At 42.0% G+C, this 56,736-nt stretch carries 65 protein-coding genes, 5 tRNA genes, 1 pseudogene and 1 riboswitch (2 of these 72 only partly in view); of the genes and pseudogenes, 20 read left to right on the plus strand and 51 right to left on the minus strand.

The window, feature by feature from the left end; genetic code table 11:
• From thiD to AC1MBV_RS11440, 7 genes are all read right to left on the minus strand, one after another.
• Positions 1 to 570: the 5' portion of a bifunctional hydroxymethylpyrimidine kinase/phosphomethylpyrimidine kinase gene (gene thiD / locus AC1MBV_RS11410; protein ID WP_255745317.1), read on the minus strand. It extends 243 nt beyond the left edge of the window; 570 of the gene's 813 nt are visible here — the first part of the coding sequence; the start codon lies at positions 568 to 570; its stop codon lies off the left edge, out of view.
• Positions 567 to 1,379 (minus strand): hydroxyethylthiazole kinase, encoded by an 813-nt coding sequence (thiM, locus tag AC1MBV_RS11415; RefSeq protein WP_255745319.1) that lies wholly within the window; start codon positions 1,377 to 1,379, stop codon positions 567 to 569. The genes thiD and thiM overlap by 4 nt, the downstream gene beginning before the upstream one ends.
• The gene (gene tenA / locus AC1MBV_RS11420) at positions 1,354 to 2,064 is read right to left on the minus strand and encodes a thiaminase II (RefSeq protein ID WP_255745321.1); all 711 of its coding nucleotides are present in this window, start codon (positions 2,062 to 2,064) and stop codon (positions 1,354 to 1,356) included. The genes thiM and tenA overlap by 26 nt, the downstream gene beginning before the upstream one ends.
• A 79-nt stretch (positions 2,065 to 2,143) precedes the next feature.
• Positions 2,144 to 2,242, minus strand: a riboswitch (TPP riboswitch).
• Between the two features lie 76 nt (positions 2,243 to 2,318).
• Positions 2,319 to 2,546: a DUF896 domain-containing protein gene (locus tag AC1MBV_RS11425; protein WP_255745323.1), complete on the minus strand. Its 228-nt coding sequence runs from the start codon at positions 2,544 to 2,546 to the stop codon at positions 2,319 to 2,321.
• Between the two features lie 159 nt (positions 2,547 to 2,705).
• The gene (locus AC1MBV_RS11430; RefSeq protein WP_255745327.1) at positions 2,706 to 3,521 is read right to left on the minus strand and encodes a lipid II flippase Amj family protein; all 816 of its coding nucleotides are present in this window, start codon (positions 3,519 to 3,521) and stop codon (positions 2,706 to 2,708) included.
• A gap of 43 nt (positions 3,522 to 3,564) precedes the next feature.
• Positions 3,565 to 4,071 carry a hypothetical protein gene (locus AC1MBV_RS11435; protein WP_255745328.1) on the minus strand — a complete coding sequence of 169 codons (507 nt, stop codon included), beginning with the start codon at positions 4,069 to 4,071 and terminating at the stop codon, positions 3,565 to 3,567.
• A 98-nt stretch (positions 4,072 to 4,169) separates the two neighbouring features.
• Positions 4,170 to 5,081: a proline-specific peptidase family protein gene (locus AC1MBV_RS11440; RefSeq protein ID WP_480948335.1), complete on the minus strand. Its 912-nt coding sequence runs from the start codon at positions 5,079 to 5,081 to the stop codon at positions 4,170 to 4,172.
• Positions 5,082 to 5,278: 197 nt separating this feature from the next.
• Between AC1MBV_RS11440 and AC1MBV_RS11445 the strand changes: the two genes are divergently transcribed.
• Positions 5,279 to 6,115: a hypothetical protein gene (locus AC1MBV_RS11445; RefSeq protein WP_480948336.1), complete on the plus strand. Its 837-nt coding sequence runs from the start codon at positions 5,279 to 5,281 to the stop codon at positions 6,113 to 6,115.
• Between the two features lie 86 nt (positions 6,116 to 6,201).
• Positions 6,202 to 6,903, plus strand: coding sequence for a hypothetical protein (locus AC1MBV_RS11450; protein ID WP_255745333.1), 702 nt, complete (start codon positions 6,202 to 6,204; stop codon positions 6,901 to 6,903).
• A 123-nt stretch (positions 6,904 to 7,026) separates the two neighbouring features.
• Here the strand turns inward: AC1MBV_RS11450 and AC1MBV_RS11455 are convergent, their stop codons facing one another.
• Positions 7,027 to 7,329 carry a rhodanese-like domain-containing protein gene (locus AC1MBV_RS11455; protein ID WP_255745336.1) on the minus strand — a complete coding sequence of 101 codons (303 nt, stop codon included), beginning with the start codon at positions 7,327 to 7,329 and terminating at the stop codon, positions 7,027 to 7,029.
• Between the two features lie 44 nt (positions 7,330 to 7,373).
• Positions 7,374 to 8,666 (minus strand): MDR family MFS transporter, encoded by a 1,293-nt coding sequence (locus AC1MBV_RS11460; protein ID WP_255745337.1) that lies wholly within the window; start codon positions 8,664 to 8,666, stop codon positions 7,374 to 7,376.
• A 176-nt stretch (positions 8,667 to 8,842) separates the two neighbouring features.
• Here AC1MBV_RS11460 and AC1MBV_RS11465 point away from each other — a divergent pair.
• A pseudogene (locus AC1MBV_RS11465) lies at positions 8,843 to 9,719 on the plus strand (DMT family transporter).
• A 276-nt stretch (positions 9,720 to 9,995) separates the two neighbouring features.
• Complete coding sequence (locus AC1MBV_RS11470; RefSeq protein ID WP_480948337.1) at positions 9,996 to 11,120, plus strand: CDP-glycerol glycerophosphotransferase family protein; 1,125 nt, start codon at positions 9,996 to 9,998, stop codon at positions 11,118 to 11,120.
• Between the two features lie 31 nt (positions 11,121 to 11,151).
• Here AC1MBV_RS11470 and AC1MBV_RS11475 read toward each other — a convergent pair whose 3' ends face one another.
• The gene (locus AC1MBV_RS11475; RefSeq protein WP_480948338.1) at positions 11,152 to 11,718 is read right to left on the minus strand and encodes an NAD(P)H-dependent oxidoreductase; all 567 of its coding nucleotides are present in this window, start codon (positions 11,716 to 11,718) and stop codon (positions 11,152 to 11,154) included.
• 173 nt (positions 11,719 to 11,891) lie between these two features.
• A complete protein-coding gene (locus AC1MBV_RS11480; RefSeq protein WP_480948780.1) occupies positions 11,892 to 13,142 on the minus strand; it encodes a L,D-transpeptidase in 1,251 nt (416 codons plus the stop codon).
• 386 nt (positions 13,143 to 13,528) lie between these two features.
• Between AC1MBV_RS11480 and AC1MBV_RS11485 the strand changes: the two genes are divergently transcribed.
• Entirely contained in the window at positions 13,529 to 13,831 is a 303-nt protein-coding gene (locus tag AC1MBV_RS11485) for an iron-sulfur cluster assembly accessory protein (protein WP_480948339.1), read from the plus strand.
• 79 nt (positions 13,832 to 13,910) lie between these two features.
• On the opposite strand, the gene AC1MBV_RS11490 is transcribed toward AC1MBV_RS11485, so the two are convergent.
• The 3 genes from AC1MBV_RS11490 to AC1MBV_RS11500 are packed head-to-tail and all read right to left on the minus strand — an operon-like array spanning position 13,911 to position 16,745.
• Entirely contained in the window at positions 13,911 to 14,570 is a 660-nt protein-coding gene (locus AC1MBV_RS11490) for a DUF6320 domain-containing protein (protein WP_255745344.1), read from the minus strand.
• Positions 14,571 to 14,573: 3 nt separating this feature from the next.
• Positions 14,574 to 15,842, minus strand: a complete 1,269-nt coding sequence (locus AC1MBV_RS11495; protein WP_255745346.1) for a condensation domain-containing protein — start codon at positions 15,840 to 15,842, stop codon at positions 14,574 to 14,576.
• Entirely contained in the window at positions 15,843 to 16,745 is a 903-nt protein-coding gene (locus AC1MBV_RS11500) for an alpha/beta hydrolase (RefSeq protein ID WP_480948340.1), read from the minus strand.
• Between the two features lie 161 nt (positions 16,746 to 16,906).
• Here AC1MBV_RS11500 and AC1MBV_RS11505 point away from each other — a divergent pair, with 161 nt between their 5' ends.
• Positions 16,907 to 17,746 carry an aldo/keto reductase gene (locus AC1MBV_RS11505; RefSeq protein WP_255745349.1) on the plus strand — a complete coding sequence of 280 codons (840 nt, stop codon included), beginning with the start codon at positions 16,907 to 16,909 and terminating at the stop codon, positions 17,744 to 17,746.
• A gap of 126 nt (positions 17,747 to 17,872) precedes the next feature.
• Here the strand turns inward: AC1MBV_RS11505 and AC1MBV_RS11510 are convergent, their stop codons facing one another.
• Positions 17,873 to 18,181 carry a DUF6506 family protein gene (locus AC1MBV_RS11510; protein ID WP_255745351.1) on the minus strand — a complete coding sequence of 103 codons (309 nt, stop codon included), beginning with the start codon at positions 18,179 to 18,181 and terminating at the stop codon, positions 17,873 to 17,875.
• Between the two features lie 519 nt (positions 18,182 to 18,700).
• Here AC1MBV_RS11510 and comGC point away from each other — a divergent pair.
• The 6 genes from comGC to AC1MBV_RS11540 all read left to right on the plus strand — a co-directional run bounded on the left by comGC (position 18,701) and on the right by AC1MBV_RS11540 (position 20,909).
• Positions 18,701 to 19,027: a competence type IV pilus major pilin ComGC gene (gene comGC / locus AC1MBV_RS11515; RefSeq protein WP_255745352.1), complete on the plus strand. Its 327-nt coding sequence runs from the start codon at positions 18,701 to 18,703 to the stop codon at positions 19,025 to 19,027.
• Positions 19,008 to 19,466, plus strand: a complete 459-nt coding sequence (gene comGD / locus AC1MBV_RS11520) for a competence type IV pilus minor pilin ComGD (protein ID WP_480948341.1) — start codon at positions 19,008 to 19,010, stop codon at positions 19,464 to 19,466. The genes comGC and comGD overlap by 20 nt, the downstream gene beginning before the upstream one ends.
• Positions 19,450 to 19,779, plus strand: a complete 330-nt coding sequence (locus AC1MBV_RS11525) for a hypothetical protein (RefSeq protein ID WP_480948342.1) — start codon at positions 19,450 to 19,452, stop codon at positions 19,777 to 19,779. The genes comGD and AC1MBV_RS11525 overlap by 17 nt, the downstream gene beginning before the upstream one ends.
• Positions 19,776 to 20,216, plus strand: a complete 441-nt coding sequence (comGF, locus tag AC1MBV_RS11530) for a competence type IV pilus minor pilin ComGF (RefSeq protein WP_480948343.1) — start codon at positions 19,776 to 19,778, stop codon at positions 20,214 to 20,216. Before AC1MBV_RS11525 ends, comGF begins: the two co-directional genes overlap by 4 nt.
• A complete protein-coding gene (comGG, locus tag AC1MBV_RS11535; RefSeq protein ID WP_480948344.1) occupies positions 20,191 to 20,601 on the plus strand; it encodes a competence type IV pilus minor pilin ComGG in 411 nt (136 codons plus the stop codon). The genes comGF and comGG overlap by 26 nt, the downstream gene beginning before the upstream one ends.
• Before the next feature lie 104 nt (positions 20,602 to 20,705).
• A complete protein-coding gene (locus tag AC1MBV_RS11540) occupies positions 20,706 to 20,909 on the plus strand; it encodes a YqzE family protein (RefSeq protein ID WP_480948345.1) in 204 nt (67 codons plus the stop codon).
• Between the two features lie 43 nt (positions 20,910 to 20,952).
• Here AC1MBV_RS11540 and AC1MBV_RS11545 read toward each other — a convergent pair whose 3' ends face one another.
• From AC1MBV_RS11545 to AC1MBV_RS11555, 3 genes are all read right to left on the minus strand, one after another.
• Positions 20,953 to 21,675 (minus strand): class I SAM-dependent methyltransferase, encoded by a 723-nt coding sequence (locus tag AC1MBV_RS11545; RefSeq protein WP_255745362.1) that lies wholly within the window; start codon positions 21,673 to 21,675, stop codon positions 20,953 to 20,955.
• A gap of 136 nt (positions 21,676 to 21,811) precedes the next feature.
• Positions 21,812 to 22,444: an MBL fold metallo-hydrolase gene (locus tag AC1MBV_RS11550; protein ID WP_480948346.1), complete on the minus strand. Its 633-nt coding sequence runs from the start codon at positions 22,442 to 22,444 to the stop codon at positions 21,812 to 21,814.
• Positions 22,445 to 22,484: 40 nt separating this feature from the next.
• Positions 22,485 to 23,459 carry an ROK family glucokinase gene (locus tag AC1MBV_RS11555; protein WP_480948347.1) on the minus strand — a complete coding sequence of 325 codons (975 nt, stop codon included), beginning with the start codon at positions 23,457 to 23,459 and terminating at the stop codon, positions 22,485 to 22,487.
• 200 nt (positions 23,460 to 23,659) lie between these two features.
• Here AC1MBV_RS11555 and AC1MBV_RS11560 point away from each other — a divergent pair, with 200 nt between their 5' ends.
• Positions 23,660 to 24,508: a hypothetical protein gene (locus AC1MBV_RS11560; RefSeq protein ID WP_480948348.1), complete on the plus strand. Its 849-nt coding sequence runs from the start codon at positions 23,660 to 23,662 to the stop codon at positions 24,506 to 24,508.
• Positions 24,509 to 24,513: 5 nt separating this feature from the next.
• On the opposite strand, the gene AC1MBV_RS11565 is transcribed toward AC1MBV_RS11560, so the two are convergent.
• The 3 genes from AC1MBV_RS11565 to rpmG form a co-directional block, all read right to left on the minus strand.
• Positions 24,514 to 24,669: a hypothetical protein gene (locus tag AC1MBV_RS11565; RefSeq protein WP_255745369.1), complete on the minus strand. Its 156-nt coding sequence runs from the start codon at positions 24,667 to 24,669 to the stop codon at positions 24,514 to 24,516.
• Between the two features lie 55 nt (positions 24,670 to 24,724).
• Positions 24,725 to 25,306, minus strand: a complete 582-nt coding sequence (locus AC1MBV_RS11570) for a 5-formyltetrahydrofolate cyclo-ligase (protein WP_480948349.1) — start codon at positions 25,304 to 25,306, stop codon at positions 24,725 to 24,727.
• Between the two features lie 148 nt (positions 25,307 to 25,454).
• The gene (gene rpmG, locus AC1MBV_RS11575) at positions 25,455 to 25,604 is read right to left on the minus strand and encodes a 50S ribosomal protein L33 (protein WP_255745372.1); all 150 of its coding nucleotides are present in this window, start codon (positions 25,602 to 25,604) and stop codon (positions 25,455 to 25,457) included.
• A 292-nt stretch (positions 25,605 to 25,896) separates the two neighbouring features.
• Here rpmG and AC1MBV_RS11580 point away from each other — a divergent pair, with 292 nt between their 5' ends.
• Positions 25,897 to 26,103, plus strand: coding sequence for a hypothetical protein (locus AC1MBV_RS11580; protein WP_253065607.1), 207 nt, complete (start codon positions 25,897 to 25,899; stop codon positions 26,101 to 26,103).
• Positions 26,100 to 26,648 carry a hypothetical protein gene (locus AC1MBV_RS11585; RefSeq protein ID WP_480948350.1) on the plus strand — a complete coding sequence of 183 codons (549 nt, stop codon included), beginning with the start codon at positions 26,100 to 26,102 and terminating at the stop codon, positions 26,646 to 26,648. Before AC1MBV_RS11580 ends, AC1MBV_RS11585 begins: the two co-directional genes overlap by 4 nt.
• Positions 26,649 to 27,058: 410 nt before the next feature.
• Here the strand turns inward: AC1MBV_RS11585 and AC1MBV_RS11590 are convergent, their stop codons facing one another.
• The 7 genes from AC1MBV_RS11590 to AC1MBV_RS11620 all read right to left on the minus strand — a co-directional run bounded on the left by AC1MBV_RS11590 (position 27,059) and on the right by AC1MBV_RS11620 (position 30,894).
• Positions 27,059 to 29,128: a peptidoglycan D,D-transpeptidase FtsI family protein gene (locus tag AC1MBV_RS11590; protein WP_255745377.1), complete on the minus strand. Its 2,070-nt coding sequence runs from the start codon at positions 29,126 to 29,128 to the stop codon at positions 27,059 to 27,061.
• 533 nt (positions 29,129 to 29,661) lie between these two features.
• Positions 29,662 to 29,751 (minus strand) — tRNA-Ser (locus tag AC1MBV_RS11595).
• 8 nt (positions 29,752 to 29,759) lie between these two features.
• Positions 29,760 to 29,836: transfer RNA gene (locus tag AC1MBV_RS11600), tRNA-Ile, on the minus strand.
• Positions 29,837 to 29,839: 3 nt separating this feature from the next.
• Positions 29,840 to 29,912 (minus strand) — tRNA-His (locus AC1MBV_RS11605).
• Positions 29,913 to 29,935: 23 nt separating this feature from the next.
• A tRNA-Met gene (locus AC1MBV_RS11610) sits at positions 29,936 to 30,009 on the minus strand.
• 1 nt (position 30,010) lies between these two features.
• Positions 30,011 to 30,085, minus strand: a tRNA-Asn gene (locus AC1MBV_RS11615).
• A 170-nt stretch (positions 30,086 to 30,255) separates the two neighbouring features.
• The gene (locus tag AC1MBV_RS11620) at positions 30,256 to 30,894 is read right to left on the minus strand and encodes an NfeD family protein (RefSeq protein ID WP_255745379.1); all 639 of its coding nucleotides are present in this window, start codon (positions 30,892 to 30,894) and stop codon (positions 30,256 to 30,258) included.
• Positions 30,895 to 31,122: 228 nt separating this feature from the next.
• Between AC1MBV_RS11620 and AC1MBV_RS11625 the strand changes: the two genes are divergently transcribed.
• The gene (locus AC1MBV_RS11625; protein ID WP_255745380.1) at positions 31,123 to 31,473 is read left to right on the plus strand and encodes a LysM peptidoglycan-binding domain-containing protein; all 351 of its coding nucleotides are present in this window, start codon (positions 31,123 to 31,125) and stop codon (positions 31,471 to 31,473) included.
• A 131-nt stretch (positions 31,474 to 31,604) separates the two neighbouring features.
• Positions 31,605 to 32,714: a flavodoxin-dependent (E)-4-hydroxy-3-methylbut-2-enyl-diphosphate synthase gene (gene ispG / locus AC1MBV_RS11630; protein ID WP_370645884.1), complete on the plus strand. Its 1,110-nt coding sequence runs from the start codon at positions 31,605 to 31,607 to the stop codon at positions 32,712 to 32,714.
• A gap of 327 nt (positions 32,715 to 33,041) precedes the next feature.
• On the opposite strand, the gene AC1MBV_RS11635 is transcribed toward ispG, so the two are convergent.
• The 4 genes from AC1MBV_RS11635 to AC1MBV_RS11650 form a co-directional block, all read right to left on the minus strand.
• Positions 33,042 to 34,559, minus strand: a complete 1,518-nt coding sequence (locus AC1MBV_RS11635; protein ID WP_255745381.1) for a glycosyltransferase family 2 protein — start codon at positions 34,557 to 34,559, stop codon at positions 33,042 to 33,044.
• Positions 34,560 to 34,723: 164 nt separating this feature from the next.
• Positions 34,724 to 35,359 (minus strand): nitroreductase family protein, encoded by a 636-nt coding sequence (locus tag AC1MBV_RS11640; RefSeq protein ID WP_255745382.1) that lies wholly within the window; start codon positions 35,357 to 35,359, stop codon positions 34,724 to 34,726.
• Between the two features lie 71 nt (positions 35,360 to 35,430).
• The gene (locus tag AC1MBV_RS11645; protein WP_255745383.1) at positions 35,431 to 35,793 is read right to left on the minus strand and encodes a hypothetical protein; all 363 of its coding nucleotides are present in this window, start codon (positions 35,791 to 35,793) and stop codon (positions 35,431 to 35,433) included.
• An 82-nt stretch (positions 35,794 to 35,875) separates the two neighbouring features.
• Entirely contained in the window at positions 35,876 to 36,865 is a 990-nt protein-coding gene (locus tag AC1MBV_RS11650; protein WP_255745384.1) for an ATP-binding protein, read from the minus strand.
• A 320-nt stretch (positions 36,866 to 37,185) separates the two neighbouring features.
• Here AC1MBV_RS11650 and AC1MBV_RS11655 point away from each other — a divergent pair, with 320 nt between their 5' ends.
• Positions 37,186 to 37,449: a DUF2624 family protein gene (locus AC1MBV_RS11655; RefSeq protein WP_255745385.1), complete on the plus strand. Its 264-nt coding sequence runs from the start codon at positions 37,186 to 37,188 to the stop codon at positions 37,447 to 37,449.
• A gap of 71 nt (positions 37,450 to 37,520) precedes the next feature.
• On the opposite strand, the gene AC1MBV_RS11660 is transcribed toward AC1MBV_RS11655, so the two are convergent.
• Complete coding sequence (locus AC1MBV_RS11660; protein WP_255745386.1) at positions 37,521 to 38,417, minus strand: deoxyribonuclease IV; 897 nt, start codon at positions 38,415 to 38,417, stop codon at positions 37,521 to 37,523.
• 228 nt (positions 38,418 to 38,645) lie between these two features.
• On the opposite strand from AC1MBV_RS11660, the gene AC1MBV_RS11665 reads away from it, so the two are divergent.
• Positions 38,646 to 39,248 (plus strand): YqfQ family protein, encoded by a 603-nt coding sequence (locus tag AC1MBV_RS11665; protein ID WP_255745387.1) that lies wholly within the window; start codon positions 38,646 to 38,648, stop codon positions 39,246 to 39,248.
• A gap of 92 nt (positions 39,249 to 39,340) precedes the next feature.
• Positions 39,341 to 40,306 carry a 4-hydroxy-3-methylbut-2-enyl diphosphate reductase gene (locus tag AC1MBV_RS11670; RefSeq protein ID WP_255745388.1) on the plus strand — a complete coding sequence of 322 codons (966 nt, stop codon included), beginning with the start codon at positions 39,341 to 39,343 and terminating at the stop codon, positions 40,304 to 40,306.
• 95 nt (positions 40,307 to 40,401) lie between these two features.
• Here AC1MBV_RS11670 and AC1MBV_RS11675 read toward each other — a convergent pair whose 3' ends face one another.
• From AC1MBV_RS11675 to floA, 18 genes are all read right to left on the minus strand, one after another.
• Entirely contained in the window at positions 40,402 to 41,526 is a 1,125-nt protein-coding gene (locus tag AC1MBV_RS11675) for a Nif3-like dinuclear metal center hexameric protein (protein WP_480948781.1), read from the minus strand.
• Positions 41,527 to 41,552: 26 nt separating this feature from the next.
• A complete protein-coding gene (locus AC1MBV_RS11680) occupies positions 41,553 to 42,260 on the minus strand; it encodes a tRNA (adenine(22)-N(1))-methyltransferase (RefSeq protein ID WP_480948351.1) in 708 nt (235 codons plus the stop codon).
• 290 nt (positions 42,261 to 42,550) lie between these two features.
• Positions 42,551 to 43,657, minus strand: a complete 1,107-nt coding sequence (gene rpoD, locus AC1MBV_RS11685; protein ID WP_255745394.1) for an RNA polymerase sigma factor RpoD — start codon at positions 43,655 to 43,657, stop codon at positions 42,551 to 42,553.
• 21 nt (positions 43,658 to 43,678) lie between these two features.
• Positions 43,679 to 45,487 carry a DNA primase gene (gene dnaG, locus AC1MBV_RS11690; protein WP_255745396.1) on the minus strand — a complete coding sequence of 603 codons (1,809 nt, stop codon included), beginning with the start codon at positions 45,485 to 45,487 and terminating at the stop codon, positions 43,679 to 43,681.
• A gap of 37 nt (positions 45,488 to 45,524) precedes the next feature.
• Positions 45,525 to 45,974, minus strand: a complete 450-nt coding sequence (locus AC1MBV_RS11695) for a YaiI/YqxD family protein (RefSeq protein WP_255745398.1) — start codon at positions 45,972 to 45,974, stop codon at positions 45,525 to 45,527.
• A gap of 370 nt (positions 45,975 to 46,344) precedes the next feature.
• On the minus strand, positions 46,345 to 46,980 hold the full coding sequence (ccpN, locus tag AC1MBV_RS11700) for a transcriptional regulator CcpN (RefSeq protein WP_255745400.1): 636 nt from the start codon (positions 46,978 to 46,980) through the stop codon (positions 46,345 to 46,347).
• A 42-nt stretch (positions 46,981 to 47,022) separates the two neighbouring features.
• Positions 47,023 to 47,775 (minus strand): DNA repair protein RecO, encoded by a 753-nt coding sequence (gene recO / locus AC1MBV_RS11705; RefSeq protein ID WP_480948352.1) that lies wholly within the window; start codon positions 47,773 to 47,775, stop codon positions 47,023 to 47,025.
• A 41-nt stretch (positions 47,776 to 47,816) separates the two neighbouring features.
• Positions 47,817 to 47,972 (minus strand): YqzL family protein, encoded by a 156-nt coding sequence (locus AC1MBV_RS11710; protein ID WP_480948353.1) that lies wholly within the window; start codon positions 47,970 to 47,972, stop codon positions 47,817 to 47,819.
• 97 nt (positions 47,973 to 48,069) lie between these two features.
• Entirely contained in the window at positions 48,070 to 48,975 is a 906-nt protein-coding gene (gene era / locus AC1MBV_RS11715) for a GTPase Era (RefSeq protein ID WP_255745406.1), read from the minus strand.
• Positions 48,972 to 49,367, minus strand: a complete 396-nt coding sequence (locus tag AC1MBV_RS11720; protein ID WP_255745408.1) for a cytidine deaminase — start codon at positions 49,365 to 49,367, stop codon at positions 48,972 to 48,974. The genes era and AC1MBV_RS11720 overlap by 4 nt, the downstream gene beginning before the upstream one ends.
• A gap of 23 nt (positions 49,368 to 49,390) precedes the next feature.
• Positions 49,391 to 49,762, minus strand: a complete 372-nt coding sequence (locus AC1MBV_RS11725; RefSeq protein ID WP_255745410.1) for a diacylglycerol kinase family protein — start codon at positions 49,760 to 49,762, stop codon at positions 49,391 to 49,393.
• Position 49,763: 1 nt separating this feature from the next.
• Positions 49,764 to 50,240 carry an rRNA maturation RNase YbeY gene (gene ybeY / locus AC1MBV_RS11730; protein WP_255745411.1) on the minus strand — a complete coding sequence of 159 codons (477 nt, stop codon included), beginning with the start codon at positions 50,238 to 50,240 and terminating at the stop codon, positions 49,764 to 49,766.
• Positions 50,237 to 52,387 (minus strand): HD family phosphohydrolase, encoded by a 2,151-nt coding sequence (locus AC1MBV_RS11735; RefSeq protein ID WP_255745412.1) that lies wholly within the window; start codon positions 52,385 to 52,387, stop codon positions 50,237 to 50,239. The genes ybeY and AC1MBV_RS11735 overlap by 4 nt, the downstream gene beginning before the upstream one ends.
• A 91-nt stretch (positions 52,388 to 52,478) precedes the next feature.
• Positions 52,479 to 53,438: a PhoH family protein gene (locus AC1MBV_RS11740; protein ID WP_255745414.1), complete on the minus strand. Its 960-nt coding sequence runs from the start codon at positions 53,436 to 53,438 to the stop codon at positions 52,479 to 52,481.
• 126 nt (positions 53,439 to 53,564) lie between these two features.
• A complete protein-coding gene (yqfD, locus tag AC1MBV_RS11745; RefSeq protein ID WP_255745415.1) occupies positions 53,565 to 54,779 on the minus strand; it encodes a sporulation protein YqfD in 1,215 nt (404 codons plus the stop codon).
• Between the two features lie 15 nt (positions 54,780 to 54,794).
• The gene (gene yqfC, locus AC1MBV_RS11750) at positions 54,795 to 55,076 is read right to left on the minus strand and encodes a sporulation protein YqfC (RefSeq protein WP_255745416.1); all 282 of its coding nucleotides are present in this window, start codon (positions 55,074 to 55,076) and stop codon (positions 54,795 to 54,797) included.
• 198 nt (positions 55,077 to 55,274) lie between these two features.
• Positions 55,275 to 55,733, minus strand: a complete 459-nt coding sequence (locus AC1MBV_RS11755; RefSeq protein WP_255745417.1) for a hypothetical protein — start codon at positions 55,731 to 55,733, stop codon at positions 55,275 to 55,277.
• Between the two features lie 29 nt (positions 55,734 to 55,762).
• On the minus strand, positions 55,763 to 56,736 hold the 3' portion of the coding sequence (gene floA, locus AC1MBV_RS11760) for a flotillin-like protein FloA (protein ID WP_255745419.1). Its footprint extends 31 nt past the window's final position; only the last 974 of its 1,005 coding nucleotides appear in the window; its start codon lies off the right edge, out of view — the gene reads right to left on this strand; the stop codon is at positions 55,763 to 55,765.

The raw sequence follows: 56,736 nt of genomic DNA on the forward strand, positions 1-56,736 counted from the left end.
TACAAGACAATCACGTGCCGTATCCGGATTTGCCTCGTCATGGCCGCCTTTCAGCAGCACCGCTTTTGCTCCGCGTTTGATGATTTGTTTTGCTGCATGTTCACGGTCTAAATTCGAATGAATCGTCAGCTCGGACAAGACTTCAGCTTCCGGAGTATTCGGTGTAATTAAATCTGCAAGCGGCAGCAATTTTTGGCTGAGTGTTTCAATGGCTTCAGGAGCGACAAGATAGGCTCCGCCCTTTGCGACCATGACTGGATCAACAACAAGAGGATGCCAGCCATAACGGCAAATCCCCTCTGCAACAATCTCAATCCGTTCTGCATCGACAAGCATGCCTGTTTTAACAGCAGATATGCTAAAATCATCGGCTAATGATTCCATTTGCTGAGCAATTGCTTCAACAGGCAAGGGGTAGACCCCCTGAACACCCTTAGTATTTTGCGCCGTGACCGCCACCACCACCGACATGCCAAACACGTTCCGTTCTTCAAATGTTTTTAAGTCAGCCTGAATGCCTGCTCCTCCACCACTGTCTGTTCCGGCAATTGTTACTACCTGCGGTCTCATGAATGCATCACTTCTTCAAAAGCGGCATAGTGAAGAATTTTATCTTCGTTTAACAAATACAGTTCATCCATTAATTGCTGACGGAACGAGCCGGGGCCGACACATTTTTCACCGGCGAGTTGACCCGCAATTGCGTAGTTAATTGAGGCGGCAACCGATGCCTCTAGATAATCTGACGAAACGGCAGCATAGGCAGCTTGAATAACACCATTTAAACAGCCTGAACCGGTCATATAGGGAAACAGCGGATGACCGTTTTGTATACAATACGTCTGTTGCCCATCTGTGATTGTATCTACAGCTCCAGATACCGCTACAACGGTGGACCATTTGCTTGCAACGCGTTCTGCTATCGCCAATAGATCACCATCCCCTTCACCGGCATCGACCCCTTTTGCTCCCCACTTTTCACCGGCAAGTGCGGCGATTTCTCCAGCATTACCGCGGATAATTGCAATGTCCAGCTCAGTTAGCAGCTTTTGTACCGTTTGAAGTCTAAAATCAGTTGCACCGGCTCCAACCGGATCAAGAACGACAGGAACACCCGCCTGATTTGCGGCATGTCCGGAAAGAAGCATACTCTTAATGGAGTACGGAGTGAGGTTCCCTATATTCAGTTCGAGAGCTCCGCTGATTGATGCAATCGATTCTACTTCTTCATGGGCTTCGGCCATGATCGGCGATGCACCAACGGCAAGGGCACCGTTTGCTGAATCATTAATAGCCACACGGTTGGTAATAACATGTAATAAAGGTTTTTGTTCTCTTACTTTCTGCATCAAATCAATGAATCGCTGAATTGAGATCATTGGCACGTTCCTCCCCTTCTTGTTTCAACCAATCATTTAACGATGCACCCATTTCCCAGAATTTAAGTTCATAGTAGCTGCTTTGCATGAAAATATGAATCATATCATGACGTTCGGACTCCGTTGCATTCTTACTTACCTCATCCCATAGTTCCCGCTCAATGCCTACATTTTTTTCTATGTCCTCACTGCTATATTCAGCAATCCATTCTTGAAAAATCTTTGCCTGTGGTCGTGCATCTTTTAATTGCAGTCCGATTTCATAGTAGAGCCAAGGGCAAGGCATCAATGCGGCAAGCGTATACCCTAACTTTCCTTTGCTTACCACATGATAGAGATGGCTGATATAGGCGTAAGCATCTGGAGCAGGCTGAAACGCCCTCCATTCCTGGTCACTGATTCCAAGTTTCTGAAATACACTTTGATGAAGCTGCAGTTCTCCTTCAGCCAAACCCAGTCCGATTTTAAGCAGCTTTGCAACACTTTGTGCATCATCCGTCTGTGCTGCTGCCCTACCGTGAAGCTTGGCAAACTCGCGCACATAGTACGCATCTTGTTTGATGTAAAAGCGAAATTGATCAGAAGCTAACGTTCCATTCTTAATCCCCTGCACAAACGGATGATTGAAACTCCTATTCCATAAATCATCGCTAAACTTTCTTGCAGCATTTGAGATACCCTCCATACCATCACACTCCTTAATAAAGACAAAATTAAAACCGCTTTCGTAATGAAAGCGGTTGATCACCCTGAGTGAAAAGCTGGATTTCGATCAGCCACTTCCCTACGCCGGCATCACCCGGATCAGGTTCAAAGGGTCTTGACGAAGTCAATCTCAGCTTAACGCTCCCCTAGTGGATCACTTATTTAATTGATTTTATCATAGCATAAGCGCTTACATCATTCAAAGAATAACGTCCGAAAATTAAACACGGGTGCTTACTCTTGATCAAATGATTCACGCAACGCTCTCGCTTTTTTCGGTGTGATGTCCTTTCCTTTTGGATCAACCACCTTAATTTGAGAAAGTTGCTTTTTAAACCGTTGACGAAAATTTTTCAAATACTGTTGCCGAAGCTCCGTCTGTCGTTTTTTTTCTTGTATGGTTAACGGCCTCTCTCTTGAGAGACGCGCCAGTTGATTAATTTCGTCGATCAATGCACTCATTTTTCCGTGAGCCACTCCTTTTTAAATCTCTTGTAGCATTATCGCATACCTGTCGACACGATTTCAAACCATTTATTATTAAATCTTAGACACTACTTTTTAATGATTTTGATCATCTGCACTTTTCTATCTATTTTTACCTGTTTGTTTCGAATTCAGTTACATTAACCTCGCAAACCAGGCGACATAGTATGCGGCCGGAATAAAGATTGCCTGAGCTGCCAAGGTTCCAATCAATTTTGAACTGATCATCGTCAATGAATAGCTTTTTAAATAGATGTATCTGCTCTCTTTCTTAGCAACGCGATCAGCCAGTACAGAAGCTTTAGGATCAATAAACAAGGTGAGCAAAATGGTTGCAATGCCGTTAATTATTCCTGAAGACAGAACTGCTGCCTGCCCGTAATCTTTAGGAACGAGTAATGACGCATATAAAGAGGCAAGAATACCTACCGAATAGACAGCTGTGATCACAACATTAATGACAAAAAGTCGTTTCGGGATTGTTTGATAAGTGATCCCTTTTAAATCTTTAAAATGAGGCAGACGTACATAACTAATGAGTCTCTTCATGCCTTTGACATTGCTCCACTTCGCAAACAATGAGACGATCGATCCTCTTTCATTTGCCAACTGAATAATTGCTCGGGAAAAGACACCGATAAATGTCGGAAACAGAACAATCCCTAATATGACACCAATAGAGACAACAATGAGGAGAATACGATATTGTTCCTCGATAAACATCAGCTTTGTTGCAGCCGGCGCATCAGCAATTAGCTTTGCCGTGAGCGGTTGTTGAAACATAGTTGAAAACCGGGAAATCAGAACGATCGTGCTGAAGAGTGAAATGGCAGTCGCCATCAGTTTAACTCGTACGCCAGAAATTCGTATCGAGTAAGCAAGCGTTTCGATCATTGTAACCACAAGTAAAAGCAGTGCGATAATCATCAGTCTGCCGGTGATAAGAGACATACAGGTCGCTCCTTAAGAAACACAAAATTATGCATTAATCATGTCACTGGTTCAACCATTTGACAACTTGTTTATTGATTTTTTTTTGTAATGCTTGGGCGGCCGCCTGTCGGTTGTTGACATTCAGCACTTGATCCGCGTACTCTTTTGGAAACATTTCCTTAATTGAGTCTGTATATTTGCTGCCGTCTTCAGCCTCTTTATAACCAACAGCTTTATAACCGCCCTCTACTTTTTTTAATTTGAGTCGTACAGGAACTGAGCCGCCGCTTACACTTTCAGTCTTTGTATCTCGATTGAATCCCTCATAAAGATAGTAGAGGTAAACGTCGATGATTCCGCTATCTTTTTTTCTCGCTCCGTATAGTTTATGTGCTTCAAATTGCTGCTCGGTTTTTTCAAAAAGCGTTTTGTTATGAGCTAGGATGTAATCTGATATAACTTGATCCATCGGTTTTGTTACCTTCACAGGTTTGCCTTGATCGGAACAGCCGGTAATTAATAAACTGCTGACGAGAAAAAAAATGAACCAATTGATTTTCTTTTTCACGTTTTCTCCTCCTTTTGGAAAATAATAACATAAAAACATTGCATATGTTGCAAAAAAATTGATCCGCCCTTTTACTGGCGGATCAAAATGTTTATCTCTCAATCATGAAAATGATCGTTCTCAACATCTTTAATAAAGGTGGCGAGATGATCGAAATAAACCGGGGCGTTATCAATCATATGATGGTGTCCGCCTTCTGGTGTAGTCGCAAGTCGTGCATGCGGAATCGTTTTCGCCATGCGCCTTGCAGCTGCCAGCGGCATTGTTTCATGTTCGCCAAACGTAATTAGCGTTGGCACGGTAATGTTCTTCAATTGATCACGTACATCCCATTCCTTTAGCTTCCCGGTAACAACAAATTCATTGTCTCCCTGAAACGCGTTATAGACAGGAACCGCCATCGTTGGGGACAGATGCGAAATGGCCTTCGGCTGCTTGCGATCAACGTAGCCGTCGTTTAAAATATCCACATAACCTTGGTAACGATCATTATCATAGTCATTAGTTGCTTCACACTGTTTCATAAAAGCAACCGCGTCGGCAGGCAGCGTGTCCTCGCGGATTTTGTTGATATTGGCAACATATTCATCGATATTATCCGTCATGGAGGAAATGATGGCTCCTTTTAAGTGCTTACCGTATTTCAACGCGTACATTTGGACAAGCGCGCCACCCCAGCTCTGACCAATCAAATAGAAATGATCCAATCCCAATTTTTGCCGTACCTCTTCGACTTCATCAAGAAAATAGTCATAGGTTAAATACTTCTCAGCAATCTTAGGATTCGAGTAATCCGGTTGATCCGAATACAAGGAGCCAAGCTGATCGTACATATGAACCTGAATGCTCAACCCTTGCTCTGCAAGCTTCTCTGCAAAATTTTCATAGTACTCATGATTGCCGCCTGGTCCTCCATGCAAACAGAGTAAATGAATATCGCCGCTTCCTTGGGTATTGGTCCATAAATGGTAACCATTGTCGAGCGTTATAATTGTTGTTCCTTTTTTCATCAAATCACCTGATTTTTCCATTAATGATTTTATAATAGCATAATAGCACGAATAGACTTGATAAGCTAAAATTCCTTATTTTTCATTTCGACACGTTCTCTGGCAAACAATAATCAATTTTATTATTTTCAAGATTTGAATCCATTGTTTTTAACTTATCCATTTAGGGAATTAATTAAAGGAAAGAAGGGATAAACATGAAAAAGCTGACGTTTATTGCTGCATTCCTGCTCACAGTTTCATTGATAGCCGGTTGTACGCAAGACACTGGAGACGGAAGTGCATCAGTGCATCAATCTTCATCAAGTCAGGCAGACAGTTCTTCGTCAAAAGCAAGCAGCAGCTCTAGTGTGCAAGATAACGCGAACAGCAGCACCGCGACGAAAAATAAACCAGAAAAAAAGCAAGTATCCGAGAAAACAGGCACACTGCAAAAGACGATAATGGACGTTAAATCTCTATTAAAAGGTCAGGCCCAACCGCTCCTTCCGCAAAAATTGCCAATTGAAAATGGAAGCTATATTTCAGCTGTCGTGAAAAATCAAGCAAGTGGGTATACGGTCACATTTAAACAAACCAGCACCCCTTTAAAGGTCAATGATAAGAGACTGTCAACAGCAAAAACAATCGCAGTGATTACTAGGCACACCTATTCAAATGAGGCTCAAGCTGCCAAACAGATGACGTATCATAAATATGGAAGTTCTGATGGTCAAGCTGTTCCTCTCGGACATCAGATTACAGGGTATGCCGATGCGGGGGCAGGCACTGCAGGAATCTCTTGGAATGAAGGACGATGGACACTTGCATCTTTATCGCCGACTTCTGAATCCGCAAAAGGAGAACAATTAGCGCGGTCTATCGTTGACTATTTAGAAGTTCATTCTCTGCCTGTTCCTCATCAATACGGCAGAGTTCAGACATATACAGATAATCGCCAGAGTATGATCCGATGGCAAGATCGAAGCTCAATTTATGAACTAACCGGCAACGATCCATTGGCGCTTCTAGCAATTGCCGTATCAATGAAATAATCATGAATTTCTAAAAGATGACCTACTGCTTCCTTGCAGCTATAATTGGTTTATCTTGCCTAATATGATCTTGGAGGCTGCCACTCATGGCTGTTGACGATTTATATGAAGAAAAGTTGAGAAACCTAAGATGTGATTTTGAACAGAACAAACCGCAATCTATTCTGGATCGAATCCGCATGCTGCCCAGCAGCAGAACCCTTATTGAAAACAACGGGTTCGCATTGCTGATGGCTGTCATCGCCGATCAATCGGTAAAGTCAGAAATCGCTTGGAATCTTCCTAATAATTTAAGTAAGCGAATTGGTGCTGATCACTTCAATCCGCAATGGATGATTGAAAATAACTCAGCCGTCCAAAGCGCTATTGCTCAAAAACCGGCTTTGCATCGCTTTCCGAAGAAAATTTCTGATTATATCTTATCTTTATCGTTTGTCATTAATGACCACTATCATTCAGCAGACCAGCTGCTGCATCATTCATCAGATTATCGCACATTTGTTGCGGCGATTAAAGAGGTATCCGGAATTAGTGATAAAAAGGCAAATTTCTTATTTTTGATTCTTTCTCTCGATTTTGATTATCCGTTTATTAACAAGGAGCAGAGTGAAGCTTTGTTCGACTCGCATTTGGAAAAATGGCTCACCGCTTATTTTAATCGAAAAATCAGCAAAACGGAGGCAAACCGAATCTGCAGAGAGGTTTCTCCGGATAATCCCGCATTGCTCTGCCCCTATCTATGGAAGTTACATCGAAACGAACAAAGACGGCTCACAAATTCAAAGTGAATTTGAGCCGTCTTTATATTATGGCTTGTACTCATTTATAAAATGAAAAGTTACAACTAGTGATTTAACCGGATAACGATTTTTTTAGCTAGTCAATCGGTTGGCTGAATTTTTCTGGATCAATTAATAGGTAACTTGGCCATCCCAAGCGACCATTCCGCCGATCATATTTTTCACGTTATAGCCGTTTGCGGATAGCAGCTCAGCAGCAAACGCACTTCTCACACCTGCATGACAAACGAGAACATGTTCTTTCGTTTTATCAATTTGATTCATCCGCGACTGAATAATGTTAACCGATATATTAACTGCGCCGGGAATGTGCCCCTCATTAAATTCATCAGGTTCGCGTACATCAATGATGCTGGCGATTTTACCTTGTAAGCGCAATTGTTCCACTTTCTCAGCAGTGATTTCATTATACATTATATAGTCCTCCCAATCGTTCATTTATTCATTAGCACTTAATTTTACATTTCAGCATTTTTTGGTTCAACCCGCCGCGAAATAGTCCGTTTATCGACATGCGGCAAAATGGCCATGTAAAGTACGGTTCCGGTAAGTCCAATAACAGTGATGATCAGTGCTGTTGCAAGGGTTGATAAATAGGTGCCGATCATGATTGTTGCAGACGCGATCAGCATAGCAAGATTATATTTCAAACCGTTAATAGCCATATATATGCTCCGTGCATTTTCCGGCGGAATGGCCGCGGCATAGGATTGTTCTACCGGCACTCGAAAGACTTCGCCTACTGTTAGGATAAGCATGAATGTGACCAAAAGCCAAATATTATCCGTGTAGGCAAGCACGCCATAACCAATCGAAAAAAGTGCACAGCTGCCAATTAATGCTGTTTTATCATTCAGACGTTTACTCACACCCGACACAAATAACATGAGCAGTGCAACAAGTATCGTATTTTCACTGCGTAAAAAGCCAAGCATCGTTAATCCGTTGACCCTCCAGAAAAGAAATGACTGTGTCGGCATCTCCTCACTTAGACGAATTCCGATATAATTGGTCAGCTGCAGCTCCATTGAAAAAACGAGAACTCCGGCAATGACAAAAACGATGAAAAGCCGGTCCTGAAATACCCTGTGATAGCTGGAAAAAATATGTAATAGATGCTTATTTAACGACATTTGACTAGATTGATGATGAACATGGCTCTCTTGAATAAAGAACGCAACGAGAAAAACAACCCCTAGTTCCACAATACACAGAGCAACAAAGAGTTCGAATAAATAGTGCTGGAACAGTAAAGCGCCTAGAATTCCGCCAATGGCAATGGACAAATTGTTCGCCCAATACGTAATTGAATACATCAATTTACGCTGCTCCGGTGTGCTGACGTCGATCAGCATCGCATCATTAGCCGGTCCGGCAAGTCCCCAAGAAATGCTATTAACAATCATCATCATGAAGGTAAGTCCTGCCGATTCAAAAAAAGGTGAATTACTGACCATCATAACGGCAAATGCTGCAAAACGAGCGCATTCTGCATAAAACATTACTTTTTTTCGACCGAATTGATCCGATAAATAACCACCAATGAACGAATTTGTGATACCAATAAAAATGTTAATGAGCAACAATAAACCCGTCGTTTTTGCACCAAAATGCTGTGCTAAATATATGGTCATAAAAGGAAAAATCATCCCGCCTACAAACCGGCTGGTAAATGTTTCAATGATTCTTATTTTAATATTTTTGTGGAAGTCACGGAATCGCAAATTATGCCTCTTTTCTCTTAGATGCATGGTTTGTATTGATCATACTGTTCATTTTTAGAAAATGTGCATCAGGTCAACCAGTATACCATTACTTGATATTTTTTGTAACAAAAACTCAATGGTTTGCTAAATTTTTATGATAGAATCAATTTATGCATCTTTTGTCCAAACATCAAGAACGGAAGTGATTTTTTTTGGAAACAATGAACCGCAAGTACCTATATATTATTCTTTTCTTTGCCGCTTTCTCGCTTTCTACATCAGCTATTTTCGTAAAATTATCTGACGCCCCGTCGACGATTATTGCCGGTTATCGCATGCTTATCTCAACAGTCGTACTTTTGCCCTTTCTCCTATTCAATAAATCAAATCGCTCAGCATTACGAAAACTGTCCAAAAAGCAATGGTCTCTCGGCATGCTTTCCGGATTCTTTCTTGCTGCTCACTATGCCCTGTGGTTTGAATCGCTCAGATTCACTTCTGTCGCAAGCTCAACTGTGCTTGTCACCCTGCAGCCTTTGTTCGCTTTTATCGGAGGCTATTTTCTTTTCGGGAAAAAACTAACTCGCCAATCACTATTTGGTGGGCTTCTAGCGATCACAGGCAGTGTAATCATTGGTTGGCAAGACTTTCAGATAAGCGGTGTCGCTCTTTTCGGTGACTTACTCGCATTTATTGCCGCCGGATTGATTACCGGATACTTTTTTCTCGGCCAAGAACTTCGCAAAAAAACTGTCCCTGCTTCCCTATGCGATTATTGGCTATGGCAGCAGTGCACTCTTTCTCTTCACTTATTCCGTGATCAGTGGATTCTCGTTTACTGACTATTCTGCAAACAATTGGTTATGGTTTGTATGTCTCGCTCTCATTTCAACTATTCTCGGACAGACAATTTTCAATTGGCTGCTGAGATGGCTCAGCACATCTACAATATCTATGAGTATCGTTGGCGAACCGGTTGGAACCTGTATCCTTGCTTACTTCTTCTTAAGGCAAAGCGTCACCTTGCAGCAAGCCATTGGCATCACCACCATACTTGCAGGTATCGCGATCTTTCTAATGAAAAAGAAGCAGACATAAATTTAATAAATGCTATATTTATCTAACTACTGTCACTTTATAAACTGCCCGTATTGCTGAAAATTCCTCGTTTAATCCCTTTTCCGATTAACTTTTTCAAAGCTTAAAAATCAATCATCATGAGCAATCTGATTGACCTGAGTTCCTCGTAATGCCCATACTGAATTAAAACGAATATCTATTATCTGCAATCCTAAAAGGACGGAATCCAAAACGATGCTTGCCAAAAAATCATTTTTATCACGTAGAAAAGGGTTCTTACGCTACTTGCCGGCTATGCTCTTGGCGGTACTGCTGAAGCCATTATTCTTCATTTACTTTAAAAAGAAAAAAATCGTGTTGATTGGCGGACATTGTGGTGAAAAATACGCGGATAACGCAGCCGCATTACATCGCTTTCTAATCAAAAATCACCCGGAGTACACGGTTTACTTTGGTTTGACTGATCGTAATGATACGCTTATGCGTACCATCGGAGGACCGACTTATCAGTTGGGTTCTGTATGGAATTATCTTCTTTATGGCTATGCCGTCATCTGCTATTATTCGCATTCACTTGAGTCTGATGTAGCTCCGGAGATTGATTTCACTCCTTTCGCCCGTACAAAATTGATTAAAGTGTATTTAGGGCATGGAATCGATGGTCTAAAACGTAACCTGTTTATTTTCGATACCCGACACAGTAATTATTTTGTCTGCTCCTCAAAGCAGGAAAAACTGATCAAGAAAAATGAATGGGGAATTCCGGAAAATAAGTTAATCGTCACAGGACTGCCGAGATACGATGAACTGTATCTCAAACATGATCAACCATCGACACTGACTATTCTTTACATGCCGACGTGGAGAGAATGGTTGAATGCCGATCAAAGCTTTTTCTTCAGCGATTTCTATAAACATGTGTCTGCATTGCTAAATAACCAACTGTTAGAACAAACGCTGCTGCACTACGGCTATCACTTAAAAGTTATGCTGCATCCTTTCCTCCATTCTGTATTTAAAAAGTTTATGGAGCAAAATCATCGTCTTCATTCCGTGTATTTTTGCAATCCTGATGAAGAGATTCAGAAATTGATACTCAGAAGTGATGTGCTGATCACTGATTATTCCAGTGTCTCATGGGACTTCTACTACTTGGACAAGCCTGTGCTCTTCTATCAATTCGATCAGTCCGAGTATTTGGAAAAACGGGGATCCTACTTGGAGTTTTCAAAGGATCTGTTTGGCAGTGTCACGTATAACGCTGACGATACAGTAAAAATGCTGGGTGAAATTCTCTCACTCAGCAAACACTCAGATTATTATCAAAACAAGATCAATCAGAAAAACCATTTTGATTTTTATGATACAAACAATTGCCAACGTGTCGTTCAGCAAACCTTGCCAAATCTTAGAACATAAGAAAGGAACAGCGATTTTTCACCGATCGAGTTTACCCTTTGAAAATTTGGATCAAGTGCTTTTTAAGCTGGTTCGCATAGACTGATGCGTTGGGATTCTTTATAACATCATGAAAAGATATACTCGGCAGTTTCGTTAAACCGACAAAATTTTGAGTATCGTGAAACGCAGAGAGCGCATCATCGACAGATCGGCCGTTAAAAAAAGAGTCGGCATTGCCGAACACTTCCTTCGGAGCATTCCAGGTGGTTGACACAATATAGCATTTCCCGTTGAACAAACCACCTCTGCCATATTCAGGTGCGCTTGAATAAAACATACCATAGCTATAGACATCTTCAATGTACCTTTTAAGTACAGCAGGAGCAGCAAACCAATAAATCGGAAATTGAAAAAGAATAAAGTCGGCCTTCTTCCATTTATTCTCTTCTTCGTTTACATCATATCCGTCCGCAACAGTAGTTGCCAGTATAGTGAATCCCTTATCCTTCAAATAACCGGCAGCAGTGTCTGAAAGAAACGTGTTTAAGTCACCTTTTGCAACATCATTGTAACGAGTGTCCATACCATTAATAATGAGCACAGTCTGATTTGACAAGATATGTTCCCCCTAACCGTGTCGTTGTAACCATTTTATTATCTCTCTATTGACTAATTCAGTAAAGCGCTATCATCTCTTAAAAAGGATGTTATGCAGAACATAAGCAAAATGAAACAGAGACCGCCTCATCAAAAAGATAGATTGATGAGACAGTCTCTTCAGATTCAAGATTAATAGATAATTACCGGCTCGTTTTGTTCGAGATTATCATAGACGGTTTTCATTACGGACGGAGGTGTATTGACACAGCCGCCTGATCCCTGTGTTAAGTATGCATCCTTTTTCCAGTTTCTTCTCCAGCTGGCATCATGAAAGCCACAACCGCTGAGTGTAAACGGTGCCCAATAGTCAACTTTTACCGAATAATGTGCGTTGCCGGCTTCGCTTCCTTCCAAAGTAGAAGGAGATTCTTTGTACATGACGTACCAAAGACCCTTTGGTGTATCTTCATTTGTATCATGTCGACCGGTCACTACATCTGTAGTAATGACGAGTTTGCCATTTTTATAGATCCATATTTTTTGTTCGGCAATAGATACTTCTGCATAGCTTGTTCCAATTCCGTTATTCGTCGTGTTATGGTAACCGATGCCGTAGGTGCTGTACCCAACACCATAGACATTGTAGGCTTTCAGTGACGTTGTTCCATTTTCAAACGCCTTCTGAATCCGGTCGGTTTCTTTACTTACGTTCAGCGCCCATCCATAGGATTGGCCCTGAACAGAGATAATTTTGCCTGTATGCGTCTTAAATTGAAATTTCTTATTTAAGGTCGATTGATTATTATTGATTTCTTCGATCTTATTTTTCAGCTCACTTGGATCAATCGTCACTTTCATCTTTGATGTTGCTTTTGCATTTTTGATCAACTCACTTGCATTTAAAGCGTAGACTTTATTTTGAACCGAATAATTTACACTCTGATTCATGAGCGACTTAAGTACTTTAGTTTCATCTTTAACTATTTTGCTATCTTCCTTAATTGGGTGCAGACGCGATAACGTTAGATGGATTTCACTGTTATACTCCTGTTTGTCATAATCGCTCATGATTTTTTCTATATCATATTGCTCGCCGGCTTCACTTTTAGATACCTTTAGATCACCATCTTCTATGTAAGCATAGGCGTCTTTAGGTGCTTTCAATTTTTTATTTAATTGTTTTAGCCGGTCTTCCACTTGTTTCTTCAGTGTGCTTGATCGATAATCGTCTTTTTCTGCTGGATTTAGTGCATAATTATTTGTCTTGAATGATGGTACCCATGTCTGTTGCTTTTTAAAAACTCGATTTACGGCTGATAAATCTTGTTTCGTAAATTTAGCTACTGTGTTCTTACCGTTGATGATCTTCTCATCTCCAATAAAGACATCATTTTTTAGGGTTTGCGAAGCCAATTTACTCACTACCTGTTCGGGCTTCAGATGTCCGACTTTGACACCATTTATCGTTACATTCGCATTAAAATGTGTCGCCTGATAGTAACCCATAATTCCAAAAACTAATGCCGCGATAATCACGACACTGCTACTTATAATAATGACATTACGCTTCAGAATGATCGCTCACCTCAAAAAGTATCAATTTAACAATTAACGTTCCATGTTATGTTTTGGTTTCACAAGATATTCGTTATCTATAAGATATATGAGTGGAAGCAATTTAACAAGAATTTATTAATAGAGAAGTTTCAGATAAACAAATGATATTTCAGCATCCATTGGAAAATATGGCCTTTTTGCACGACTTTTTCTTTCCAATTATGGCATAATAAGACAGTGATCTAGAAAATAAAAGAGGCGAATCGATAATGAAATGCAAAGTCAATCGAAATGCAGCAAAAGTAATGAAAACAATGCTTGAGAATGAGGATGCGCAAGGACAAATGCTGCGTGTGATCGTGACAGAGAATCATGGAGATCATGCCCATTATGCATTGACTTATGGGGTACCGACTGAACACGATGAAATTGTTTCTACAGACAAAGGAATCGACGTCCTATTAGATAAACGTGAGGCGCTCCTTGATGGCGTTTGGATTCAATTTTTTTATGTCCCTGAACCAGGATTTGAAATCATTAATCCATCAAAAGGAGATCACAACCATTTCTAATGAGACCGCAAGCACATGATACATGCGATTGTAACCAATGCGGGAACTGATAAGAACTTTTTCCTCATTGAATCAATCCTTATACATGAAAATTTTTCGCAATCTCCTGTAGTACGTTCTTACCTTCAAACAAAATGAGTGCCGATAGAGACAGTACACTTAGCGAAATACAAATAACGGATGGAATGATAAATCCGACTTGCCCCGTGAAGTAGAGGATAAGCGGTACAATTCCAAATACAATGTCGATGATAAAATAGACGATGTAATCCTCAGCCGGCATTTTCGTGACCTTAGCAATAATTGCAAGTGAAATCATTGCAACGCTGCAGGCAATAGGTATCACATAATTCAGCGACCATCCTCGCCAACTGGTAAACCAGTCCCATCCGAGGCTTAAGGCTGATAGAATAAAGACCTGAGCAGTGATGTTATTTGGGATATTGTCTTTTTTTTGCAGTGCATAAATCAAGCTGATCCAGAAACATCCGATTCCCACGGCGACAAACAGCGACCAAAAACCGCTATCAGGAAGAATAAGGTTGACAGCAACACATAGGACGCCAATCATAATAGTCACGAAAATCAGCAGTTTAAAAAACAGTTCGTACTGTCTGTAAATGGTGGGAACGAAAGGATAAAGCTCTTCTTCATCAGTTCCTGACAGCCTGCTTTGACACAAAGGACAATTTGCGTCTTTTCCACGAATGCTTACTTTGCATTTTCCGCAATATTTCATGTCTTAGCTTTCCCCTTCCTTCATATTACCCGTGGGACTCGTTGTGATTTCAACTTCAGCGCCCATACTCGTTAAGGTTCGAAAAAATCGTCTCTGAATCTCCGAACTGACAAAAGGTGATGAAAAACTGATACTCAAGCGATCTTGAAAAGAGCACATGCAGACTTGAAGTTGATTGCTCCCGTAACAAATGTCAAAGGATCGGATAAAGGCCTCCAACTCCTTTGGCATAGAAACAATGCCAAGATTTGAAAAACCGGCCGTCTTCCTGCGTGCCGCGTAGTGATAAGCCACTTTTAATGCAGGATCCTTCACGATAAGTGGTGTGATACGAGCAAAAATATTATGTTCCACCGCCGAATACGTTTCAATCACCTGAGAAAGCTTCTCTTTGGATAACCCAACACGCAAGTCATCACTGATCTTCTTCACAACATCCTCAAATGTCCCGTCATGGTGCCAGTAATCGTATCCGATTAACAGGACACTGAAAAAATTCCGTGCTGAAGCGGAAGGGAAATGGCTGCGCAGATTAACAGGAATATCAAGAACAATCGGCCTTTTCTTTGCCCGTTCGGGAACCGTTTCACTAATGGCATTCATCAGGCAAGCAGCTAGAAAAACAGTAAGTGTCGTGTGATGACGATGTGCCGCATCAAGCAATGGCTGAATTTTGATCAAGCCAGTCATGATTTTCAACCGATCCTCAGGGTATTTGTGACCGCGCAGACGACAAGCAAATACTCGTCTTGTCTGTTTCTTTCTTGAAGAACCCCGATAGTATTTGCGAAAACTATCGTCACTCATCTGCGTTGCTGAGGCATCGAAGTCTAGGCTCGGTTCATCTATTTGATGGTATTGAGACAAATACTTGGTAATCAGCGTCCGAAGAAAGTGCATCGCTCCCGTTCCATCCGAGAGCACATGGTAAACCTCCAAATTGATTCGATTTTTAAAGTAGCTCACATCAAAAAGCAGATTTTTGCTGTTTTTTCTGTACAGTGCCGCACATGGTTGCGTATTTTCCTCATGAACAACCGGCTTTCTATTCGTATTTTCAAGATAATACCAAAAGAAGCCGCGTTTCAATACCGACTGATAAACACGAAAAATTTGTATGGTTTCATCGAGCGCACTCTGCAAGCTCACCGGATCAATTTGTTCGTATAATTCGCAGGAGATTCGGAAAACCTGCGTGTCCGCTTTTTGTGCGGCGGCAGGAAAAATAAGTGCCGCATTATCCAGACTGCTCCAATTATGGTCCGTATTCATTCACTCCTTAAGAAATACATTGATCAGTTGATAACACTGTTCCACTTGAGCGGTTTGCAGTGAAAAAGAAAAAAAACCATGCAGAGCGTCTTTTATTCGATAAACAGCAACATCATTGCCAAACTCTTTTAATTTCTCTGCATAAGCTTCTCCTTCGTCCCGAAGCGGATCCAGTTCAGCAGTAATTATTAATGTCTTAGGCTGACCTTTCAGGTGATCAGATAACAGCGGTGCGAAATACGGACTGTTCCGATCCTCCTTATTTTGAACATACAGATCTTGATAATCCTGTATCTTCTTGGATGTCAACAAATAATCTGTACCGTTTTCGGTGATCGAAGGAAATGGAGAAACCTCGCTATGATCATTATAGGTAGACGGATAAAGCAATATTTGCTTCTCAACCTGAAACTCCTCTCGATCGGCCGCCATGAGACTGACCGCCGCAGCGAGCGACGCGCCGGCACTGTCACCCATCAGTACGACCTTTTCACCAGATGCTTCGAGCGGCTTGTCGTATAAAAAAAGTTCTCGGGCAGCCTGGTAGCAATCCTCAACAGCGTAAGGAAAAGGGTACTCAGGCGCGCGCCGATAATCCACCGAGAGCACCCGACGACCCGTCCTATCAGCAATATGAGCACAAATTTTAGTATAGCTGTCTATCGTTCCGCTCACCCATCCGCCGCCATGAAAAAAAAGGATCATTTCTTCTGTCTGGAGTACTTTAGGTGCAAAGAGTCGAACCGGTAAATCATAGCCATCAATCGTTATTTTATGATCCCACATTTTAAATCGCGGGTTAAACGATAAATGCAGGAGATTATTAATCATCCGGTCAACCCGGTAATATTTTTTAACATTTAACTCCATACGAGAGATCACCTTCAGCATCGCTCGTATCATTGGATTGATTGCGATCCGAATCAGCACCTTTCAAATGCACAGATATAGTTATTGTATCATCCTGCTCATTCGTTTGACAGAAGGTCATTTAATATGCACTTTGTTAGACTTGGAAAAATGAGGATGTTAAACTTAATGTGATGAAGGAGGAGAACTATTCAATGACAACCATTCCACAAAGAACACTTAACGATGGATTAGTATTGCCCGCTGTTGGTTTCGGTACATACCAACTCAACGGCGCATCAGGCATTAATTCCATATTAAGCGCAATTGACACAGGTTACCGTTTACTTGATTCAGCATTTAATTATGAAAATGAAGGTGCGCTTGGTGAAGCTGTACGCCGCAGCTCCGTATCACGTGAAGAATTGATCATTACCTCCAAATTACCCGGACGTCATCATAAATATGATGAAGCAATAACGACAATCCAAGAATCTCTCTTTCGTGCAGGGCTGGACTACTACGATCTGTATCTGGTCCACTGGCCGAATCCAAGCAAGGACTTGTATGTGGAAGCATGGCAGGCATTAATTGATGCACAGAAATGGGGCTTGATCCGCTCAATCGGTGTCTGCAACTTCTTGCCTGAGCACTTGGATCGACTCATTAAAGAAACGGGTGTCACCCCAAGCGTCAACCAGGTCGAACTGCACCCTTATTTTTCACAGGAAAAGCAGAGAGCCTATGACAAGGAACACGGAATTGTAACTGAATCCTGGAGTCCATTGGGGCGGGCAAATAAGTTGCTTCAAGATCCAAGCATTAAAGCAATTGCGGATACACACGAAAAATCCGTGCCACAAATTATTCTGCGCTGGCATTTACAACTCGATGCGTTGCCGTTGCCAAAATCGTCTTCACCAAAACGCCAATTGGAAAATCTTTCTTTATTTGATTTCTCACTCAGCGATGAAGAGATGCAAACCATCGGCAGACTAAGTCATCCGGATGGACGAACCTTTGATCAAGATCCCGCTCGCTATGAAGAATTTTAATGAATTTCAAAAGAACGACTGAATGGGCTTTATGCTCGTCAGTCGTTTTTTTATAAAGAGTTAGAGGAATAGTGTAAGTGCGACGGCGACTTCGCCAGAGGTTTGGCAAAGCCAAGTTTTCTAATATTAACTGAATATCTCGTCACCGTTCTTAAATCCAAGGCCAGGATGGTGATCAAAACGCACAACGCCAACTGAAGCCCTTCCCCTTACTGCTGCAGCAACCCTGCCAACGCCTTCATTGCCAAATCCACCGCAAAGTTCGATTGCCTCTACTCCTATATCTGCTAATTCAACCGCCGCTTTTACCGCTTCATCATACGATTTTACTCCGACAACGTTCAGTTTGATCACCGGCGTGTCAATCAGTGCTTTCGCTTGTGCTGTATCAATTTTTGGTCCGATAAAAAGAAAAGCTGCTTTTACTTCTGCCATTTCTCTCATCCTCTCAAAATATTAATTTCCCTATTTAGCATAGCATTAATGTATACGTTTACAATGTGATCTAATTCATAATTTTTATCTTAATTAGGTCACTCAGTTACCATGACATTGTTCAACTATTTGCCACATAATTTCTGTTTATGGAAAAGGTAATTGTCAGATGGTGTCGAATATTTTACATAGTAAACTATCTTTTTTGAAATCAAATAAATATTATGGAGGTGTTCCCATCCTTAGCATTCATATTCCAAATTAGTGAAGGAGTTGATACAACGTTCAGATTCTCACTTTGCGAATACCATCATTTCTTTCTTCTTTGCTTCTGCTTTTCACCCAACCACTTTTGCAACGCTCTCACTTGAAAAAAATTCCACTTTTAAAGTCCAAAAATAGGTAACTGTTGCTGCTGCATCAAGCACATCTGTAAAACAATTTCAACGTTCCAATGAGCTTCCATAGAGATTTTCATATACACTCCACTTTACATCCCACTATAAAGGAGTTCTTCGCATGCTAAAAATTTTCCGTAAATTCATTTTTATGTCACAACGCGGATTCACACTAATTGAAATGATGATCGTATTGTTTATCATATCCATCTTGCTTTTAATTGCGGTTCCGAATATGACCAAATCAAATGATGTTGTGATGAATAAAAGTACTGATGCAACGGTTAAGCTTGTTCAAAGCCAAATCGCCGCCTATCAAATGGACCATGATGGAGCTCTGCCTGAAAGTCTTGATGACCTCATGCCCGACTACGTCAACAGTATCAAGTCCTCAGATGGTACACCACTGAATTATGATGCGTCGACCGGTGAAGTCAGTGTACCATAAAGCATCCTTGACACAAGATTTTGGATACACGCTGATTGAGGTATTGATTGTCCTATCAATTGCCTGCATCATTACCCCTATATCTTTTCTTGCTTTTTCCCATCTATCTGATGAAGTCACGCTCAAACATTTTATGAGTGAACTTGACGAAAAAATTCATGATACACAGATTGCCGCAATAAGTGAATCTGACGTCCCTCGGATTGTCTTTAATAACCCTGAACATTTTTATTATGTTTCGTTTAAGAACCGAATCGAACGCATACAAATGAACCCTCGAATTACGATCTACAGCGGCTATCAAGAGAATTCGATCATGATTAATCAGTTGGGGCATTTTACAAATATAAAGACATTCACTATAACATTGGGAAGCATTCGTTATCGACTCGTATTGCTTCTTGGTCAGGGAAGATATTACTATGAAAAGACAATGTAATGAACGTGGACTTTTTCTCCCCGAAGCGATGACCGCACTCGCCATTTTCACTATACTGATCCTTACTGCCGTTCCTTTATTAGTACGCGTAGATCAAGAACGGCAGCTCATCAAACAGAGCCATGAAGCGATCAGTTTGCTAAGCTATCACTTAATGTCGTGGAAATCGAATGGAGCGCTGTCTGCTGAACCGGAAACCTCACTAGATTTCCACATTGAGTGGATCGAACAAAACGAACACTCAGCATATTTGAGCATCAGTTGGGATTACGAAGGACGCAAGCATAAGATCACTGGGGAAGCCAAACGATGAAGAATCAAGCGGGATATACTTTGCTGTCTATGATGCTGGCCCTCTCTATTTTCCTAATTATTATTAGCCTTGCAATTGGTGTGACTCAATTTATGAATCAGCGATTTCAACTACGACTGGATACACAAAAGGAAACACGCATATTTTTCATGCAAACGGCAACAGAATTACATTTCTCTCAACACGTATCTTGTTCAACTGATCATCAGACGCTGACTATGAAAAAAGGTACAGACCGTGTAAGTTACACATCTTTGTCAAACGGACGTATCATCCGTCAGGTGAACGGCGCGGGTTATGAAATTGTTCTTCAGCAGGTCAAACATGCAGCGTTTCATTCTGACGGTGAATTTGTTTCAATTCGCGTAACAGATAAAGCAAACCGAAATTATTATTGGGATGATCGACTCTATGTCAAGGATGATGCCGGTGATTAAAGGACGTCAAAGTGATCAGAACGGATTTGTTTTACCATTAACGATGGTCTTGTCGCTCATACTGCTCGCTTTTGTATTCCATGCACTGCTGGTGCTGACAAGCGATCGGAAATTTTATCAGCATTCATATGCTCAATTTCAGCTTCAACAAATACGTGAATGCGCGCTTATTGATTTTGAACACGAACTAGAGCAGCGATCGTTATCCGGACAAGGAACACTCATTTATCGCAACGGCACTGTCGCGTTTAATGTTACAGAAAATGAAGAAACAGTGATCATTAAATTTAAAGTTATTACTGACGATCGTAAAGAGATCGATCAAATCACTTATTCCAAAAAAAGTGGAAAACCAATCAAGTGGTCGGAACAATTAAACCAATGAACTCCTGTCTTCGAACGTCAAAAAGTAATTATGCTTGTCGATCATGAATCATCCGTTCTCTTTTTGGGCAAAATGAAACTAAAAAAGAGAAGGGGCAAGTGCTCATGAAATCCGAAGATTATGTTCGTTTTTTAACCGAGCAGTTTGTTCGCTATATGGAAACGCCTCGTGAAGAAAGAGAGAAGGCGCGCATGGAACATAAGGCGAAACGCCCGCCATTACGCAACCAGCTTTTCGGACAAATTCCCAATGCGATTGAGAGTTACACGGAGCAGATCAGCGAACACTTAAAAAAAAGAAAAAAATGACCCGGATACGTTTTGTTCGTATGCCGGGCATTTTCCGTTCTATTTAGTCACTTGGCTTGCTCATCGTGAATACGCGGTACGTAAGCACATCTTTAAATTTCTGCATCATTTGCATATGTTCAAGCCAAACTTCAATTGCTCCTTCATCAATGATGCTTGTCAAATTATAGGTTGGAAGTACGTCCCCTGAATGTGTTTTAATTTCATTGGCATGAAAGGATTTCAGGTTAATGAATCCTGCACTCTTCCAAATAGACAGCCACTCGTTTTCAGTCCGAACATCGCTCACACCGTATACAGATTCGATCAACCGTTTATCTTGCTCATTAGGCTGCTTCTCGACAGTCATTTCTATTGCAGCAAGCTGACCCTCAGGCTTCAATACTCGATAATATTCAGGCACTGAAAGCGATACATCGGTAAATGCTGTTACGGATTCTGACAATAAATAATCAAAATAGTTGGATTCAAACGGCAGTTGTTCAGCAGAGGCTAGAACAATTTTTGGAGCGGAAGTACTCACTGCCGCACGAGCCTTTGCGCGTTTCACCATACCCGGATGCAGATCAATACCTGTTACATCAGCATGCAATTTCTCGGCGATGAATACCGTGGTCGCACCGGTACCGCATCCTACATCAAGCAGGCTGCTATTCTTCCTTATTGACAGCTGCTCAATAATCGCTTCGGTCAGGCCATGACCTCCTGGATGTGCATTATCGACAGCCAATTTCGCAAGGAAATCAATATATCGATGGTTTGGCACACTACATACCTCCTTCGCTGCTTCTCATACTGCCTATCTTATGAAAAGCAATGGTTAGGTGCGCCTGCACTATGAAAGAAAAACAACGGCCCAGCCAATTATTATGGCTGAGTCGCTGTTTTTTGTATGTTTATATTTATGTCAAAAATGGATTGTTCTCCGCTTCGTCTTCGATTGTTGTCGATGGTCCGTGACCAGGACAGACTACAATTTCATCAGGAAGCGTCATGAGTTGCGTTCGGAGGCTCGTCAGTAGTTGGTCATAATCTCCGCCATATTGATCTGTGCGCCCAATACTTCCTTTAAAAAGTGCATCACCGCAAAAAACAACTTGATCTTTTTCAAAATAAAAAGATACGCCACCAGGGGAATGGCCCGGAGTATGCAGAACGGTGAATGAGAACGGACCAATGATTATTTTTTGATGATCCGTCAGCAAATGATCCGCCTTACGTGCCGTAATTGAACCAGTCACAGGAAAATAAGCGGATCCATTCTTTTTCGGATCTTGCAGCCAATCCGCTTCATTCTCATGAAGGGAGACAGAGAGGTTCCAATGATCCCGTACATCATCCAGCGCGCCAATATGATCAAAATGTGCATGCGTCAGTAGAATGGCAATAGGATGCAACTGTTCTCGTCCAATGATGGACTTAATCTTCTCAAATTCTCCTCCAGGATCTATGATCAAACATTCTCTTGTTGTCTGATCAAACACCAAATAACAATTTGCTTGAATCGGACCAACGGGACATACAATCCATTTCATAGAAACCGACCTTTCTATTCAGTAACGCAGATCATTTAATTTAGTTTATGGCATTCTGCTTGATTTTCTGAATGCAGAGCCAAGCTGCACCGATGACACCTGCATCATTGCCTAATTTGGCAAGGTTGATCGTGCATGCGTCAAACACTCGCGGCAATGAAAAGCGCTTAAAATAATTAGTCAGCGGATCAATAAGTGTATCCCCTGCATGTGACACCCCGCCACCAATAACAATTTTTTCCGGATTGATGGTCACAGCAATTGATCCAAGGGCAAATCCGAGATAATAAGCTGCTTTTTCGGCGACCGTTGAGGAGAGAGGATCCTTCTTTGCAGCACAGTTAAAAACATCTTCAGCAGTAATGTCTCCTTTACTTTCAAAAATATCGCGAAGAATACTCACTGAGTCATTATAGTCAAGAGCGTCTAAAGCCAGTCTTCGAATGCCAGTCGCTGAAGATACTGTTTCAAGACAGCCTGTTTTCCCGCAGTTGCATGATGCGCCATCAGTTGGCATAACCGTGATATGTCCGATTTCACCCGCCATGCCGCTCACACCGTGCAGAATCTCACCATCACAGATAATGCCCCCGCCAACGCCTGTACCCAGTGTCACACAAATCAGGTTTTTAGCGCCTTGTCCGGCGCCGAGCCACATTTCTCCAAGTGCTGCCATGTTTGCGTCGTTATCAATCACAACCGGCAGTCCTATTGACTGCTCCAGCTCTTCTTTAAGCGGATAATCCTTCCAGCCTATATTAACAGCTTGATAAATAAAACCAGTGTCCATATTGATAAAGCCTGGAGCACCAATTCCAACGCCTCTAACTGTTGAACGTTCTAAATTAAATTGCTGCATTTTTTTAAGAACGCTTTCACTAATGTCGGAAGCAATGTGTCTCCCATTATCAATCGTATTCGTAGCGATTGCCCATTTGTCGATCATTTTCCCATGATCATCAATCAGAGCCATTTTTATTGTTGTACCGCCTAAATCCACACCAATATTAATCATATAAACGCACCGCCTATCAGAATAAATTCATCTTTTCATTTTCTCGCAAAAATCGATGTTTGCCAATATGTAACTTGTTAAGATTTATAGAAAAATAGTACTTGCTGAATCCAATCAACGAAATCAGTCCTGTCTTGGTCATGAAACGGACAAGTTTTGAATAGAGTAGACTATAGGTCTTGTCCGGAGGTTGTCTGATTATGCGCCCTAAAAAAGTACAAATCCTTACCCTGCTTATCACGGCAGCTGCTGTATTTTCATTGCTTGTTTTTCCATTTCTGCTTCTAGATCGTCCAACCATTACTTATTTCCCTGATAATCCGCGCATCAGCTTTGTAACAGCAGCGACGCATCTGGAATTTATTCCCGAGAATCAGCTTTTACGTATGCGAACTGCATCTGAAACGAAAGAACGCAACGATCTAATGCAGGATTTTTCTTTATTGTATCGTAATAATCAATTGGTTGCCATCGTAAACCGCTGGCAAAAAAATGTGCGGCAATTGTCTTCTTCCAAAGAATTGGACATGCTGCCGGGATTTTATGTTGGACTAACTGTTCACCAAGCCGAACAGCACATTGATCAATCGATTTTCGGTAAGGAACAGCTCTCCCAAGATTATCTCATGGCCATTAAAACAAATGGATCATTCCATCTTTATCGCGAACCGAGAACGCCGGAGGAAGCGAATCGACTTAGTAAGTATACACGTGAACTTGGCGTAAGTAGAGAGCAAATGCTTCGTCGTGCGGCCGCACAGTATGGCTTTCAAGTATCCGATTATCGAGTTATCCCTTTGGACGCATTAACCGGCGATTCGCTCACACATATTTTCCCTTTTGGAAAGGAAAAAGCTGAACGAATCACCGGTCAATTATGGGAAGGCCTTTATAAAAATTATGTACGCGGCATTCAACTTACTCAAACGCAGGCTGAATCCCCGCTCGGGAGTACGATGCCGCTTTTATTAGTTGCGCAAGATCATATGCTGATTATATTTGAAACAGCAAATCAGCAAATCGTTCTACTGAAACAAAATTTTTCTTGATCTCATCATTCAGATTCGTGCTGTTTCTGAATATGCTTAAAGAAAAGAAGATGTCCGGCAGCCAACAGGGCGAACTCAAACAAAATTTGCCTTCGCTTCATAAGAAATAAGGCTGTGAATGCCCATAGAATAGTCTCGATGATCACATTTCTTTTTGCCACACTAAGCACCCCGCTCTCAACTTACTCTGCTTAGTGTGGCTTATGAGCTTGGCTTTCATTCCGTTTCTTTGCTCGTATCATAAATATTCTTCTCGGTGATCATCCAATCCACACGCTGATCATGTGGTTCAATCGGTATGTCACCAATCATTTGACTTTCAAGTAATAAGGATACCGTGACCCCCTCATAGTCAGAGAGAAGCCGATCATAATAACCTCCGCCATAGCCGATTCGATACCCTTGATGATTAAACACAATCCCAGGCACAATAAGTAAATCAAGTGAGTCCTGAGTAATTGCCTCTGTTTTTGATGTATTCGGTTCCATTAAACCGAAAAAACCGGATTCCAGCTGGCTGAAGGTTTGCAATTCATAAAACGACAAAGTGCGGTTGTTCGGATTACACTTTGGGACAGCTACACGTTTTGCTTCAGTCCAGGCCTTTGTGATAATTGCCATCGTTTCTATTTCTCGGCCAATCGATAAGGTTACCCCAATCGTCCCTGCTCCATGCCACAACGATGTTGCAAACAAACGATTTCTGATCTGCTTACATTTTTCCGTAAATACATATTCATCTATTCTATCCATCTCATGGAGTATTCGGTTGCGTACTGCTTTTTTTTGTTTGTTCATTCTGTCCTCCATAGTTGAGATCTGATGAATTTAGAGCGATTGTTCAAAGACTGCGTTTCTCAAGTACAATGGGACAATTCAAGTCGTCCATACAAAAAGCCGCAAAAAACCCATAAGAGGTCCTTCACGGCTCTTTATTCAATCCATCTTACTTTGTTTCGCGATAAGTCACATATCTTCTCAGTTTTGGGCTGTACTTTTTCAGCTCAAGACGTTCTGGGTTCTTTTGTTTGTTCTTCGACGTGATGTAATCGCGATCACCGGTTTCGGTATTTTCCAAAATAACCTTAACTCGCATATTTATCCCTCCATTGCACTAAAAATCATCGTGTACAAAAACATACACTTTATCTTAACAAAAAATATCGAATGCTTCAACCTTTTATAAACGCATGTTCCCTTTTATTTTTAAATTGTTTATAGCCGTTCTTCTCAGTTTCCCCCAATTTTTACTATTTATTTTACAATCTTCTTTCTTTTTCGCCATAATTCTTCCGTAACCATAGGAGATGTGTTATAAATAACTATGGTGATTGTCATGTGATCGTTACATCGCATGAACCTCAGACAATGGTGAGGGGGGTAATGAATTGGGGTTTGTCATCTTGATACTCATGATTGTTGGGTTGACCGCACTTGCTGTTTCTTACTATAAGCAGGACAGTATTAAACAGGTAGAAGGTCAGCTTGAAGAAAATTCCATAACAATGATGCAAGAACTGTACAAGGTAAAGAAAAAAATTCGTGTGCTCGAAGAGGAAATCATGCTCGGGGACCAAGATCATTCTAAAGGGTGAACGCATTGACAAAAAATGAAATACGCGGTTTTGCCGCCGGCATCTTGCTGACATGCGCCGTTTTTGCTTTCTTCTATTACCTGATTTTCAATCAGGGAGAGCAGAAACCGGTAAAGGACGTAGCAAAGCAAACGCCGTTGACAGAAGCAACCGTAACTCAATATCTTGCCAGCCATCACCGTAAAGCGATTGATCTTGATGCCTACAATCAATGGCTGAGTGATACCCAGAAAGCTACGGAGCAAGCAAGCAAAGAAAAACCGAAGACGGACAGTGACAGCAGCAAGAAAAGCAGCGATAACTCTTCATCAAAGGCTAAGAAAACAACGTATAAGCTTCAAATTAAAAGTGGCATGACTCCTGGAGATATTTCAAGTGAGCTCGTTCGTGCGAAGATTCTTAAGTCGAATCAAAAACAGAATTTTGACTCCTATCTCCATAAAAATAAGCTTGAAAAATATGTACAGCTTGGCTCTTTCAGCGTTTCAAGCGATATGTCCATACAAAAGCTCGCTCAAGTAATTACGAAGAACCATAGCAATTAATTGAATAGACATTGCAAGGCAGGTTGATCAATAAATGATCAACCTGCCTTTTTGCGTACATATAGGAAGTGTCACAATTTCAAAAGTTGTACCAGAACATCACAACAGTTAACCAAAACAAATAAGAAGAACCGGGCAAAAAGCGCCCGGTCCTTAAATCATGCCGGATTTTGACTACGCTCCGGTTGCTCGCATCAACTGAACGCGACCGCGGGCAGTCCGGGAGCCTCCTCAAGCAAACTAATATCTGCGGGGTCTCCCCTGGCCTGCGATCAACAGAGCCGCTCCGCAGGAGTCTCGCACCTGCGCGTTTGGCTCACAACCTTTGGCTTTGGCGAAAATCATATACTTTCTTTCCTTGTAAAAAGAAACCGCTTTGCTGTTACTGCAGCGAAGCGGTCCTTCTATTTTTATTTACTTGTGTAATGATAATACTTGTCATATTCCTTATACATCTCAAGAGCAATTTCCTGGTTTTGATGACCTGTTCGTACCTTTGGCACAACAACCGAAATTGCGACTTGCGGATCATCATACGGTGCGTACGAAACTAAGGTTTCGTTATAGAGACTTTTATCATTTTCATTAATCTGAGCCGTACCGGTTTTTGCCGCGACTTTATACTTTTGTCCTTGTGTATAAAAAACACTACCTGTCCCACCGGTTCCGTGAGTAACAAGATATAATCCATGTTGAACACGAGCTAAGTCATGTTTATTATTACCGATCGTATTTAGCACGTTTGGTGTAAAGCTGTACACTGTATTGCCAAGCTTATCAGGATCGCTGCCCGGTTCATGAACCGATTCAAGCAAATGCGGCTGCATCCGATAGCCGCCATTGGCAATGGTCGAAATATATTGAGCCATTTCAATCGGTGTGTACGTATCATACTGACCGATCGCAAACTGATGAATTAGCCCTGAGTTATCCGGCATTCCGCCATTATATCCGGTGCCTTCGGTTGGCAGATCGACTCCGGTTTTAACGCCCATTCCAAATTGACTGTATCCATTTCTCAAATCATTAATTGCTTTTACAAACTTTGAACTATACGGCGAAGGAAATCTCGCATTATAATGTCCTCCTGCCGAGGTTAAAGAAATACCTGCCATATTCGAAACAATTGCTGCCATAAATATGTTCGATGAGTGCTGCAGCGCCGTTTCCGGAGTCTGCATCCCCAGTCCGCCTTGTTCCCATGAAGAAAAGGAATGATTGCCGCTTCCTGGATAGTCAATCTGCATGTCGTAAAAATGTTCCGGAACGGCGTGATGCTGAAAGCCAATGAGTTCAGTTGCCCCTTTGACCGCAGAACCCATTTCAAACTGTGAGGTGATTGCATCACTTGAAACATCTTCAAACTTTCCGTTGACATACTTCTTTCCACCAATGGCCAAAATCGCGCCTGTTTTCGGATTCATCATGACCGCGTAGGCACTGTTGTTCTGACTATTTCCAGCCATTGATCGGGCTTCTGATATTTTCTGTTCCAATACTTGATCGAGCTTATTTTGCAGCCTTATATCAATGGTCAGCTGTAAGTCATCACCACGCTGGCCTTCCTTAACCGTAGGATTCCCGACCGGAAGCCCTTTTTCAGTCTTATAAGTCAGCGTCATCGGAACGCCACGCAAATAATTTTCATATTGGTTTTCAAGATAGCTGATACCAACATCCGTGTTACGGCTGTATCCTTGAGCCAAATAACCGGTAATCTTATCCTCAGGTATCGGCCCCATCTTGCCGACGTAGAACGGTTTGTCTTTGACATACGTTCTTGAGGAAACATCAGCGGTCTGAATCGTTCCATTAAAATCGTTCAGGTGATCCACTACATCGATATATTCCTTATCAGCAACATTCAAGCCTCTTTTAATAATGTAAGGATTCAAATTTGATGCTTGATTAAATTCATGCTGGATCGCCATAATTTGAACGTCTTTTTTAGAATAGCCCTTTAGTTCGGACTTTGGGACTTTGGATAGAAGCAGCTTGTACAATTGACCTTGCTTCTTTGCATATTTTTTCTGTTCTGCAGGCGTCAAGTATTTATTATACGCATCACTTAACTTCTTGAATTTGGTAAGGATATAATACTCGCGCTTATCCCTCGTTGAAATGCGGGAAATCGCTTTTCCATCCAAAGTTAAATAGTTGGAAAGCTTTCGAGCAAGTTTCAACCCCTTTTCCGCACTGATTCCGGCATTGCGTATATACACAACCGCCAGTTCAGCTTTATTATCCGCGAGCGTCACCCCGTTCGTATCAAAAATCTTTCCTCGTGCCGATTCAATTCGTGCCGATTGCGTATTGTTATCTTTTGCAAGTGCTTTGTAATAATCTCCTCTGACAATTTGAATGTAGCCAAGTCGGAGAATTAATCCGGCAAACGCCACAAACACGACAAGAAAGAGTATATTCAGCCTCATTGGCAAATTGTGCTTTGTTCCTTTATTTTTCACTGTTTCCTTAGCCACTTCTTCCCCTCCTTGGCGGCAAGTCCCAAGTACATCATCTCTTTTTGATGTGTCATGTACCAGCCATATGTATTCGTTACTCATTCCTATTTTTAGAACACGAAACTAAGATCATTCAGAAAAAAACACAGTGATTTCTGTTCATCAATAAAAATCCAATGTTTCAATAGTTCATGGCAAACCTATGTTTTATTTTAAAGTCGCACCGAAAGCCTGTCAAAGAAATATCGACTGTATTCTTACGTGAAATCGTATTATTTACGTATTTACCATCTTCAAGGTGAATAGAAACTGAGACCTGTCCACCAGACATGAAAACATGATCACGATACCGCATTCCCTATAACCATTTAGCTGAACGTGTTCAATGATATGACGGTTGACTTTTATCATGATAAAAAAATGCAAAATCTGCGCAAAATGATTTGATTTTCTTTGCTTTTCGTTGACAATTGGAAAATAATAAAACACCCGGAAGTGCCTTTAAATGGCTACTTCCAGGTGTTTGCAGGATAATACTTATGTATAACCAACGGAGGAAGAGGGATTCGAACCCCCGCGAGCCGTGAAGCCCCTGTCGGTTTTCAAGACCGATCCCTTCAGCCAAACTTGGGTATTCCTCCATGTTAAGTGGTGGACCCTGTAGGACTCGAACCTACAACCGGACGGTTATGAGCCGTCAGCTCTAACCAATTGAGCTAAGGGTCCACGGGCGGTTAGTGGGGATCGAACCCACGCATGCCGGAACCACAATCCGGTGTGTTAACCACTTCACCATAACCGCCATTGTGAAGTGAGGTAAAAAAATAGCGGCGGGGGGGATCGAACCCTCGACCTCACGGGTATGAACCGTACGCTCTAGCCAGCTGAGCTACACCGCCATGGCTCCACAGGTAGGATTCGAACCTACGACCGATCGGTTAACAGCCGATTGCTCTACCACTGAGCTACTGTGGAACAAAATCAGAACAAGAATTAATTTATCACAAGCGCTGAGGCTTGTCAATAAAATCTTTTAATCATTAATGCCTGTCCCAACGACAAGAAATAATATACCATAATTGGTTGTAAATGACAACATCTTTTTTTATAAAAAATCCATACTGTTCAATCACGCTCATAATGCCTTAGCTCTCCCTGTCAACCTGATCAATAAATATACGTGTTCCATCAACAGAGATCACCTTAACGGCAATATCCTTCTCCAAAAAGATACCATCAGTAATTGCACTATAATTTTTTCCATCAATTTTCACCGTGCCAACCGGGTGGAAAGGAGTCATTGTCTTCCCTTCCTTACCAATCAGTTCGTGATAATCACTGTTTATGGAATTATAGCCTTTATCGCTGGAAAGCTTGTCATGCAGCATCAATTTGCCTAAATAATCGCGTTGAGGCAATATTTTTCGAAAGAAAAGCGAGCCGCAGGATCCAATAACAAAGGCAATTCCAACCAGCATGCCATAAAGAAGCGATGGGGTCGGAAGCGCACATCCAAGCACCATGAGTATAAAACCAAATATACCTATGATTCCGGTTGTAAACAACTTGCCGTCAATGATAATGAGGAGCAGACCGCCTACGAGCAATAAAAAGATCCAAGGCGATGCTTGATCCGTAAGAAAATGTAAAAAATAGAAAATAAAAAGTCCGCTACCGGTCAGTGCAAGCAGCCCTTTTGCCTTGACAAGCAATTCTGCGAATAAAAAGCACGCAGCAAGCAAAATGACAATAAACCCTCCCGCTGGGTATGTGAGCAGTTCCATTGCGTTCCTCCTCTTTTATAGAAACAAACCATTTTTCTCTCTTATCTATGTTATGCACATATGTCTTTTTCTTCTATTATCAATTAAACCATACACCATGATTGAGGAAAAGGTTTTAAAAAAAATGTTGGATTTATTTCAAAAAACAAGCATATTAAACAGCAGCCCGGCATATAGATGTTAATAACGCCTTCTTTGGCGTAAATACGTTTTGAACGGAGCAAAAAAGTGATAAAAAAAAGATTCTTCACCATCCTGTTTATTATGATGTGTTGGACAAGCTATGCAGATCTGAGCTCGGGCTCTCTTCCTGCAGGGCAAGCAGCAGCTGAGCCGGCAAAGCCCGCGGCATCTGAGAAAGCAGCGATTGCCTATCAAAGAGTCACTGTTGCTCCCGGAGATACATTGCTCTCAATTACTGAGCGAATCAATGAAAATCAGCAATCAATAGAAAAAGTGCTGAAAGATTTCGCTGTACTTAACCCCTCTGTTGATCCCAACCATCTTCAGATCGGAAAAACTTATGCTTTTCCTAGTTATGACCAGACAGATGATTCATCGGCAGCATCAACTCCTTAATGAATGGGAATCAGTTGTGTAAAGTCTTTCATACGGGTATTATTTCAGGCAAACCGAGCAGATTCATGGTATACTGACCATACTGAAAGATTCACAAATCATTCACTTATTTATAAAGGAGCGAATCGCTCGTGTCTGAAATTACACATCGTACGAAAACGAGAAAAGTTAAGGTTGGCAACCTGACCATTGGCGGATCCAACGAAGTCATTATACAGAGTATGACGACAACGAAAACAAGAGATGTTGCGGCAACGGTCGCACAAATTCACCGTTTGGAAGATGCCGGCTGCCAAATGGTTCGCGTTGCATGTCCAAACATGGAAGATGCACTCGCAATTCCGGAAATAAAAAAACAGATTCATATCCCGCTTGTTGTGGACATTCATTTTAACTATAGATTGGCATTAAAAGCGATCGAAGGCGGCGCGGATAAGATCCGGATCAATCCGGGCAATATCGGCAAACAAGAAAATGTTGAAGCCGTTGTACGTGCAGCAAAAGAGAAGCATATTCCGATCCGTATCGGTGTGAATGCCGGTTCGCTTGAGAAACATATTTTGGATAAGTACGGCTACCCTACCGCGGACGGAATGGTTGAGAGTGCCCTTCATCATATCAAAATCCTTGAGGATCTTGATTTTCACGATATTATTGTTTCCCTTAAGGCATCGAACATTGATCTGGCAGTTCAAGCCTACGAAAAAGCAGCGCGTACATTTGATTACCCGCTTCATTTAGGTATTACCGAATCAGGTACATTATTTTCTGGGACAATCAAAAGTGCGGCAGGACTCGGTATCTTGCTGAACAAAGGGATTGGCAATACGATGCGTATTTCCCTTTCCGCGGATCCCGTAGAGGAAATTAAGGTATGCCGTGAATTATTGAAGACATTCGGGCTGACTAATGCTGCCACGTTAATCTCCTGCCCGACATGCGGACGAATTCAAATCGACTTAATCAAAATCGCAAATCAGGTGGAACAGTATATTTCTAAGATTAATGCTCCAATCAAAGTTTCTGTACTCGGATGCGCAGTCAACGGTCCGGGCGAAGCGCGTGAAGCCGATATCGGCATCGCCGGCGGTAAAGGTGAAGGCCTTTTATTCCGCCATGGCGAAGTGATTCGGAAGGTTCCTGAGGATCGCATGGTCGAAGAATTGAAAATTGAAATTGATAAACTGGCAGAAGAGTATTTTGCAAAAAAGAAAGCTGAGCAAGAAGAGGTCAATATTTAAGTCAAAATTAACTTGTTGCTAGTAAAAAGCCCGTCAGAACTGTTAAAAGCAGCTTTGACGGGCTTTTCATTACAAGAAAAAAGTATACAATTTTCTGACGAATAAAAAGTTAGAAACCAAACACGAAAGTGTAAGACGCCTGTGGACTCAGCATACCAGCGTGGCCCCTCAGATTCCTGCCTGACTGAAGAGGCTCGCGGTGCGCCAGCGACAAGCAAGTAACTGAGGTGTCGCTCAAAAGGAACTTCGGCTAACCGTGAGGGAATTTTCGCTAAGTACGCGTATTCATGTATGCAACGTATATTTTATTTTTTGTCCGGTTTTTCTTTACGCTTTATAAGGTCCTCTGAGCTTCCATAATTGATTCAGCATCACCGCAAATTCAAAAATCGTTAAAATGGTAAGAAGTACAAATCCCTGCATCAAATATGGATTGAGTGCCTGTTGAATTGTTGGACTGGTCAATAAACCGTAATTTACTTTTACAAAATAGATTGCAGCTGCGGCAAACAAAAAAAATAAAACAAAATACATTAATGCGTGAGAATGTGTTTGTCCGGTTTCTGCTCGATATTGATTTTCCCATCCATCCTGTTTGTTGATTCTGATCTTAGAAAGCCATACATTAATATGAATGCTGATTGTAATCCAGAGATAGATTTCCGGGCTGATGAGTAACGTCGCCAAGACAACATCTAGGAAACGACTATTCGGTGTTTTCAGTGTCAGCACTAAATTGAGAAGCGATGCAACAATAACAGGTGTAATCCAGATCCAGTTCCAATAGAACTGATCGGTCAGCAAGGATAAACCGACTAAGAGAACAAAAAATAAACGAATGATCAAATTAATAAAGAGCCCGGCCTCTTGTATCCATAATCTCCTGGAATATTTTGTTTTGAGTCCATCCTGAAGCATATAATCGGTTGTTCCGGACACCCATTTATTTCGTTGGCTTGAGTAAGTGTGAAGAGTCTTCATGCTGTCTACATAGCAACGCGCACTCTTACTGATCAGGCATACCCATCCGCATGCTCTAATATATTGCGTTAGTAACAGATCTTCGGTATCTGACTTATCATCATAGAGCCCGTTTAATTTGTAATCATTTCGGACCTCAATAGCCGCTTCCGGGCGAAAGATGCTGCATTGTCCTCCGGCAATCTCAGCAAAATGTCCGCAATATTTTTGTTTCATGGTCCATTGAGCGAACTCACGATTCTGCTGTGCGACCCACCAACGATTCAATGCATTGCCGAATTTTCCTTTTCTGACCAAGCGTTCTCGATTCGGATCGTTTCTTAATATGTGCCGGACGCTTTCCGGCATCAGACAAGTGTAGTTGGCTGAAACCGCCCCCACTTTATGATTGTGGCTGAGCTCAGACCATAACGTTCGTATACAGTCCTTATCAAGATAAACATCCGCATCAATTCCGACAAAGGCGACAATGCTTTTAGCGTAGGATTTCTGCTGCTTTCCTACTTCTTTGTTGTCTGGATCGTTCGGATTACCCCAGAAGAGCTGGTAAAGCTGATTCAGAGCACCAACTTTTCTCTGCCTATTCTTGACCGTGTTCAGGAGATAGATGGATAAATGATAGTCCTCATTACAGCGCACAACAACTTTCTCCGTATTATCAGTACAGTGATCCAGCGCAATGTAAATGTCCATTTTTAAACCTTTGGGAACCGACTGTTCAGACAAACTTTTGAGGACATCAGCAATTGAGTCCTCCTCATTGTGTGCAGGAATCATCACGACAATTCTCGAGGTAAAATGACCGGTAGTAAAAAGACGATTATTAACTGCATCGTCATATGTGACCACATGAGTATCCGTCATCGATCGAATCCTTTCTCTTTACATGTACAAGCTGTTTGTTACCATGCTATGAACACGAGCATTCGTTTATGACCATTGACCCATTAATAATTGAGTTAATTTTGAAACACAAAAAAGACCGGGAGTATCCGGTCTGGTGTTTTTAAGCTTATTTTCTATATCCCTTATGCGTCCACCCATTCAGTAATTTCTGCCACTGATTGACGTTCCGGAACTTTAGGAACAACTCCTTCAGCCGGATAGCCGAGATAAACAAAGCCGATAATGTGTCCTTTTTCAGATACACCGAACTGTTCTTTCGCTTCTTTAGTATAAGCTGCCCCGCCGGTTCTCAGAATGGATCCAAGACCAAGCGCGTGTGCAGCCAGCATCAAATTCTGAGTTGCAATGGCAGTCGCTTCGATGTCTTCAATTTCAAACGCACGTGGATTATCACTCGGTTCCATCGTAACAACAATGATAACCGGTGCGCGCTTAGCGCTTGATAGCCCTTTTTCATATGCAGCTTCCAAGGCGGCTTGGTCAGCATTTTCAAGATTTTTCTGATTCACCTTGCCATAGACTTCGCCAAGTTTATTCCGTCCCTCACCGGTTAGCACGATAAAGTGCCATGGTTCTGTATTCATATGATTAGGCGCTCTTCGCGCCGCATCAAGAATTTGTTCAATTAATTCTTTAGATGGTTCTCTGTCTGACACTTTACGTACCGATCGCCTTGTCTTGATTGCTTCAATTGTATCCATCGCACTCATTCCTTTTTTAAAAAAGTCAATTTCCCTAATGATAAGTGTATCATGCATCACATACATATCTCCATAAATATGCTTACAAACAAAAGAACCCTTACCTAAGTAAGGATTCTCTTGTTTTTTTACCAAAAGAGCGGTGAGAGCAACTGAATCAATACTGCTAGGCATCCGATACCAATTGCCCATCCGCCTAAAGTACGGGCGCCTTCTCTAAGTGCAATATAACCGATAATGATTCCGGCTATACCCAAAACGACCGGCAAAAAGAACAGGGCAATCACAGAACAAATCAGTGCAAGCCAGCCCACACCCTTGCCGCCTTCAACGATACGTCGATGGGACGAGTGATCACCATCTGCACGCGCTCTTTCCGCCTCCGGATCATATTGATCGGCAGCCAATTCTCTTGCGTACTCCTCATTATGATATGCACTTTGCTTATCGTATAATGAGTCTTCATTGTGATAATGATCCTTATCAGCCACAATGACCCCTCGCTTTCATTTTAGGATCAGATATAGTGTGACTCAGAATGAGCATTTTCACAGATGCACATTATGGAAAAAATTATGGCGAGATAAATGGAAGAAAAAAACTGACGGTTGTCCCTTTTCCCACGACACTGCTCACACAAAATGTACCGCGATGATCAGCGATAATTTTTTTGCAAAGGGATAAGCCTATTCCTGTCCCTTTCGATTTCGTTGTATATAAAGGCTGTCCCATATTTTTTAAAACATCGGTTTCAACACCCGGACCATTATCAATCAGCGAAAAGCGGTAACCTTTATCTTCAACACTGCCACGAAACATGATCTTTTTTTCGTGAAGATGTCCTTCAAGGGCCTCCAATGCATTGCGAAGCAAATTAATCAAGACTTGTTTGATCTTATCAAGATCAACTTTGCAAACGTTCTCAGAATAGGAAATATCATAATCAAAAGCGACTTTATGGACAGCACATTCTGATGACAGAAACGACACGAGCTTTTTGCAGAGTTCATCAGGATTCATGCTGCGATATACATTTTTTCTCAAAGACATGGTTAGGAAATTTTCTAAAATCGTATACATTCGTTCCACTTCTGATAAAATAATCGGCTGGAATTTGTCGTACTCTTTCGTATGATCGCATAATTGCATAAAACCTTTAATTATGGTCAACGGATTTCTTAATTCATGGACAAATTCACCGGCAAGACGTGACATCATTTGTGTTCGATAACCGACCAATATTATTTTTCCATCTTTAAAAAAACCATTATATAAGATACCTAAATCTCTGTCGCTTAATTTATCAGTAAGCAAAGCAGAAACGATATCGTTGCTTTCAATAATTGTATTCAAATAAACTTTTGCCTCGCCTGCAATTTGTTCTGTAAAAAAGCGGAGAAAATTCGGGCCAAATTGATCAACCAACAGTTGTCCCTTTTTATTGCATTCTATAATTCGCCCGTCAGGTTCAATACAGAAACGCATTTCCAAGGATAATTGTTCTTCAAATTGATACTTTTCGGAAACAGAAAGTAAGGAATCTCGGTAAATAATGGTTATCACTCCCTCTGCAATAGTAACAACGTTTCACCATTCCCCCAAATGAAAGCATACGATAATGTATCGTGCCCTTTTCGACTCGGTAAGTCTGCTTCTCACTGTTATGAGAATAAAATTATACGGACACTTTTCTATATTTTTATCCTTCTTAATGTCCTTAATTATACTTTAATCACTTACATTGTGACACATTTATTGGCAATTATTGTTAGACAAGTTCCGACATTTTTCAGAAAAGTCAACCATAAATCATCAGCATCAATTAACGTTTCGATTCATAATCTATTCAGTAAATCCAATCCACGAGAACAGGAGTGAAACATTTGAATCCTTTTATTGAGCAGCTTGTCATTCAAAAGATGAATCATTTGACTTCCGAAGAACTTTATAGATATGCTGTGCAATATGGTATTGCGGTAACCAAGCAGCAAACGGAGAATATTGCTCGTCGTGTCCAAAATCAAAACATTAATCCATTTCAGCCGCAAGGACAAAAGAAGCTTAGAAAAATTTTAGATGAAGAAATCGGTGTCGCACTGGCGGCGCGCTTAGAGAAGCAGTTCGAGCAACTGGCAAAAAATTTATAACCTGTTTATTAAAAAAATTCCGGAGTTCCTTAGTAAGGACTCCGGAATTGTTTCTAAAAGGTTGGAGATCATTAGTTTCCTGCTTCAATATCCTGTATCAATGATTCATTAAATTTCTGGTTTTTAAACATGTCGATTTCATATTTATAAGGCGGTTTTTTGCTTTTCTTATCCACACCCACATAAGGTGTTTCCAAAATTTTCGGCAATGCTTCAAGCTGTGGGTGGTGCACAATATAATTGAGTGTATTAAAACCGATGGTACCTAGACCGATATTTTCATGACGGTCCTTATGCGATCCCTCAGCATTTTTGCTGTCATTCACATGTACGACTTTAATCCGGTTAACACCGATGATCTGATCAAACTCGCTAAGAACGCCGTCAAAATCCTCTGCAACCGGATAACCTGCATCATTGGTATGGCATGTATCAAAGCAAATGGAGAGTTTCTCGTTCAAACGGACTTCATCGATGATTCGAGCAAGATGTTCAAATCGAAATCCACATTCGCTGCCTTTGCCTGCCATTGTTTCTAAAGCGATTTGCACGGTGTCTCGTGCTTCAAGAACTTCGTTCAAACCTTCAACAATTTTATTAATTCCCGCATCCACACCAGCTCCAACATGTGCGCCAGGATGCAGAACAATTTGTTTTGCACCAAGCGCTTCCGCCCGATCAATTTCTTTGCGCAGGAATGAAACCCCTAGTGCGAATGTTTCCGGCTTTACCGTATTCGCTATATTAATGATATACGGAGCATGAACGACGACTTCTTCCACGCCGTTTTCCTCCATATGTTTTCTCCCCGCCTCAATATTTAATTTCTCGATCGGCTTTCTCACTGTATTCTGTGGTGCACCTGTATAAATCATCATTACATTTTCTCCGAATGACACTGCCTCTTCACTGGCACCAAGAAGCATCTTAGCACCGGACATATGAACATGCGATCCAATTTTCAGCACAGACAACCCCTCCTTTTTCCTTCGCTATTTTACCACATATGGCGATTCGAATGCTTTGCAAAGGATCCGCTGTAGAGGCTGTCACCGAATAGGCGGCACAACATAAACTAAATATCAGCTAGTATCTCGTCTTTTATCATTACATTAAATGGACAGATGTTTGAAACACCACAAATTTTTTGAGCTATCGGAACACTTAATACCTACTAAAGAAAGGAAGGAATCAATATGCCACCGTTTGAGCATGGGCACGAGCAGCCATTCTACTGGAATTCCCCAACAACCAGCACTCCACCCATGACTCCTACCCGCGGTTTCCCGCCAATTTTTCCAAGAATGCCCGCACAGGCACCGCCGGTTCCCGTACCTGCACCTCAAGGAACCGGTGGTCTAAGCGGATTAATCGCTTCATTTCTTTCCCCCAGCGCTGCCGGTACAACGGGAAGTCTGAATTTGCTGGGAATGATCACAAATGCTCAAAAAGCGATTCAGACCGCCCAAACCGTTCTGCCAATGATTCAACAGTTCGGGCCGCTCGTTAAGAACGCTCCAGCCATCTTAAGCGCGTTGAAGGGAATGCAGGGAGACACAGCAAGCACCGAAACGGACAAATCAGACACAACAGAACAATTGGATACGCCAACTGCTGCTTCCGATACGAAATTAGATAATCATTCGAACAGCACCATTCATAAAACAGAACAATTAAATCATGAAAACACAACAAATGAGCAGACAGCGGCCGGTTCAGTCAAAACCAATGCCCCTGATTCTTTATTGAATAGTGAAAGCCTGCCAACCAAGCCGTCCGTACCGCGGATGTATATCTAGCGACTGCGGATTCATTGTGTTCGCATCCCACCTCATTTATAATAATTGAGTAAATCCAATTATTGCATGTATTGCAGAACGGGGAGAATGGCATGAACGTTATAAAAGTCTCGCCGCGAGGCTATTGTTACGGCGTTGTCGACGCTCTGGTCATTGCGAGACAAGCTGCGATGAATCCAGACCTGCCGAGGCCGATATATATACTTGGGATGATTGTCCATAATCATCATGTTACCGAGGCGTTGAAAGAAGACGGAGTGATCACGCTGGATGTCCGTGGGAAGAAACGAATTGAACTACTGGATGAAATCGATCATGGTACGGTCATTTTTACGGCTCATGGAGTTTCACCGGAAGTACGGCAGGTAGCAGAAAAAAAAGGTCTTACATCAATCGATGCAACATGCCCTGATGTTACAAAGACACATGATTTGATCGAAGAAAAGAAAAAAGATGGATATCATGTGATTTATATCGGGAAAAAAGGACATCCGGAGCCGGAGGGAGCGATTGGTGTTGCTCCTGACTCTGTTCATCTCGTTGAAACGCTCGAGGATGTCGATCAGCTTCACCTGAATACGGACAAGATCCTGATCACAAATCAAACAACTATGAGCCAATGGGACGTAATGGATATCATGAATTATATCAAAACGAAATATCCGCAGGCGGAAAATTGCAACGAGATCTGCCGAGCAACACAAACACGTCAGGAAGCGGTTGCCTCTCAAGCAAAGGAAGCAGATTTGCTGATTGTCGTTGGCGATCCACGCAGCAATAATTCAAATCGACTTGCACAAGTTTCCAAAGAAATTGCTCATACACGTGCATTCCGTATTGCCGATCTCTCAGAACTTCAGCTCGACTGGCTGAAAGGCGTAGAAACAGTTGCGGTAACTGCCGGTGCATCAACACCGACACAGTTGACAAAAGAAGTCATCCTCTTTCTCGATCAGTACGATCCGGATAATCCCGATACATGGTCGACAGACAGCCAAGCAGCAAAAAACAAAAATATTTTACCAAAAGTCAAAGTGAAACACTTAAAAAAAAGATAAATTCGAAAAGCAGGGAATTCCGTTTTTAAACGGATCTCCCTGCTTTTTTTTGCAGTTTCAACTCAGATTCTATCTCTCAGTTCTTTTATTGCTGCTTATACAACAAAATGAAACGGGTTGGTGACCGATTCTGAAACAAGTACCTCTGTGTCGCATTTTTCTTCTGCAATCACTTTAGTTAAATAGTCATGAACACCTTGCTTCATTACAGATTCAATATAATGTCCGGCATCAATGACGTTCAAGCCGCACAGCAGCGCGTCATGGGCCGTATGGTAATAGATGTCACCTGTAATCAAAACATCTGCTCCGCGATACTTGGCATAGGGAATCAAGCTGTTTCCATCGCCTCCAGAAATTGCAATGGTTCTTACCTTAGCATCTGCAGGTCCGATTGCCCGGAGACCTTCGAGGCCAAGCTGCTTTTTCACAATTTGGCAATAGGTTTCAAAAGGCAAAGCTTCAGGAAGCTTTCCAATTCTTCCAAGTCCATATGCTTTCCCTTCATTTTTTAATGGAATGGCCTGATAGACCGGCTCCTCATATGGATGTGCTTTGATCATTTTAGAAATGATTGATTGCAGCAAATGATCTGGTGCGATTGCTTCAATTCGTTCTTCCTCCGCCTTCTCAGCTTGTCCTATCTTCCCTAGAAAAGGCTGTGCGCCTGATTGGGGCAGAAATGTGCCTGTTCCCTTCACACTGAAGCTGCAGCTGCTGTAACAGCCGATCTCTCCGGCACCCGCATCGCCCAGAACTTGCCGAATCGCTTCAGCATGGCTTTCCGGTGCGTATACAGTGATTTGATAAAGAGGCTCATGATAAGTAGGCTGAAGTATCTCTGTATCCGTCAGTCCAAGCTGAGCAGCTAACATATCGTTCACTCCTCCCTCTGCAATATCGAGATTGGTGTGTGCTGCATAAACAGCAATATCGTGTTTTACACATTTGGTGACAATTTTTCCCTGTCCTTCGTCAGAACGAACATAGTTAAGCGGATGAAAGATGAGCGGGTGATGAGCAATGATCAGATCGACATGTTTTTCAGCCGCTTCATCCGCAACATTCTCTAGTACGTCGAGCGTAACCATGACACGTTTTACTTTTTTATGCAAGCCGCCGACCAAGACACCAATTTTATCTTTTTCATAGGCTAGCTTTTTAGGTGCCCATTCTTCAAAACGCTGAATCAGCCGCTCTCCGGATATCCATTTTTCCAACTCAACCGCTCCTTTTTCAAAAAAGTCTAATTCTCGCTCAGACACATTCGGATTAAATGCAGCTCGCATTCGCTTTCTTTCTTTTTTCGAGCAAGTTCAGCCGTTTGTTCTGCCTGGCTGAGTGCCTGTAAAATTCCGATTAACCGTTGCTCCCGTTTTTTCCATTTCTTAAGAAAAACTGATTCTTTTCTTGAGGACAGAATCGGGCCCATTTTCAATTCAAGCTCGGAAAGCTTTCGTACAGCCGTCTCTTGCCTTGCCTTAATGATTTCATAGATATGCGGCGATTCATCAACAATCGTTTCATTTACAATTGTCCATCCATTTTCATTCAACCATTTTCGGACGCGTGCTTCCCGAATATTAGGCTGCAAAATTAAGACGGTTTCTTTACCGATTTTCTCTTTACCGCGTTCCAAAATATCCGTAATCAGTTCGCCGCCCATTCCGGCAATGACAATTGTATCTGCTTCGCCAGGTTCACGGATGACATCAAGACCGTCTCCAAGTCGGACATCAATGTACTTTTGAAAACCAAGAGCCGCGATATTTGATGTCGATTGATGAAGCGGTCCTGAACGCACCTCGCCGGCAATGGCTTTTGCCGCTCGGCCATCTTGAATGGCTCGGCAAGATAAATGTGCGTGATCCGATCCGATGTCTGCTAAGCATGAAGACTTAGAAATAAATTGAAGTACTGCTTCCAATCGAGGAGATAAATGTATCGTATCCATAATCACAATCCTTATATTTTTCATCACTATACCAACAGTTATCGTATCACAAACGCTTAAAAACCCCAATTCAAGTTCATCTGAAAAAAAATATGATGTTGAATAAAATTTGATAACGTTTTCATTTTATATTAAAATAAAAGAAAAAGGTATATTTAACCGCTACCTTTTCCAAATTAATCCAATTACTATTTGCATCTTCCTGTTAAACTCTTTAAAATAAATGACAAAGAGATCGTTGAAATTCGTGATCTAGGCTAAAAAAAATGCCCCCCGATGGGAGCAACCGCTCAGTCAAGAAAATCCTTCAATTGTTTGCTTCTGCTTGGATGGCGGAGCTTGCGCAATGCTTTAGCTTCGATCTGACGGATACGTTCCCTTGTGACTCCGAACACCTTGCCGACTTCTTCCAATGTCCGTGTTCGTCCGTCATCAAGACCGAATCGCAGCCGCAGTACATTTTCCTCGCGATCTGTGAGTGTATCGAGAACGTCTTCTAATTGTTCTTTTAACAGCTCATAAGCAGCCGCGTCAGAAGGTGCTTTCGCATCCTGGTCTTCAATAAAATCACCTAAATGCGAGTCGTCTTCTTCGCCGATCGGCGTTTCAAGCGAAACCGGCTCCTGCGCAATTTTCAAAATTTCTCGCACTTTATCCGGTGACAGTTCCATTTCTTTGCCAATTTCTTCAGGTGTTGGTTCGCGCCCCAAATCCTGAAGCTGCTGCCTCTGAACCCGAATCAGTTTATTAATGGTTTCCACCATGTGCACCGGAATACGAATGGTTCGCGCTTGATCAGCGATCGCCCGAGTAATTGCTTGACGAATCCACCATGTAGCATACGTACTGAATTTAAAACCCTTTGTATAATCAAATTTTTCAACGGCTTTCATTAAGCCCATATTGCCTTCTTGAATAAGATCGAGAAAAAGCATTCCTCGGCCAACATAGCGTTTTGCAATACTGACTACAAGTCGAAGATTTGCTTCAGCTAGTCTCCGCTTTGCGCTTTCGTCGCCGTCATTGATACGTTTTGCCAGCGTAATCTCCTCATCCGCAGACAAAAGATCAACACGCCCGATTTCTTTTAGATACATTCTAACGGGGTCGTTAATTTTGACACCCGGGGGAACGCTGAGATCGTTCAGATCAAATTCCTCTTCTTTATGCTTTTCACCGGAAGCCGGTCCTTCAGATTCATCCGAGACATCAATACCTTGATCGGCAAGAGCCTCATAAAATTCATCCATTTGTTCCGGTTCCTGATCAAATGGAGCAAGTCGGGTCGTGATTTCCTGGTAGGTGAGAGAACCTCTTTTTTTGCCAAGTTCAAGTAGTTGTTCTTTCTCCTGGTCCACTGTTAATTCTTGATCCGTCTTGCTGACTTTTCCAGCCATTTGACCCCCTCCTTCCAAATCCTAATCATCTTCCGCTTGATAATGGCCTAACTTTTTCTTCACACTGATCATCTCGGACAGCAACCGGGCAGCAAGTTCATAATTTCCGCTTTGCTCGGCTTTTTTTCTCTGCTCTTCCTTATCCGCAACCAGTGACGATTTAGAATGCCTGATGACTTGACGAATACAATCTTCAATTTCCCTCTCATCCACCTGATCACTCATCGGCATCAAGGACAGCTCCGTAACCTTGCGTTGCAGCGCCGGATCTTCCAGCTTTTGCAGAAAAAGTCCTTCATCCGGTGGATTTCCTTGTGCATAGTAAGCATAAAGATACGCAGCCAGGGCTTGATGGATATCATTGGTAAAAGAACCGCCTATTGTATCCTGAACTTGATCGGAAATCTCCCTGCTTCTCATCATTCTTGCGAGCAGTCTTCGCTCCGCCATCTCATAGGCAGGTGGGATCCGATTGCTCCGGACAAGCGGTGCGGTATGCGCAATTTTCTTTTCCCGCCTTTGTACCATGACGCTCATCTGGTGCAGCTGTTTTTTCAAGGAATCAAGAGAAATTGAAAATTCCTCCGAAAGCAATCTAAGATAGTGATCGCGTTCGACTGCACGATGCTGAGCAGTCAATTCTCTCAATACATCTTCAATATAGAGGAGGCGATCTCCTTCATCACTTAGATTCCTTTTTCTCCGGAGATAGTTCATTTTGAAAGTCATCAGTGTTTGACTTGCCCCTATTACATCACTTTTAAATCGATCGCCGCCAAACTTGCGAATGTAGTCATCGGGGTCCATACCTTCCGGCATCGTTGCTATTTTTATGACTTTACCATTTTTCTGAAGCATCTCGGCTGCTCGAAAGCTGGCTTCAATACCTGCAGTATCTGAGTCATAGCAGATAATGATTGTATCAGCCATTCGCGTCAGTGCCGCTGCTTGTGCCTCCGTTAGAGAAGTCCCCATCGATGCAACGCTGCAGGTTACCCCTGCTTGATGTGCGCGCACAACATCAACATAGCCTTCAAGAAGCACTGCCAGACTGTTTTTACGAATTTCCTGCCTAGCCAAATGATAGCCATAAAGTATATTGCCTTTATGAAAGACATCAGATTCAGGCGAATTCAAATATTTGGGTTTATCCTCTCCGAGTGTCCGCCCACCAAAGGCAACCGTTTTGCCTCTCATATTGAAAATCGGAAAAATAATTCGGTTTCGAAACCGATCAAAATATTTGTTGTCGAAACCGCGTTTCTTAATCAAACCAACATGCTCCATCAATTCAAGGCGGATGCCTCTCTTCTGAAGCAGTTTCGTAACAGCATCCCAACTTTCAACTGCGTAGCCAATACGGAATCGTTCGATCATTTCAGACGTAAATCCACGTTCCTTAAGATATTTAATTCCCGGCGAGCCATACTTTGCAGTTGTAAGTAAATAATGATAAAATTTTGTTAACAGTTCCAATCCTTCGGTGATTTGTTTCTTCTTTTGATCGTTTGGATTCGGACGATCATTTTTCGCAAAAGAAGGCCCTAAATCAATATTCGCACGATCCGCAAGAGATTGGGCGGCTTCCGAGAAAGACATACCTTCGATTTCCATAATGAATGTGAACAAATTGCCTCCGGCTCCGCACCCGAAACAGTGATAAAGCTGCTTATCCGGCGATACGGAAAAAGAAGGTGTACGTTCAGAATGGAATGGGCAAAGACCGGTATAATTCGTTCCTTGCTTTTTTAACTGCACATAGCTGCCAATTACATCAACAATATCCAGAGATTTCCTAATCTTTTCAATTACATGTTCCTGAAGTTGCAAAAGGCATGCACCACCAGCATTCTTACTTATTTATATCCTAATGATCGAGTTGGCATAACAGTTTTGTTAAAGCTTCGGAAAAATATTTCCGGTTTTGACTCGTAAATGGTCGAGGTCCCCTCACTTTTTTTCCGGCATTTAATGCTTGATATGCCTGATACCTGCGTTCAAGCAGCATATTCACGTTGCGCTCATCAATCAATAGACCGCGTATGTTCAGAACAAAAACACGGCGTTTGGTAAGCAATCCGGCAAGCCCCATATCTTGGGTTATGACAACATCATTAGCAGATACATGATTCACAATATATAGATCGGCAGCTTCCTTTTCTTGATCGACAAATACCCATGTTCCCTCCCTGTCCAGTGAATAACTGGCATAGGAAGCGACAAAAACGGGTTCCAAACCAAACGAGCGCGCAATCATTATTGTTTCTTTTTTTACAGGACATGCATCTGCATCGACAAATAACATGATTTTTTTCATCATATTAAGCATTCTCTATTTCCTGCCAAAAATCCTGCATGTACTTTTATGTTTTTATTTTTTAAATAATGTCACAAATTGTCGAATAAAGTAGAGGACAACAAGATATTATTATAAACTAAATTTGATTATTAAGACAGAGAAAACCATTTTCTTTTTTTCTTATTAATAAATTTCATTATAATAGACAAGGCGGCGGACTATTAATCAATTGCTCAGAAAACCTTGAATAACTATGTAATTAATTCTTCCTCACGCGGCAAAAATTGAGTGAGGATAGTGTAACGAAACAGCATTTAATCTTCAAAAAGAAAGTTTAAACATGAACCGGCGTCAAAAATTTAGCCCGCCAATCGGCGAGTTTTTTTATTTATTTTTTGAGATTGCCATTATTCGCAAGGCTTACAAAAGCCTTTGTGATATTTGTTTTCGTCATGCGGCCGATAACCTCAAATCCATTCGCTTTTGGACGCACAACAGGAACAGCATCAATTTCTTTCGTAATCAGCAGCAAAGCAACATCCAAGACTGTATCGGTATGTTTACAGTAGGCAATGTTCGGCATTCGCGACATAATGACACTGACCGGAACCTGATTCATGTCCTGCGAACCAATTGCAGTTCTCAGTAAATCCTTTCTTGATAGGACCCCTGCTAATAATCCGTCATCATTAACCACAAACAATGATCCGACGTCCTCAACAAACATCTCACACACTGCTCTGTATGCAGATGCATTTTCAGTTATGACAACGGGGGAGGAATGAAAATTCTTGACTTTAAGCTTGGCAATTTCTTCAGAAAGAATGGTTTCTGACGTTTGGCCTGTGTAAAAGTAACCTACTCTCGGGCGTGCTTCAAGAAATCCGGACATCGTAAGAATAGCCAAATCCGGCCTAAGCGTTGCACGTGTTACTTTTAAATGTTCTGCAATTTGTTCTCCAGTAATTGGTGCCTGATTTTTGACAATGTCTATAATTTTATGTTGTCGATCAGATAGATCCAAAACAGTCCCCTCCCCAATTGTTTTCGAACCTCTGTTTAATCGTTAATCATTCATCTGATCAAATTTAGATAATTGTTCGATAAAACGTCTCGAACGAAGTTTAATGCCTGCGTTTTGCTCATAATAAGCATATATGATTGATACGATCTCGCCAATAGTTTTTGCTTTTAAAGAGACTTTTCCTAATCTGTCGAGAGGCACGGCGCGTATTAACGGCAGTAATTTTTGAACCGTCCGGCTCATAACAAGAGCGTATTCATCCAATTTCGCACAATCTGCACACAGAAAACCGCCTTCAGAAATAGAAAAAAGATAATGTTCTTTTTTATTGCCGCAATGTATGCAACGCCCCAACTCAGGATCAATTCCGGCAAGAGGCATCATTTTCAATGCATACATCGATGACAGCACAGCGGGATCAGTACCTTTTTCCATCAGAAGTAGTGTATCACGCAGTAGATGATAATGGCCTTGTGAAGGGCGGCCGTCTTCTGTGAGCCGGTCTGTGAGTTCTAAAATCACTGCAGCATGTCCCATCTTCTCAATATTCTCTCTTATTGATCGGAACGGATTCAGCGTTTCAGCTTGATAAAGCACGCCAAGGCCTCTGCTTTTACTAAAAAGGCAGAGGCCGTAGAAGAGAACTTGACTCACCGCGGAAAGCGGATTTTTCGGTTTTTTGGCTCCTCTCGCCATTAACCCGATTTTGCCGAACTCTTTTGTGTATAGCGTTACTATTTTATTGGTTTCTCCATAATCGGTAGTACGAATGATAATGCCTTCCGCTTTGGACATCATCGTGATCACATCTTCCCTATTACTGGCCGATTGCCTGCTTAAGCCCCGGCATGTTCCTTCATTTCATCCATCCTGCAGTCCGGCTGAGTTTGCTCTTCGCCTTTGTCCTTTTCTATTTCTTTAATCAAAAGGTAAGATCCAATCGTTCCTGTCATACAAAATAACTTCCAACTGAGATCCAACATGTTTCTCATCCTTCCCATCTTTTCTCCTCACTAATAGCGTGGACGAAAAGCGCAGAAACATGTGAAGAAATGATTGTCAATTAAGTTATGGATGAGTGGGTACCCATTAATCATCTTGAATTGTGTAGCCGAAGTTCTTGAGTTCCTCTTCTTTATCGCGCCAATTCTTATCCACCTTTACCCACAGCTCCAGGAAAACTTTGGATCCAATTAAGGCTTCAATCTCCTTACGTGCCAACGTTCCGATTTCCTTTAGCATACTGCCTGACCTTCCAATAATAATCCCTTTTTGAGAAGATCGTTCAACCATAATTGTTGCTTGAATTTCTGTAAGATGCCACTTCTCATCCACTTTCATTTTGTCAATGACAACAGCGATGGCATGCGGCACTTCATCACGGGTCAGATGCAGAATCTTCTCACGTATTAATTCCGCGACAATAAAACGTTCCGGATGATCGGTAACCTGATCATCGGGATAATACTTTGGACCTTCTGGAAGATAATGGCTGATTTGATCCATGAGTGTTGTGACATTTTGGCCTTGAAGCGCTGAGATCGGTATAATTTCTTTAAAAGAATAGAGCTGACGATAACGATCAATAAGGGGCAGCAACTCGTCCGGGTGCACTTTATCAATTTTATTGACAATTAGAAATACAGGTGCATCTGTCTTTTTCAAAAAATCAATAATAAACTGATCGCCTCGCCCATAGCCTTGCTCAGCATCAATAAGAAATAGTACAAGATCTACTTCATTCAATGTAGCAAGTGCAAGCGAGGTCATCATCTGTCCAAGCTTGTGCTTCGGTTTATGTATACCCGGTGTGTCGATAAATACAACTTGCTCGTCATCGGTCGTGTAAATACCGTGAATCTTATTTCGTGTTGTCTGCGCTTTATCACTCATAATTGCAATTTTCTGTCCGAGTACACGGTTCAGCAAGGTTGATTTCCCTACGTTCGGCCGACCGACAATGGCTGCAAATCCTGATTTAAATACCTTACTCATTTCATGTCCTCCGATACGAATGCACCTGGCAGCAGCTGAGCAACCGTGGTGATTTCTGTAATACCTTCTGTGTTCGCCAAAATAACACGCATGTCAGCTGGACACAATTCACTCATGACTTGTCTGCACGCGCCGCACGGAGGCACAGGGCGGCGACTTTCAGCAATCACTGCAATAGCCGTATAATCATGTTCCCCCTCTGAAAATGCTTTAAAGATTGCTGTTCGTTCGGCGCAATTGCATACCGAATATGCAGCATTTTCAATATTGCATCCGGTAAACACTCTACCCGATTTTGTGAGCAGAGCGGCGCCAACTTGATAATGAGAATATGGCACATAAGCCATCTGCATCGCCCCGCGGGCAAGTGAAACAAGCTTTTTGTCATCCATCTATTTACACACTCCTATTATTTTTACGTTAACTTATTCACAACAATAACGATAAATACGGCTACTGAAACAACCGAGAACCACCAGACAGCAGCGGCTGCTGCGTCCTTAGCAGCCTTAGCCATCGGATGCTGCTCTTGCGTAACCAAGTCGACAACCCGCTCAATAGCCGTGTTAACAAGCTCCAGGCTGATCACTCCGCCAATTAAGAGAAACACAATCATTAATTCAATTGGCGACACATGAATGATGATCGAAAAGATAACAACAGCAACCGCAGCGAAAATCTGAATATGAATATTCCGTTCCTGCACAAATGCAAGAATGAAACCGGATATTGCATCCTTAAAACTCTCAACAAGATGTTTGTGTCTCCGAGGATGATGGCCGTTCATCTTAATTCCTGCTTAATCCGAACGAGGAGAGAATAGTTTCCTGAATGCCAAACATTTCTTTCTCCTGTTCCTTAGTTTGATGATCATAGCCGAGTAAGTGAAGCAAGCCATGAATCACGAGAAAGCCAAGTTCACGTTCAAATGAATGATTATATTCAGCTGCCTGTTCATGAGTGCGCTCAACCGAAATAATAATATCTCCAAGTACTCTTGGTTCTCCTTCTTCAGGCAGAATCGGCACCTCATCCTCTCCCATTTCTTCAAGTGCAAATGAGATCACATCGGTTGGACGGTCAATTCCGCGATAGTCGCGGTTAATAACCTGAATTCGTTCATTATCAACAAACGTGAGCGAACACTCAATTTCGCCCTCTAAATCCAAATAATCTGCTGCGTGATCAAGAAGACCGATCACACTTTCTTGTACTTTTTCATTAATTTCTCCAGTTTCATCATGCATATCAATTGTCATTGTCATTTTGTGTTCACCTTTTTCATTTTGAGGTCTTTGGGATATTCAATACGGGAATGGTAAACACCTCTCAGTGTTTCATCGATCGATTTCTCCACACTTTTCAGCTCTTTCAATGTAATTTTGCATTCATCAAACTGACCGTCGCTCAATCGATCATTAAAAATGCTTTTCACAAGATTGTTTACCTTAACCGGATTTGGTTTTTTCATGGCACGAACAGCAGCCTCTATACTGTCGGCAAGTTCGACAACTGCAGCTTCCTTCGTCTGTACTTTAGGACCCGGATATCGAAATTCACTTTCATCTATCGGCTTATCACTTTGTTCCTGCGCTTTCACATAAAAATATTTCAGCAAAGTGGTTCCGTGATGCTGCTCAGCAATGTCAATGATTTCTTTGGGCATACGATATTGGCGCAAAATATCAGCCCCATCATAGGGATGAGAAATAATAATCGTGCGGCTGAGTTGCGGCGAAATTTTGTCATGGGGATTGACCCCGTCCATCTGATTTTCAACGAAAAATTTCGGCCGTTTCGTTTTGCCTACATCATGATAATACGCTGCAACACGGGCAAGCAAACCATTTGCTCCAATGACTTCGCACGCACGTTCCGCTAAATTAGCTACCATGAGACTGTGATGATAAGTTCCCGGTGCTTCAATCAATATCTTTCTGAGCAGCGGATGATTCGGATTTGACAACTCGATCAAACGAATCGGCGAGAGAATGCTGAATCCTGTTTCAAATAGAGGCATCAAACCATTCGTAAGGATTGCCGATAGAAAACCAGATAATGCAGCAAAACCAAGGCTGAGGCCGGTGTTTAGCGGTGAGAACGGTGTGTTTTGGAACATTAATAATGAAAGAACAACGAGCACATTCACGAGGGCTATGAGCCCGCCGGTTTGGATAATTTTCGGGCGGGCCTGGCGCTTCCGCAAAACCATTGCACCTGCCAGCGAAGAAAAGAATAAATAAATACCTAATGTCGAATCAAAAATTGCTGCCTTTGCACTGATTCCGAACAAGACACTGCCGACCACTGAAAGAAGAAAGCCTGAGACAATGGCTATTCGTTCATTGAGCAGAATTCGTATCATCAGTGACGCCATGGCCAGTGGCACAAGAAAGCTGATCCCCGTTAAATTGGTGAGTTTAAGATAGCTGCAAAGCTTTATGAGCGCGGCAGCTCCTGAAAAAATGATTGCATAGATATATAAAAATTTCACTGAATACTGCGGATGCTTCTCTTTAAAACGATAATATTCGAACCAAAAAATAAACATAATAAAGCCGGTGAAAAGGAGAAGTCCGACAAAAGGAATGATATTAAAATGATCATCAAGCAAGCCGACCAGCTTAAGCTGACGTATCATATCATTTGTAATCAGTTCACCCTTTTTTACGATAACCTCGCCTTGGTGAATCACCACGTTGTCAACGTTTCTTGCAGCTTCCTGTTTATTCTGTTTTGTCGCGTTAGCATCAAAAGAATAATTAGCCGTGATGTAAGAATGCAGCACATCGTTCAAAGCACCTCGTATACTGTCGTTCAATACTGAGGACGGCAAGGAGGCCGATGCTTTGTCCTGAACACGTTCCAGATCATTCCAACCGACTTTATCGTTCATTGCTTCATAGATACCGGTGCTTGCAATATCCTCAGCAATTTGCAGATTATGGTCCGATGCCGTAAGCAGAGCAGTCAGTGTATTGTCTGATAAATGGGAATCAGCTGAATCTGAAAGACGTTCCGATATCATTTTAATCGCTGTATTGATCTGATCCTGATCCGAATCAGCAGATATCTTTTGCTCCTTTTTTACTGACGCAATTGTGTCAAACAGATCGCCGACTTTTTCAACCTGCATAAGCCCGAGATTTTTATTATAAGCGTAGGCGGACGGTGTTGATCCGATCGCTTCCTGCCGTTTCGCATGCGTTGCTTGAGTATCTACTGTATCAATTGGCGACTGTATATCGGTGGTTGCTATTTCATGAAGCTTCACATTCGGATTTTTGGGCAGGACACTGCCGATCATCAGCCCGTACAAAATGAGACCGACAATGAGCAGAATACTCCAATCAGCTAGATACGTTAGAGCAAATCGTTTTATTTTTTGTTTGAATTGGATTTGTGATGTCATTGCTGCGCCTCCGCAACTTGTTTCCACTGCTTAGCCGGCAAACAAACCGGACGAGCCTTTCTCAATTGCGAATCAGACGTCCTTTCAACAGTCAGTCGCCATATGCTTCAATAATTTTTTGCACAAGCGGATGCCTTACAACATCAGTGCGATTTAAATTAATAAAAGATATACCATCGACATGTTCCAGTAATTCTTTAGCCGTCTTCAGTCCTGACTTTTTTCCCTTCGGTAGGTCCACTTGGGTCACATCACCTGTAATAATCATTTTCGAGCCGAATCCAAGACGTGTCAGGAACATTTTCATTTGCTCCTGAGTTGTATTCTGTGCCTCATCCAAGATGACATAGGCATCTTCCAAGGTCCGCCCTCGCATATAAGCAAGCGGTGCTACTTCAATTGTCCCACGTTCAATTAAGCGGAGTGTGTGTTCCGAACCCAGCACGTCGTGAAGCGCATCGTACAGAGGCCGCAGATACGGATCGACCTTCTCTTTTAAATCTCCGGGAAGGAATCCAAGACTTTCTCCGGCTTCCACTGCCGGCCTTGTTAAAACGAGACGTTTGATTTTTCCCGCTTTCATTGCGGTCACCGCCATAACGACCGCCAAATATGTTTTTCCTGTTCCTGCTGGACCAATAGCAAACACCATGTCGTGTTTTCTGATTGCCTCAACATATTGCTTTTGACCAAGTGTTTTGACACGAATAGGTTTTCCTTTGCTGTTGGTCGTGATTTCATTCTCATATAAGCCGCCAAAGGCTTCCAACTGGCCGTTATCAGCCATTTTGAGCGCATAGACCGCATCTCGCCCTGTAATGGAGATTCCTCTTCTTATCAGGCTCAGAAGCGCACTCAGCACTTGTTCAACTTTACGTGCATCTGCCTCGCTCTCTGCTGAGACACTAACTGATCCGCCTCGCGTTACAATTGAAATACCAAGTGTCTGTTCAATTATTTTTAAATGTGCATCTCCTGGTCCGAAAAGCATCAGCGCTTCGTTTCCATTTTCAAAATCCAGTGTAATTTTATATAAATGGCGTTCTGGCAAGCTCTATGTGTCCTCCTCAAAAATCAGTAGCGTTTCCATCATTTTACCATATCTCGATGTTTAAATTCCAATCCGTTTTGATGTACATCTCCGAAGGCTCGCAAAAGAAAAACGGATGCACGTTTGTCAATCCGTTTTCTGCTTCATTTTTTTCGTCTCTTTTTTTACATCAATTGCTTTAGATTCGGCAATGTTCTCATTCACGACTTGGTGCGTTCGGATATAAAGAGTGTTATTCACGACTTTTTTATAATCGACTGCAGAAGTTATTATTTTCGATTCTTTTGGAAGGCTGTCCAGTAATTTTTTATCGGAAGACTCAATAGCATCCTTGATTGCCTGTTTCTGCGTTAGTTTACGTTCGACTGTCTTCTTTTGTCTGTAGTCTTCCCGAATAAACGCAAAGGGGGTCTTCCAGATCAGAAAACGAATCGGCTTTTTAGTGGTTTCACGATCGTACTGCTTGAAGGGCTTAGACTTGATTCCCCATAGCGGTATCTGTGCCTGCCACATCTTTACTTTATATTTAAAATAAACGTTGCCGGAATAAAGCGTATAATGGCTGACAAGCGGAATTTGTGCTTCTGAATGATACCAAGTTTCCCCGACTACTTTTCCTTTTGCGGAAACAAATCGAGAGAATTTCTCATTTCCAATCTTGCCGCTGACTAATACTTGGCCTTTTTTCACAAATTGGTCGCTTTCAACAACAGGTTGTCCGGTTTCAACAAATAAACGCTGAACAACCGCTTGCTTGGTTGCGACAAGATTTCTTGGCCCTGCAACCGATTTCGGCTTCGGATATTTCTTTTGTACAACGCTGACCTTATAGGTGGTACCCTCCTTTGAAACGCCGATCCATGTCACTTTAGTCAATTTTGTCGACAAGGCGCTTTCAAGATGACCGGTATCTGGAATAAACAGGTCAAGTGATCCCTCATATAAATGATTCTGTTTCAGAATGCTGCGGATTTGCGTCTCCAATTTAACATCTGCGCCGTCAATTCGGATCGACCACACCATGTTCGAAAGGATGAGCAGCAGCAGAATAAAGAATATAAAACCCACTGTAATTCCCAACCGCAGCTTTATTTTCTTCATAAAAAAGGGCAGGCCTGCTTTTCTAAGAATACGAATTCGGCAATCCGAGGCCTTGAGCCACTTCTTTAAAGTATTCGAGTCGGCAAGTTCTATAAAACAAATGAGGGTTGTCTCATTTTTGCGCACAATATGCCATATTTTCACGTGTTCGCGCATACATAGGCGGATAAATTTTTCGGGATCTTTACCAATGATCTCTGCTTTTAAATAGCCCTCTGCACGATGAAAAGTATGCTTCAACCTGCCAGCCTCCCTTCAGTTATCCACAAATCGAACATCATTCACCTGTCCTTGAAGAACGATTTCTTTCTCTAAAATAGTCTCCAGAACAAAATCATCACCCGCAATATGAAGCTCGCCTTTGCTCAGTGCGAGTCTCAGTTCAGTTTTTGAAAACGCGAGAACACTTTCGTAGTTTTCTATGGAGAGACGGAACTGGCCGATTAAGGTTAGACGAGGCACACCCAATACAACATCTTCAGGAATGTCGGACACTTCGGCAAACCATTTTTTAAACTGAGCGCTCCATTTTCTCATGATCTCTCTCCACCTCTTTACAACCTTATGAGCAAAGAATGGCGGCTAGCACTATGAATCTGCCAAATTGCCGAGAAAGTCTGATGAGAGTGTGACCTGGCTACGCCTTATATTATTTTTTTGATCTTTATATTTTCTTAGCTTGTATAACTAAAAAGATCCGTCAGCCATTTCGGCTGCGGATCTTATCGTTATTGGTTAACGTATTCGTTTTTTCACAAAAAAAGGATGCGGTTGAACGGCTCGCGGTTTCCCAATGCATTCTGAAAAAATAAAGGCTTGGCGCAGCGCATCTTGATTCCGGCTCCATCCCGTTCCAGAATTTCCAGATATAGAAGTTCTCGGTGTATCTCGCATCCCGCCTGCTGCTTTTTTGCTAGAAGACTGGTCGATGCGTTTCTTAGTTTCATAATATTGCTTCATGAATTCATTTTCTGCGGGAATATCAGCAGATGCCTGTTCAGTTACCGAATCAGATTTCCGCTGTGCTGTTCTGCTGGGCTCAGAACGTTGTCGTACGGTCCGTTGAACCTGAGGCCGTGCAGTTCCTGACCTTCCGCGTTCCTGACGACGTTTTTGTTCTTCAGCATTTTGCTTTTCAACAGACTTCGCTACATAAAAAACTAACAATATGACGAGTCCGATAACCCAAACCATTGCCTCGCCTCCTTTACGAATCGCAACGGTTACTTATACTCATCGCCTGATGTATTGTCGCTGTTGTTCTCTTTGCCAAACGAGTGACGCATTTCCGTATCTGCTTTGATATTATTGTAATTCATGTAATCCATGACGCCTAATTTTCCCGATTTTAGTGCAGATGCCATGGCAAGCGGTACCTCAGACTCAGCCTCAACAACCTTAGCACGCATCTCTTCGACACGCGCGCGCATTTCCTGTTCATTGGCAACAGCCATCGCGCGACGTTCTTCAGCCTTTGCTTGGGCAATGTTTTTGTCTGCTTCAGCTTGTTCGGTCTGCAGAAAAGCACCAATATTCTTGCCGACATCAACATCGGCAATATCGATTGATAAAATTTCAAAAGCAGTTCCTGCGTCAAGACCCTTTTCAAGCACGGTCTTTGAAATCGTATCCGGATTTTTTAAAACGTCTTTATGAGTATGTGATGCACCAATTGTGCTGACAACGCCTTCGCCGACACGGGCAACAACCGTTTCCTCGCCTGCACCGCCGACTAGACGGTCAATATTGGCACGAACGGTAATTCGCGCCTTGACTTTAACTTCAATACCGTTAATGGCGACGCCGGCAATATACGGTGTTTCGATAACTTTTGGATTGACGCTCATCTGCACCGCTTCAAGAACATTTCGTCCGGCCAGATCAATTGCCGCCGCACGTTCAAAGGTCAGCGCAATATTCGCACGATGTGCAGCAATCAGTGCGTTGACGACACGGTCAACGTTGCCGCCGGCTAGATAATGACTTTCTAGTTGATTTGTATGCAAATCAAGGCCTGCTTTGGTCGCTTTGATCAGCGGATCGATGACGCGTCTTGGAACAACTCGCCTCAGCCTCATACCGATCAATGTAAAGATGCTGATACGAACCCCTGATGACAAAGCCGAGATCCACAGCATCACCGGTACAAAAGTGAAAAGAATGACAATCGCGATAATGATAAGTGCCGCAATAATTA

The organism is Sporolactobacillus sp. PKPK-6, assembly GCF_056678885.1.

Coding starts and splice junctions, on each gene's coding strand:
- thiM (WP_255745319.1), bottom strand. CDS start 1,379: ATGATCTCAATTCAGCGATTCATTGATTTGATGCAGAAAGTAAGAGAA.
- tenA (WP_255745321.1), bottom strand. CDS start 2,064: ATGGAGGGTATCTCAAATGCTGCAAGAAAGTTTAGCGATGATTTATGG.
- AC1MBV_RS11425 (WP_255745323.1), bottom strand. CDS start 2,546: ATGAGTGCATTGATCGACGAAATTAATCAACTGGCGCGTCTCTCAAGA.
- AC1MBV_RS11430 (WP_255745327.1), bottom strand. CDS start 3,521: ATGTCTCTTATCACCGGCAGACTGATGATTATCGCACTGCTTTTACTT.
- AC1MBV_RS11440 (WP_480948335.1), bottom strand. CDS start 5,081: ATGAAAAAAGGAACAACAATTATAACGCTCGACAATGGTTACCATTTA.
- AC1MBV_RS11445 (WP_480948336.1), top strand. CDS start 5,279: ATGAAAAAGCTGACGTTTATTGCTGCATTCCTGCTCACAGTTTCATTG.
- AC1MBV_RS11450 (WP_255745333.1), top strand. CDS start 6,202: ATGGCTGTTGACGATTTATATGAAGAAAAGTTGAGAAACCTAAGATGT.
- AC1MBV_RS11455 (WP_255745336.1), bottom strand. CDS start 7,329: ATGTATAATGAAATCACTGCTGAGAAAGTGGAACAATTGCGCTTACAA.
- AC1MBV_RS11460 (WP_255745337.1), bottom strand. CDS start 8,666: ATGCATCTAAGAGAAAAGAGGCATAATTTGCGATTCCGTGACTTCCAC.
- AC1MBV_RS11470 (WP_480948337.1), top strand. CDS start 9,996: ATGCTCTTGGCGGTACTGCTGAAGCCATTATTCTTCATTTACTTTAAA.
- AC1MBV_RS11485 (WP_480948339.1), top strand. CDS start 13,529: ATGAAATGCAAAGTCAATCGAAATGCAGCAAAAGTAATGAAAACAATG.
- AC1MBV_RS11490 (WP_255745344.1), bottom strand. CDS start 14,570: ATGAAATATTGCGGAAAATGCAAAGTAAGCATTCGTGGAAAAGACGCA.
- AC1MBV_RS11495 (WP_255745346.1), bottom strand. CDS start 15,842: ATGAATACGGACCATAATTGGAGCAGTCTGGATAATGCGGCACTTATT.
- AC1MBV_RS11500 (WP_480948340.1), bottom strand. CDS start 16,745: ATGATACGAGCGATGCTGAAGGTGATCTCTCGTATGGAGTTAAATGTT.
- AC1MBV_RS11505 (WP_255745349.1), top strand. CDS start 16,907: ATGACAACCATTCCACAAAGAACACTTAACGATGGATTAGTATTGCCC.
- AC1MBV_RS11510 (WP_255745351.1), bottom strand. CDS start 18,181: ATGGCAGAAGTAAAAGCAGCTTTTCTTTTTATCGGACCAAAAATTGAT.
- comGC (WP_255745352.1), top strand. CDS start 18,701: ATGCTAAAAATTTTCCGTAAATTCATTTTTATGTCACAACGCGGATTC.
- AC1MBV_RS11525 (WP_480948342.1), top strand. CDS start 19,450: ATGAAAAGACAATGTAATGAACGTGGACTTTTTCTCCCCGAAGCGATG.
- comGF (WP_480948343.1), top strand. CDS start 19,776: ATGAAGAATCAAGCGGGATATACTTTGCTGTCTATGATGCTGGCCCTC.
- comGG (WP_480948344.1), top strand. CDS start 20,191: ATGTCAAGGATGATGCCGGTGATTAAAGGACGTCAAAGTGATCAGAAC.
- AC1MBV_RS11540 (WP_480948345.1), top strand. CDS start 20,706: ATGAAATCCGAAGATTATGTTCGTTTTTTAACCGAGCAGTTTGTTCGC.
- AC1MBV_RS11550 (WP_480948346.1), bottom strand. CDS start 22,444: ATGAAATGGATTGTATGTCCCGTTGGTCCGATTCAAGCAAATTGTTAT.
- AC1MBV_RS11555 (WP_480948347.1), bottom strand. CDS start 23,459: ATGATTAATATTGGTGTGGATTTAGGCGGTACAACAATAAAAATGGCT.
- AC1MBV_RS11560 (WP_480948348.1), top strand. CDS start 23,660: ATGCGCCCTAAAAAAGTACAAATCCTTACCCTGCTTATCACGGCAGCT.
- AC1MBV_RS11570 (WP_480948349.1), bottom strand. CDS start 25,306: ATGAACAAACAAAAAAAAGCAGTACGCAACCGAATACTCCATGAGATG.
- rpmG (WP_255745372.1), bottom strand. CDS start 25,604: ATGCGAGTTAAGGTTATTTTGGAAAATACCGAAACCGGTGATCGCGAT.
- AC1MBV_RS11620 (WP_255745379.1), bottom strand. CDS start 30,894: ATGGAACTGCTCACATACCCAGCGGGAGGGTTTATTGTCATTTTGCTT.
- AC1MBV_RS11635 (WP_255745381.1), bottom strand. CDS start 34,559: ATGACGGATACTCATGTGGTCACATATGACGATGCAGTTAATAATCGT.
- AC1MBV_RS11640 (WP_255745382.1), bottom strand. CDS start 35,359: ATGCATGATACACTTATCATTAGGGAAATTGACTTTTTTAAAAAAGGA.
- AC1MBV_RS11665 (WP_255745387.1), top strand. CDS start 38,646: ATGCCACCGTTTGAGCATGGGCACGAGCAGCCATTCTACTGGAATTCC.
- AC1MBV_RS11670 (WP_255745388.1), top strand. CDS start 39,341: ATGAACGTTATAAAAGTCTCGCCGCGAGGCTATTGTTACGGCGTTGTC.
- AC1MBV_RS11680 (WP_480948351.1), bottom strand. CDS start 42,260: ATGGATACGATACATTTATCTCCTCGATTGGAAGCAGTACTTCAATTT.
- rpoD (WP_255745394.1), bottom strand. CDS start 43,657: ATGGCTGGAAAAGTCAGCAAGACGGATCAAGAATTAACAGTGGACCAG.
- AC1MBV_RS11695 (WP_255745398.1), bottom strand. CDS start 45,974: ATGAAAAAAATCATGTTATTTGTCGATGCAGATGCATGTCCTGTAAAA.
- recO (WP_480948352.1), bottom strand. CDS start 47,775: ATGTCCAAAGCGGAAGGCATTATCATTCGTACTACCGATTATGGAGAA.
- AC1MBV_RS11710 (WP_480948353.1), bottom strand. CDS start 47,972: ATGAGAAACATGTTGGATCTCAGTTGGAAGTTATTTTGTATGACAGGA.
- era (WP_255745406.1), bottom strand. CDS start 48,975: ATGAGTAAGGTATTTAAATCAGGATTTGCAGCCATTGTCGGTCGGCCG.
- AC1MBV_RS11720 (WP_255745408.1), bottom strand. CDS start 49,367: ATGGATGACAAAAAGCTTGTTTCACTTGCCCGCGGGGCGATGCAGATG.
- AC1MBV_RS11725 (WP_255745410.1), bottom strand. CDS start 49,762: ATGAACGGCCATCATCCTCGGAGACACAAACATCTTGTTGAGAGTTTT.
- ybeY (WP_255745411.1), bottom strand. CDS start 50,240: ATGACAATGACAATTGATATGCATGATGAAACTGGAGAAATTAATGAA.
- AC1MBV_RS11735 (WP_255745412.1), bottom strand. CDS start 52,387: ATGACATCACAAATCCAATTCAAACAAAAAATAAAACGATTTGCTCTA.
- yqfC (WP_255745416.1), bottom strand. CDS start 55,076: ATGAGAAAATGGAGCGCTCAGTTTAAAAAATGGTTTGCCGAAGTGTCC.
- AC1MBV_RS11755 (WP_255745417.1), bottom strand. CDS start 55,733: ATGGTTTGGGTTATCGGACTCGTCATATTGTTAGTTTTTTATGTAGCG.